Origin of the sequence: Nonomuraea sp. PA05 (assembly GCF_008086045.1) — a bacterium.
Taxonomy (GTDB): Bacteria; Actinomycetota; Actinomycetes; order Streptosporangiales; family Streptosporangiaceae; genus Nonomuraea; species Nonomuraea monospora.
Genome location: NZ_VSEY01000018.1, coordinates 171513 through 228909 on the forward strand (window position 1 = coordinate 171513; position 57397 = coordinate 228909).

Annotated in this window: 50 protein-coding genes (2 of these 50 only partly in view); 27 read left to right on the top strand and 23 right to left on the bottom strand. The window is 71.6% G+C overall.

Features of this window, described 5'->3' with window-relative positions; translation table 11 throughout:
- The 5 genes in view from FXF51_RS27775 to FXF51_RS27795 are tightly spaced (at most 43 nt apart) and all read left to right on the top strand, a layout consistent with a single transcriptional unit that may run on beyond the window.
- On the top strand, positions 1 to 765 hold the 3' portion of the coding sequence (locus FXF51_RS27775) for an ABC transporter permease (RefSeq protein WP_148437607.1). The gene continues 90 nt to the left of window position 1, outside the view; the window shows 765 of its 855 coding nt (coding positions 91–855); its start codon lies beyond the left edge, outside the window; the stop codon is at positions 763 to 765.
- Positions 762 to 1697 (top strand): ABC transporter permease, encoded by a 936-nt coding sequence (locus tag FXF51_RS27780; RefSeq protein ID WP_148437608.1) that lies wholly within the window; start codon positions 762 to 764, stop codon positions 1695 to 1697. The genes FXF51_RS27775 and FXF51_RS27780 overlap by 4 nt, the downstream gene beginning before the upstream one ends.
- Positions 1694 to 2713, top strand: coding sequence for an ABC transporter substrate-binding protein (locus tag FXF51_RS27785; RefSeq protein WP_148437609.1), 1020 nt, complete (start codon positions 1694 to 1696; stop codon positions 2711 to 2713). The genes FXF51_RS27780 and FXF51_RS27785 overlap by 4 nt, the downstream gene beginning before the upstream one ends.
- Positions 2714 to 2721: 8 nt before the next feature.
- Positions 2722 to 3483, top strand: coding sequence for a fumarylacetoacetate hydrolase family protein (locus FXF51_RS27790; protein ID WP_148437610.1), 762 nt, complete (start codon positions 2722 to 2724; stop codon positions 3481 to 3483).
- Between the two features lie 43 nt (positions 3484 to 3526).
- Complete coding sequence (locus FXF51_RS27795) at positions 3527 to 4186, top strand: GntR family transcriptional regulator (protein ID WP_148437611.1); 660 nt, start codon at positions 3527 to 3529, stop codon at positions 4184 to 4186.
- Here FXF51_RS27795 and FXF51_RS27800 read toward each other — a convergent pair.
- The gene (locus FXF51_RS27800; RefSeq protein WP_148437612.1) at positions 4183 to 5511 is read right to left on the bottom strand and encodes an MFS transporter; all 1329 of its coding nucleotides are present in this window, start codon (positions 5509 to 5511) and stop codon (positions 4183 to 4185) included. The two genes, FXF51_RS27795 and FXF51_RS27800, sit on opposite strands and share 4 nt — an antisense overlap.
- Positions 5512 to 5652: 141 nt before the next feature.
- Here FXF51_RS27800 and FXF51_RS27805 point away from each other — a divergent pair, with 141 nt between their 5' ends.
- Complete coding sequence (locus tag FXF51_RS27805) at positions 5653 to 6186, top strand: hypothetical protein (RefSeq protein WP_148437613.1); 534 nt, start codon at positions 5653 to 5655, stop codon at positions 6184 to 6186.
- On the opposite strand, the gene FXF51_RS27810 is transcribed toward FXF51_RS27805, so the two are convergent.
- The 6 genes from FXF51_RS27810 to FXF51_RS27835 form a co-directional block, all read right to left on the bottom strand.
- Entirely contained in the window at positions 6176 to 7171 is a 996-nt protein-coding gene (locus FXF51_RS27810) for a hypothetical protein (protein ID WP_148437614.1), read from the bottom strand. The genes FXF51_RS27805 and FXF51_RS27810 overlap by 11 nt on opposite strands.
- On the bottom strand, positions 7168 to 8931 hold the full coding sequence (locus FXF51_RS27815) for a GMC oxidoreductase (RefSeq protein WP_148437615.1): 1764 nt from the start codon (positions 8929 to 8931) through the stop codon (positions 7168 to 7170). The genes FXF51_RS27810 and FXF51_RS27815 overlap by 4 nt, the downstream gene beginning before the upstream one ends.
- Positions 8928 to 9665 carry a hypothetical protein gene (locus FXF51_RS27820; protein ID WP_148437616.1) on the bottom strand — a complete coding sequence of 246 codons (738 nt, stop codon included), beginning with the start codon at positions 9663 to 9665 and terminating at the stop codon, positions 8928 to 8930. Before FXF51_RS27820 ends, FXF51_RS27815 begins: the two co-directional genes overlap by 4 nt.
- 5 nt (positions 9666 to 9670) lie before the next feature.
- On the bottom strand, positions 9671 to 11059 hold the full coding sequence (locus FXF51_RS27825) for an FAD-binding protein (protein WP_187414602.1): 1389 nt from the start codon (positions 11057 to 11059) through the stop codon (positions 9671 to 9673).
- A 17-nt stretch (positions 11060 to 11076) separates the two neighbouring features.
- A complete protein-coding gene (locus tag FXF51_RS27830) occupies positions 11077 to 12171 on the bottom strand; it encodes an alpha/beta fold hydrolase (RefSeq protein WP_148437618.1) in 1095 nt (364 codons plus the stop codon).
- 113 nt (positions 12172 to 12284) lie between these two features.
- A complete protein-coding gene (locus tag FXF51_RS27835; protein WP_148437619.1) occupies positions 12285 to 12995 on the bottom strand; it encodes an IclR family transcriptional regulator in 711 nt (236 codons plus the stop codon).
- An 88-nt stretch (positions 12996 to 13083) separates the two neighbouring features.
- On the opposite strand from FXF51_RS27835, the gene FXF51_RS27840 reads away from it, so the two are divergent.
- From FXF51_RS27840 to FXF51_RS27850, 3 genes are read left to right on the top strand one after another with little or no spacing between them, the layout of a single operon-like run.
- A complete protein-coding gene (locus tag FXF51_RS27840) occupies positions 13084 to 14235 on the top strand; it encodes a pyridoxal-phosphate-dependent aminotransferase family protein (RefSeq protein WP_148437620.1) in 1152 nt (383 codons plus the stop codon).
- On the top strand, positions 14232 to 16997 hold the full coding sequence (locus FXF51_RS27845; protein ID WP_262379884.1) for an FAD-binding and (Fe-S)-binding domain-containing protein: 2766 nt from the start codon (positions 14232 to 14234) through the stop codon (positions 16995 to 16997). Before FXF51_RS27840 ends, FXF51_RS27845 begins: the two co-directional genes overlap by 4 nt.
- A gap of 27 nt (positions 16998 to 17024) precedes the next feature.
- Positions 17025 to 18422, top strand: a complete 1398-nt coding sequence (locus tag FXF51_RS27850) for an SLC13 family permease (protein WP_148437621.1) — start codon at positions 17025 to 17027, stop codon at positions 18420 to 18422.
- A 16-nt stretch (positions 18423 to 18438) separates the two neighbouring features.
- On the opposite strand, the gene FXF51_RS27855 is transcribed toward FXF51_RS27850, so the two are convergent.
- Complete coding sequence (locus FXF51_RS27855) at positions 18439 to 19221, bottom strand: SAM-dependent methyltransferase (RefSeq protein WP_148437622.1); 783 nt, start codon at positions 19219 to 19221, stop codon at positions 18439 to 18441.
- Positions 19222 to 19264: 43 nt separating this feature from the next.
- Here FXF51_RS27855 and FXF51_RS61015 point away from each other — a divergent pair, with 43 nt between their 5' ends.
- Positions 19265 to 20605 carry an NAD(P)/FAD-dependent oxidoreductase gene (locus tag FXF51_RS61015; protein ID WP_187414603.1) on the top strand — a complete coding sequence of 447 codons (1341 nt, stop codon included), beginning with the start codon at positions 19265 to 19267 and terminating at the stop codon, positions 20603 to 20605.
- Positions 20606 to 20669: 64 nt separating this feature from the next.
- A complete protein-coding gene (locus tag FXF51_RS27860) occupies positions 20670 to 21485 on the top strand; it encodes a hypothetical protein (protein ID WP_148437623.1) in 816 nt (271 codons plus the stop codon).
- On the opposite strand, the gene FXF51_RS27865 is transcribed toward FXF51_RS27860, so the two are convergent.
- Complete coding sequence (locus FXF51_RS27865) at positions 21472 to 21888, bottom strand: hypothetical protein (protein WP_148437624.1); 417 nt, start codon at positions 21886 to 21888, stop codon at positions 21472 to 21474. The genes FXF51_RS27860 and FXF51_RS27865 overlap by 14 nt on opposite strands.
- A 130-nt stretch (positions 21889 to 22018) precedes the next feature.
- On the opposite strand from FXF51_RS27865, the gene FXF51_RS27870 reads away from it, so the two are divergent.
- From FXF51_RS27870 to FXF51_RS27880, 3 genes are all read left to right on the top strand, one after another.
- Positions 22019 to 22330 carry an EthD family reductase gene (locus FXF51_RS27870; protein WP_148437625.1) on the top strand — a complete coding sequence of 104 codons (312 nt, stop codon included), beginning with the start codon at positions 22019 to 22021 and terminating at the stop codon, positions 22328 to 22330.
- 198 nt (positions 22331 to 22528) lie between these two features.
- Positions 22529 to 24997, top strand: coding sequence for an NPCBM/NEW2 domain-containing protein (locus FXF51_RS27875; RefSeq protein WP_148437626.1), 2469 nt, complete (start codon positions 22529 to 22531; stop codon positions 24995 to 24997).
- 129 nt (positions 24998 to 25126) lie between these two features.
- Positions 25127 to 26038 (top strand): NBR1-Ig-like domain-containing protein, encoded by a 912-nt coding sequence (locus tag FXF51_RS27880; protein WP_148437627.1) that lies wholly within the window; start codon positions 25127 to 25129, stop codon positions 26036 to 26038.
- Positions 26039 to 26139: 101 nt separating this feature from the next.
- Here the strand turns inward: FXF51_RS27880 and FXF51_RS27885 are convergent, their stop codons facing one another.
- The 3 genes from FXF51_RS27885 to FXF51_RS27895 form a co-directional block, all read right to left on the bottom strand.
- A complete protein-coding gene (locus tag FXF51_RS27885) occupies positions 26140 to 27402 on the bottom strand; it encodes a hypothetical protein (protein ID WP_148437628.1) in 1263 nt (420 codons plus the stop codon).
- 371 nt (positions 27403 to 27773) lie between these two features.
- Positions 27774 to 28631, bottom strand: a complete 858-nt coding sequence (locus FXF51_RS27890) for a hypothetical protein (RefSeq protein ID WP_148437629.1) — start codon at positions 28629 to 28631, stop codon at positions 27774 to 27776.
- A 61-nt stretch (positions 28632 to 28692) separates the two neighbouring features.
- Positions 28693 to 28920 carry a hypothetical protein gene (locus tag FXF51_RS27895; protein WP_222871506.1) on the bottom strand — a complete coding sequence of 76 codons (228 nt, stop codon included), beginning with the start codon at positions 28918 to 28920 and terminating at the stop codon, positions 28693 to 28695.
- Between the two features lie 147 nt (positions 28921 to 29067).
- Here FXF51_RS27895 and FXF51_RS27900 point away from each other — a divergent pair, with 147 nt between their 5' ends.
- Positions 29068 to 29589 carry a snapalysin family zinc-dependent metalloprotease gene (locus FXF51_RS27900; RefSeq protein ID WP_222871501.1) on the top strand — a complete coding sequence of 174 codons (522 nt, stop codon included), beginning with the start codon at positions 29068 to 29070 and terminating at the stop codon, positions 29587 to 29589.
- 49 nt (positions 29590 to 29638) lie between these two features.
- Here FXF51_RS27900 and FXF51_RS27905 read toward each other — a convergent pair whose 3' ends face one another.
- Entirely contained in the window at positions 29639 to 32089 is a 2451-nt protein-coding gene (locus FXF51_RS27905) for a glycoside hydrolase family 3 N-terminal domain-containing protein (RefSeq protein WP_148437631.1), read from the bottom strand.
- A 231-nt stretch (positions 32090 to 32320) separates the two neighbouring features.
- Here FXF51_RS27905 and FXF51_RS27910 point away from each other — a divergent pair, with 231 nt between their 5' ends.
- Positions 32321 to 33298: a polysaccharide lyase family 1 protein gene (locus FXF51_RS27910; protein WP_148437632.1), complete on the top strand. Its 978-nt coding sequence runs from the start codon at positions 32321 to 32323 to the stop codon at positions 33296 to 33298.
- Positions 33299 to 33368: 70 nt separating this feature from the next.
- The gene (locus tag FXF51_RS27915; protein WP_148437633.1) at positions 33369 to 36050 is read left to right on the top strand and encodes a polysaccharide lyase 8 family protein; all 2682 of its coding nucleotides are present in this window, start codon (positions 33369 to 33371) and stop codon (positions 36048 to 36050) included.
- Positions 36051 to 36069: 19 nt separating this feature from the next.
- Here FXF51_RS27915 and FXF51_RS27920 read toward each other — a convergent pair whose 3' ends face one another.
- Complete coding sequence (locus FXF51_RS27920; protein ID WP_148437634.1) at positions 36070 to 36672, bottom strand: TetR/AcrR family transcriptional regulator; 603 nt, start codon at positions 36670 to 36672, stop codon at positions 36070 to 36072.
- Between the two features lie 82 nt (positions 36673 to 36754).
- Here FXF51_RS27920 and FXF51_RS27925 point away from each other — a divergent pair, with 82 nt between their 5' ends.
- The 3 genes from FXF51_RS27925 to FXF51_RS27935 all read left to right on the top strand — a co-directional run bounded on the left by FXF51_RS27925 (position 36755) and on the right by FXF51_RS27935 (position 39181).
- Complete coding sequence (locus FXF51_RS27925; protein WP_148437635.1) at positions 36755 to 37849, top strand: saccharopine dehydrogenase NADP-binding domain-containing protein; 1095 nt, start codon at positions 36755 to 36757, stop codon at positions 37847 to 37849.
- Complete coding sequence (locus tag FXF51_RS27930; protein ID WP_148437636.1) at positions 37846 to 38688, top strand: NAD(P)H-binding protein; 843 nt, start codon at positions 37846 to 37848, stop codon at positions 38686 to 38688. The genes FXF51_RS27925 and FXF51_RS27930 overlap by 4 nt, the downstream gene beginning before the upstream one ends.
- A gap of 79 nt (positions 38689 to 38767) precedes the next feature.
- A complete protein-coding gene (locus tag FXF51_RS27935; RefSeq protein ID WP_148437637.1) occupies positions 38768 to 39181 on the top strand; it encodes a peptidase inhibitor family I36 protein in 414 nt (137 codons plus the stop codon).
- A gap of 56 nt (positions 39182 to 39237) precedes the next feature.
- Here FXF51_RS27935 and FXF51_RS27940 read toward each other — a convergent pair whose 3' ends face one another.
- The 8 genes from FXF51_RS27940 to FXF51_RS27975 all read right to left on the bottom strand — a co-directional run bounded on the left by FXF51_RS27940 (position 39238) and on the right by FXF51_RS27975 (position 49527).
- Complete coding sequence (locus FXF51_RS27940) at positions 39238 to 40953, bottom strand: ABC transporter family substrate-binding protein (RefSeq protein ID WP_148437638.1); 1716 nt, start codon at positions 40951 to 40953, stop codon at positions 39238 to 39240.
- Positions 40950 to 43019, bottom strand: coding sequence for an ABC transporter ATP-binding protein (locus FXF51_RS27945; RefSeq protein ID WP_148437639.1), 2070 nt, complete (start codon positions 43017 to 43019; stop codon positions 40950 to 40952). Before FXF51_RS27945 ends, FXF51_RS27940 begins: the two co-directional genes overlap by 4 nt.
- Positions 43016 to 43855, bottom strand: a complete 840-nt coding sequence (locus FXF51_RS27950) for an ABC transporter permease (RefSeq protein ID WP_148437640.1) — start codon at positions 43853 to 43855, stop codon at positions 43016 to 43018. The genes FXF51_RS27945 and FXF51_RS27950 overlap by 4 nt, the downstream gene beginning before the upstream one ends.
- Position 43856: 1 nt before the next feature.
- On the bottom strand, positions 43857 to 44834 hold the full coding sequence (locus FXF51_RS27955) for an ABC transporter permease (protein ID WP_148437641.1): 978 nt from the start codon (positions 44832 to 44834) through the stop codon (positions 43857 to 43859).
- Between the two features lie 408 nt (positions 44835 to 45242).
- Positions 45243 to 46766, bottom strand: coding sequence for a four-carbon acid sugar kinase family protein (locus FXF51_RS27960; RefSeq protein ID WP_187414605.1), 1524 nt, complete (start codon positions 46764 to 46766; stop codon positions 45243 to 45245).
- A gap of 133 nt (positions 46767 to 46899) precedes the next feature.
- Positions 46900 to 48183, bottom strand: coding sequence for a RuBisCO large subunit C-terminal-like domain-containing protein (locus tag FXF51_RS27965; RefSeq protein WP_148437643.1), 1284 nt, complete (start codon positions 48181 to 48183; stop codon positions 46900 to 46902).
- Entirely contained in the window at positions 48176 to 48829 is a 654-nt protein-coding gene (locus FXF51_RS27970) for an aspartate/glutamate racemase family protein (protein WP_148437644.1), read from the bottom strand. The genes FXF51_RS27965 and FXF51_RS27970 overlap by 8 nt, the downstream gene beginning before the upstream one ends.
- Positions 48826 to 49527 carry a FadR/GntR family transcriptional regulator gene (locus tag FXF51_RS27975; protein ID WP_187414606.1) on the bottom strand — a complete coding sequence of 234 codons (702 nt, stop codon included), beginning with the start codon at positions 49525 to 49527 and terminating at the stop codon, positions 48826 to 48828. Before FXF51_RS27975 ends, FXF51_RS27970 begins: the two co-directional genes overlap by 4 nt.
- A 112-nt stretch (positions 49528 to 49639) precedes the next feature.
- Here FXF51_RS27975 and FXF51_RS27980 point away from each other — a divergent pair, with 112 nt between their 5' ends.
- Genes FXF51_RS27980 through FXF51_RS28005 form a run of 6 tightly spaced genes read left to right on the top strand, consistent with a single transcriptional unit; the run spans position 49640 to position 55169 of the window.
- Positions 49640 to 50356, top strand: a complete 717-nt coding sequence (locus tag FXF51_RS27980) for a FadR/GntR family transcriptional regulator (RefSeq protein ID WP_187414607.1) — start codon at positions 49640 to 49642, stop codon at positions 50354 to 50356.
- A 34-nt stretch (positions 50357 to 50390) separates the two neighbouring features.
- Positions 50391 to 51155, top strand: coding sequence for an enoyl-CoA hydratase/isomerase family protein (locus tag FXF51_RS27985; protein WP_148437647.1), 765 nt, complete (start codon positions 50391 to 50393; stop codon positions 51153 to 51155).
- Position 51156: 1 nt separating this feature from the next.
- Positions 51157 to 52347 carry a CaiB/BaiF CoA transferase family protein gene (locus tag FXF51_RS27990; RefSeq protein ID WP_148437648.1) on the top strand — a complete coding sequence of 397 codons (1191 nt, stop codon included), beginning with the start codon at positions 51157 to 51159 and terminating at the stop codon, positions 52345 to 52347.
- A 1-nt stretch (position 52348) separates the two neighbouring features.
- A complete protein-coding gene (locus FXF51_RS27995) occupies positions 52349 to 53422 on the top strand; it encodes a carbohydrate ABC transporter substrate-binding protein (protein WP_148437649.1) in 1074 nt (357 codons plus the stop codon).
- Positions 53419 to 54123 carry an SDR family NAD(P)-dependent oxidoreductase gene (locus FXF51_RS28000; protein WP_148437650.1) on the top strand — a complete coding sequence of 235 codons (705 nt, stop codon included), beginning with the start codon at positions 53419 to 53421 and terminating at the stop codon, positions 54121 to 54123. The genes FXF51_RS27995 and FXF51_RS28000 overlap by 4 nt, the downstream gene beginning before the upstream one ends.
- Entirely contained in the window at positions 54120 to 55169 is a 1050-nt protein-coding gene (locus FXF51_RS28005) for an aldose 1-epimerase family protein (RefSeq protein ID WP_148437651.1), read from the top strand. The genes FXF51_RS28000 and FXF51_RS28005 overlap by 4 nt, the downstream gene beginning before the upstream one ends.
- Here FXF51_RS28005 and FXF51_RS28010 read toward each other — a convergent pair.
- Entirely contained in the window at positions 55158 to 55991 is an 834-nt protein-coding gene (locus FXF51_RS28010; protein WP_222871502.1) for an amidohydrolase family protein, read from the bottom strand. The genes FXF51_RS28005 and FXF51_RS28010 overlap by 12 nt on opposite strands.
- A gap of 37 nt (positions 55992 to 56028) precedes the next feature.
- On the opposite strand from FXF51_RS28010, the gene FXF51_RS28015 reads away from it, so the two are divergent.
- Positions 56029 to 57397: the 5' portion of a glycosyl hydrolase family 95 catalytic domain-containing protein gene (locus tag FXF51_RS28015; RefSeq protein WP_148437653.1), read on the top strand. Its footprint extends 1049 nt past the window's final position; only the first 1369 of its 2418 coding nucleotides appear in the window; its start codon is at positions 56029 to 56031; the stop codon falls past the right edge of the window.

Below are 57397 nucleotides of genomic sequence, written 5' to 3' on the forward strand. Positions count from 1 at the left end.
AGGGAGCGGCTGCTGGTGCGGTCCGGGATCGCCGGGCTGGGGGTGGCGTTGCTGGTGCTGTGGGAGTTCGTGGCGCCGCTGGTCGTGGAGCGCCGCTACGTCAGCGCCCCGTCGGAGGTGGCGGTGCGGCTGACCGAGCTGGTCGTGGACGGCGAGCTGTGGGGGCACATCAGGGTGACGCTGGTGGAGGCCGGTCTGGGCTACCTCATCGGCGTGGCGGTCGGGCTGGCGGCGGCGCTGGTGCTGGTGGCGGTGCCGGTGCTGGACGAGATCGCGGGGCCGTTCCTGGCGGCGTTCTACTCGATCCCGAAGATCGCGCTGGCGCCCATGTTCATCATGTGGTTCGGGCTCGGGCTGCTGCCGAAGGTGCTGCTGGCGGCGTTGATGGTGTTCCTGATCGTGCTGTCCAACACCGTGGCGGGGGTGCGCGGCATCGAGCCAGGGCTGGTCGAGGTGTCTCGGGTGATGGGGGCGCGGGGGGCGAGGCTGGTGCGGACGGTGATCCTGCCCGGTGCGGCGCCCGCCGTGGTGGCGAGCATCCGGCTGACGTTCTCACGGGCCATGGTGGGGGCCGTGCTGGGGGAGTTCATCGCGGCGACGCAGGGGCTGGGGTTCCTCATCGTACGGTCGTCGCGCCAGTTCGAGACGGCGACCGTGTTCGCCGGGATCGTGGTGGTGGCCGTGCTGGTGATGCTGGTCAACGCGGTGGTGCGGGCCGTCGAGGCACGGGCCCTGCCGTGGTGCGCGCAAGGGCCGCACGGATGAGCGAGCAGGCGCGCGGTGAGCGGGTGCCGGATGAGCAGGCGTCCAGCGAACATGCCCGTAGCGAGCAGGTGCCGGATGAGCGGGCGTCCAGCGAACATGCCCGTAGCGAGCAGGTGCTCAGCCGGCAGGTGGCCGAGCACGCGCGCCACCGCCGCGCCCGCCGCGCGGTCGTGTGGGCGGGCCGCCTCGGCCTGGCGGCCGGCGCGATCCTCACCTGGGAGCTCATCTCCGGCACTCTCGTCCGCCCGTTCTTCGTCAGCACCCCATCGGCCGTCGCGGAACGCCTCGCCACCTGGGCCGTCTCCCCCGACTTCTGGTTCCACGCCCGCTTCACCCTCACCTCGACCGCGCTGGGCTTCCTGTCCGGAGCGCTGCTGGGCCTGCTGCTGGCCTGGCCGCTGGCGTTGCGGCGGGTGGCGTACCGGGTGGTGGAGCCGTACTTCCTGATCGCGTACTCGGTGCCGGCGGTGGCGCTCGGGCCGGTGTTCATCCTCTGGTTCGGCATCGGGCTGACGCCCAAGATCGTGCTGGCCGCGTACTTCGTGTTCTTCGTGGTCTTCATCAACACGGTCGAGGGCATCAGGCAGGTGCCGCAGGGGCTGATCGACGTGACGCGCGTGATGGGCGGCGACCGGTGGGTGACGTTGCGGTCGGTGCTGCTGCCGGGCGCGTTGCCGTACGTGCTGGCAGCCTTCCGCGTCACCCTGCCCGCCGCGATGATCGGCGCGGTGGTGGGCGAGTTCATCGCCTCCAACCGCGGCATCGGCTATCTGACCAGGGCGGCGGCCGGACGGTACCAGACCGCCGGGGTGATCGCGGGCACGGTCGTGCTGGCCGCGATCGTCCTGCTGCTGTCGCTGGCCCTGCGTCCCCTGTCCCGTGTGCTGCGCTGGCGGCCCGAGGTCCGGCTGCGCGGTGAGGAGGTCTCATGAGAGCCCATATTGGAACGGTCGCGGTGGTCCTCGCGGCGGTGGCCGGCTGCGGCGGCGGGGCGGAGCCGGCGCAGGAGGCGAAGAAGATCACGATCGCGTCCGCGCCGAACGTGTTCCTGTCCGCCCTGTACGTCGCCCAGGACGACGGCCTGTTCGCCAAGGAGGGCCTCACGGTGGAGATCGTGGAGGTGGAGAGCGGCAACGACAGCGTCGCCGCGCTCGCCTCCGGCCAGGCCCAGTACGCCGACGTCGGCTTCGAGGACCTGGCCGAGCTGAGCAAGGCGGGCGACGACTCGGTGGTGATGGCGCACGACATCCTCAACCGGGTCACGCTCACGCTGGTCATGCGCAAGGAGGTGAGCGAACGCAAGAACGTCACGGCGGCCTCCCCGCTGCCGGAGAGGCTCGGGGCGCTCAAGGGCCTCAAGATCGGCATCACCTCGCCGGGCTCCCCCACCGACACCTACATGCGCTACTACCTGGCCTCGGTCGGGCTCGACCCGGAGCGGGACGTGGAGCTGGTGCCGCTCGGCGGCGGGTCCGCGCTGCTGGCGGCGCTGGAGAAGGGCCAGATCGACGCCTACCACCTGTCGCCGCCGACGCCGTACGTGGCCGCGGAGAAGGGGTTCGGCGTGGTGCTCATCGACGGGCCGAAGGGCGAGGTGCCGGAGCTGGACAAGTTCGACTACACCGCCTGGGCCACCTCCCGCCAGTGGGCCGCGGAGAACGCGGGGACGGCGGCCGCGTTCAGCCGCGTGCTGGCGCAGGCGACCGTCAAGGTGAAGCAGCAGCCCGACGCGGTGGCGGGCCAGATCATGGACGACCTGGGCAGCAGCGACAAGGCGACGGTGCTGCGCACCGTCAAGGCGATGAGCTCCGCGCTGTCCGACAGGGGTTGTTTCGACCCGGCGGTGGTGCGGCGCACGCTGGATGTCATGCTCAGGCTGAAAATCCTGGAGGAGAAGGCGGACGCGGCCGAGGGCCGCCTCTGGACGAACGAGTACAACGGCTGCTGAGGAGCGAGATGCGCATCATCAGGTACGACGACGCGGGCACGGTGCGGTGGGGGGTGATGGATCCCGACGGCACGGTGCGGGCCGCGACCGGAGACCCGTACACGGAGCTGGTCCCCGGCGACCCGGTGGGCGGCGAGGTGCGCCTGCGCGCGCCCGTCACCCCCAGCAAGATCCTGTGCGTCGGCCGGAACTACGCCGACCACGCGGCCGAGTTCGGCAACCCGGTGCCGAAGGAGCCGCTGATCTTCCTCAAGCCGCCGTCGTCGATCGTCGGCCCCGGTGACGCGGTCGTCTACCCGTCGCTGTCGGGGCGGCTCGACCCGGAGGCGGAGCTGGTCGTGGTGATCGGCCGCCCGGGGCGGCGGGTCAAGGCGGAGGACGCGATGTCGGTGGTCTTCGGCTACACGATCGGCAACGACGTCACGGCCCGCGACATCCAGAAGAGCGACCCGCAGTGGACGCGCGGCAAGGGCTTCGACACCTTCTGCCCGCTCGGCCCGTGGGTGGACACCGACTTCGACCCGTCGGACGTGCGCGTCACCTGCGCGGTCAACGGCGAGCTGCGCCAGGACGGCCGGACCAGGGACTTCATCTTCGACATCCCCGAGCTGATCGCGTACGTGTCGGCCTTCTCCACCCTGGAGCCGGGCGACGTCATCATGACCGGCACGCCGCCGGGCGTGCGCCCGGTGCAGCCGGGCGACACGATGACCGTGACGGTGGAGGGGCTGGGCGAGCTGAGCAACCCGGTGGTGGCGGAGGACGCCTGACCTCGCAGGAAACGGCGGTTAGGCGCCGCTTATAGTGGCAAGCGTGACGTCCGTCGTGCTCAAGCCCGGCCCGCCCGCGCGCACCGCGCACGCCTTCGTCTACGAAACGCTCCGGCGCGCGATCCTCGGCGGCGACCTGCCGCTCGGCTACCGGCTCGTGCAGGCCGACATCGCCGCCCAGCTCAAGGTGAGCATCACGCCGGTCCGCGAGGCGCTGCGCGACCTGGCGGGCGAGGGCCTGATCAGGATCGACGCGCACAAGGGCGCGATGTTGCGCGAGCCGGATCTGGCCGAGGTCAGGGAGATCTACGAGTTGCGCCGCATGCTGGAGCCCGTGTCGATCCGTAAGGCTGTCGAACGTATCACCGACGAGGAGATCGACCGGGCCGACCGGCTGCGGGAGCTGATGGAGGCCGAGCTCGACCGGGGCGAGTGGGTCGAGCTGAACCGGCAGTTCCACGCCGTCTTCAGCGACGCGGCCGGCTCGCCCCGGCTGCGCGCGATACTCAAGGGCCTGCGCGACGGCGCCGCCGTCTACGTGGGGCTGTCCCTGCGCGGGCAGGAGCGTACGCGCAGGGACGAGGCCGACCGCGACCATCGCGACCTGGTGACGGCGTTCAGGCGGCGGCACGCCGAGGAGGCGGTGAAGATCGTGCTGCGCCACCTCGACGCGACCATGCTCGCGCTCGAACGGCTCGCCTAACCGGTCTTGGCCCGTGGGTCGTCGTACTCGACCGCATAATCCTGCTGCGAGCGGTCCTTCAGCAGGTACGCCGCCACGACGCTGATCGCGGCGCAGATCGCCATGTAGATCGCGATGGCCATCGAGCTGCCGTACGTCGCGTACAGCCAGACAGCGATCAGCGGCGCGGGCCCGCCCGCCGTGACGGAGGCGAGCTGGTAGCCGAGCGAGGCGCCGCTGTAGCGCAGCCGTCCGGTGAAGCTCTCGGCGATGAACGTGGCCTGCGGCCCGTACTGGATGTCGTGGATGGGCGCGGCCAGCACGATGGCCAGGAAGACCAGCGCGGGGACGCGGGTGTCCAGCAGCGGCCAGTAGACGAACGACCAGACCACCATGATCGCGGCGCCGATGATGTAGAGCCGCCTGCGCCCCACCAGGTCGGAGATGAAGCCCCAGAACGGCACGGTGAACAGCGACACGACACCGGCCGCGATCACGTACGTGTAGACGTCGCTCGGCGCGAAGCCCAGCGTCTTGGTGGCGTAGGTGAGGATGAACACGGTGAAGATGTAGAACGGCGCCTGCTGGCCGGTGCGCAACAGCGCGCTGAGCACGATCTCCCGCCAGTTCATGGCCAGGACCTGCCGCACGGGCACCCGCTCGACCCTGTTCTCCGCGACGACCTTGGCGAAGACCGGCGTCTCCAGGATGCCGAGCCTGATGTACAGGCCGATGGCCGCCATCACGACGCTGAGCAGGAACGGGATGCGCCATCCCCAGTACGGGTCCATCGGCTCGAACACCTGCAGCGCCAGGTAGCCGAGCACGAGCCCGACGGGCACGCCGAACTGCGGCCAGCTCCCGAGGAAGCCGCGCCGCCCGCCCTTGGACTTGCCCCATTCGGTGGCCAGCAGCACGGAGCCGCCCCACTCGCCGCCGACGCTGATGCCCTGGAGCAGGCGCAGGAGCGTGAGCAGGATGCCGCCCCAGATGCCGATCTGCTCGTAGGTGGGCACCAGGCCGACGAGTGCGGTGGCGATGCCCATGGTCATGAGGGTGATGATGAGGGTGGCCTTGCGGCCGATGCGGTCACCGTAGTGGCCGAAGATCGCCGCGCCGATGGGGCGGGCGGCGAAGCCGCCGAAGTAGGTGCCGAGGGCCAGGAGGAGGCCCGTCGTCGGGTCGCTGGTGGGGAAGAACAGCTCCGCGAAGATGGTGCTGGCGGCGAAGCCGTAGAGGAAGAAGTCGTACCACTCGATCGAGGTGCCCACGGCGGAGGCGACCACCGCGCGGACCAGTTGCCGTCGTTTCTGCTGACCTGTCGTGTCGAGTCCTTGATCGACCATCTACCGCTCCTGGGGTAGGTCACGCGTTAACGGTGACGGTACATGATGCATCATCGATGGTCACCAGGGCTGAAAGCGCTGGTTCGGGCCGGTGCCGGGGCGGGTAGTGCAACCACTACGGGTTCGGGAGGAGGGCATGTGATGCGAGCTGCCGCCGCTGCTGTGATGGTCGTGGCCCTGGCGGCCACGGGCTGCGCCAACGCCGGGTTCGACGAGGCCAACCGGGTCCCGCAGAACGACGGGGCCAACGCCAACGTGGGCGACAGCCTGAGCCTGCGCAACATCTTCCTCCTGGGCGGCACCGACTCGGCGTCGCACCCGCCCCAGCAGGCGCTGTTCGGGGTGATCGTCAACGACGCCCAGCAGCCCGACCAGCTCGAACGCGTCACCATGGAGGGCGGCGGCACCGTGCAGCTCACGGGGCAGCCGCTCACGCTGCCGCCCGACCAGGCGGTGGGCACCGGCAACCAGCCCATCGGCACGGCCAACGGGGTGCGCGGCAACGTGGTGCCGATGACGTTCACCTTCCGCGAGGCGGAGCCGGTGCGTCTGATGGTGCCGGTCAAGACGCGTACCGGGCACTTCGCCGACCTGCCGGCCGCGCCGTCGGGCGCGCCCTCGACGGCGCCGCCCGCCACCGCGCCGCCGAGCCCGTCGGCCTCGCCTACGGGTTGAGGTGCCGCCAGCCCTTGGCGAGTGACCGGCCGACGGCCTCCATCACCTTCCTGTCGGTCCAGTAGAACGGGTGCACCAGCGGCGTGCCGTACACCGGCCGCCAGCCGCGCACCGTCATCGGCCGGTCCATCGTCACCTGCCGCTCGTAGGCGGGGCCGAGCGGCCGCAGCGGGTAGGCGATCACGTCGTCGGGGTCGTAGAAGTTGACCCACTCGCTCTGCAGCCCGGTCACGCGCCCGGCGACGTCCGCGCCGGGGAAGTCGATGGGCCTGTCGAGGCGGGCGTCCGGGTAGCGCAGGCTCCACAGCGCGAGCGGGCTGCCCATCGTGTAGAGCCAGGCCAGCGTCTCTCCCCTGGCCAGCGCCGAGGTGCCCATGGCGGCGCGGACCCGGTCCGGCACCAGTTTGTGTCCGCGCAGCGTCTCCTGCTGGTCGTAGAGGTAGTCGCTGACGAGCACGCCGCCGAACGAGTGCGCCAGCACGCACAGCGGCGCGCCGTCGCCTGCCTTGTCCGCCAGCCGGGCCAGGGCGGCGGCCAGCGCCTCGTGCGCGGCGACGTAGTTGGTCTCGTTCAGCTTCCTGTCGTAGGCGATGATGTCGCCGGTGAAGTGCAGCATCAGCCAGCGGGCGGCCGGGTAGCGCAGGCCGGGCAGCTCGGGCAGGGTGCGCCTGACCAGCGACAGCGCCATCGGGATCAGCGCGGTCGCCCGCCCGGCGTTGAGCCTCCTGACGATGCCCTGCAGCCGCTCGTCGAAGAACGAGCGGGCGCCCGCGGCCGAGTACATCCTGGCGAACAGCTCGCGCTGCCGCTCCTCGATGTGCGGCGCCCACGCGACGGGCTCGACGACCAGCGCGTTGTCGGCGTCGACGCGGCTCATCCCGGCCGCGTCCGCGAACGTGTCGCGCAGCAGCTCGGACGGGCGGGCGGCGAAGTCCGGGTCGTCGATCTCGACGCCGTGGACGAACGCCACGGCGATGCGGTTCACGGCGTGCTCCCTTCCACCGGCGTCAGGCGGGCGGCACTGCGGGTGGCACTGCGGCGGGTGCGGCGCGGGCGCCGCTCCAGCAGGTGCGTGCACATGCGGTCGGCCAGCGCCGCGATGGTCAGCGACGGGTTGGGGCCGACGGGGCCCGGCATGGCGGCGCCGTCGGCGACGTACAGGCCGGGCAGACCGAGCACGGCGTTGTACGGGTCGCAGACGCCTTCCTCGCGGCTGTGCCCGATCGCGGCGCCGCCCAGCGGATGCACCGTGATGATCTTGCGGAAGAACCAGATCGGGTTGTCGACGTAGCCGGCCTCCAGGTGGTCGGCGAGATCGCGCATCGTGCGCCGCATCCGCGCGAAGTACTCCCGGCTCGTCCTGGTCGTCCAGTCGACGTTGAGCCGGTCGCCGCGCAGCCGCATCACCCCGTCGGGCACGTCGCGGCCGATGCCGAGCAGCGGCAGCGAGCCCGACGACAGCGTGCCCTGCCCGATCAGCCGGGACAGCTCGGCGCTCAGGCTGCTGTCGGGCGTGCCGAGCAGCCGCGACACCACCGCCCGCACCGCGAACTCGCCCGCCCTGAACAGCGAGCGCGTCACGTCCGCGCTCTCCGCCAGCCAGTCCACGAACCCCGGGTAGCCGCCGTCCTGCACGTAGAAGCCGCGCCCCTGGACGTCGGGGCGGTCCAGCCGGTCGGGGACGAACATGGAGCTGGTGATGACGGGCCCGCGGCTGGCCTCCATCCGCTCGCCGCCGGCCGGCCTGGGCAGCAGGAACGTCAGCAGGTCGCCGTTGCCGGAGTAGCGCCGGCCGAGCCGCTCCAGGTTGAGCCCCGGCAGCCTGCCCTGGTTGCGCAGCAGCAGGTAGACGGTGCCGTACGTGCCCGCGCCGAGGATCAGTAGGTCGCAGGTGATCCTGCGGAGCGGCAGCTTGCCCGTGCCGAGGCGGCGGCCCTCACTCGCCGGGTCGTGCTCGACGTAGCCGACCTCGTAGCCACCGCCGTCGCGCAGCCGCAGCTCGCGCACCTCGCGGTGGGTGCGCAGGTCCGCTCCTGCGTGCCGCGCGGCCGACAGGTACGTGTGGTCGAGCGTGTTCTTCGCGCCGTCGTTGCAGCCGATGTCGCACTCCCCGCACAACCGGCAGGTACGCCGCGGCCTGCCGTGCAGGTTGCCGTACTCGGGGTCCTTGATCGGCAGCCCGAGCCCCGGCGGCTCCTGCGGCCCCGGCGAGAAGCTGACGGCCAGCGGTGGCAGCTCCCAGGCCAGCCCCAGGTCCTTGGCGGCCACCTGCATGGCCAGCGTCTTACGGGTGCCGGCGTAGGCGGGGGCGTGCAGCGGGTAGCGGGTGGCGCCGAGCATCCGCTCCACGGCGTCGTAGTGCGGGTCCAGCTCGGCCCTGGTGACCGGCCACGTCTCGTACCCGCCGCCGGGCAGCCGCTCCCGCTTGACGAACCACTTCTCCTCCTTCCTCAGCAGCACGTTCGCGTAGATCAGCGAGCCGCCGCCGAGGCCGCTGCTCACCACCGAGTCGAACCCGTTGAACGTCCACACGTCGAACAATCCGTACAGGCCCTCGCTCGGATCCCACAGGGCCCTGCCCATCTCGTGCGGCGTGCGCGCGAAGCTGCCCGGCGGGTACGCGCGCCCGCGCTCCAGGACGACCACCCGCAGCCCGGCCTCGGCCAGCCGGAAGGCGGACACCGCGCCGCCGAACCCCGAGCCGACCACCACGGCGTCCACGTGCTCCGCGGCGGGCGGGGTCATGACCGCTCCCTGCGCCGCAGGTAGGCGCGGGGCCGCAGGAGGTAGCTGTCACGCAGGTTGCGCGCGAACAGCAGGCCGAACGCGCCGAACACGCGGGCCGCCTCCACCGGTGAGGCCACGTTCCTGGCGCGCATCGACAGCAGCAGCGCCGCCAGGTCGCCCGCGCCCAGCCGCAGCACCCCCGCGCCCGTCACCTCGCCCCGGGTGTCGGGGCCGCGGTGCAGCCGCACGTCGAGGGTGGTCGTGTCGGGCCAGAGGTCCAGGCCCAGGTCGTCGCGTACGCTCTTGCGGCCGGCCAGGTAGTGGGCCTGGCCCTGGTGGGAGAAGGAGGCCTCGTAGAGGAGGAGGGTCAGGTCGGGGGTGCCGGACGGGGCGAAGAGGTGGAAGATCCCGTCGTGGAAGGGGATGCGCCGTTCCACGCCCGGCAGCTCGATCTCGCCGCGCAGGGTGCCGGGGTGGGCGGGGTCGGCGGTGAAGGCCTTGAGGTCGGGGATGGTGACGGTGGCGCGCAGGGTGAGGCGCCAGCCGGTGCGGTGGCCGATGCGGGCGCCCTCGCGGGGATCTTTCACACCCATCGCGAAATATCCGGACATCTTCTCGTGGAAGGTCAGCCCCGGGGCGGCCTTCGCCTCCTTGACCGCGCCCGCCCTGATCCCGCCCGCCTTGATCCCGCCCGCCTTGATCTCGCCCGTCGCTGGGGCCGTCGCGCGAGGTTGCCGTGTCTTGGGAGCCATGGTCATCAGACCTTCCCGGTCGTGCCGGTGACACCCTTGCCCCGGGGCTTGCCGGCGTCCTCGGCGTACCTGGCGTTCGGGTCGAGCAGCCGCCGCCGCTCCGGCGAGGCGCTGGTGCGCGTGTGCATGCACCGGAAGCCGCCGTTGTCGATGACGAGGTCGTCCACCCGCTCCACCAGCCGTTCGAGCACCTTCTCCGTGAGCTGCGCCGGGTTGACGCCGAAGTGCAGCATCAGCTCGCAGTGCCGCCTGCCGTCCTCCCCCTGCGACAGGTAGCCCGACCGGATCGCCTTGACGTGCATCGAGACGAACGTGATGCCCCCGCTGTCGCGCCGCTCCTCGACGGCGACGTCGTACAGGCGGCGGAAGAGAATCTCGTAGCGCTCGGCCGGAGCCAGGACGGCGAGCGTGCGGGCCGGCTCACCCGCGGTCGGATCGGTGAGCCGCTCGACGTTCTTGCCGCTGGCGTAGAGCGGGCTGAACATGATCTCGGCCATGCCGAGGTACTTGACCAGCTCGTCCGCCGCCGGCAGCCGCCTCGCCCAGCGGCCGAGCAACTGCTGGGAGCCGTGGGCGGCGCCGTTCAGCAGCGACTTGAGCGGGTTCTGCGGCGTCTGGCGGTAGGAGGAGAACTGGCCGAGCCGCAGCGCGCCGAGCGGCGTCGGGAAGTCGGCCCACACGCCCCGCTCCATCAGCGCGTCGCCGGGGTCGCGGACCAGCTCGGCCGAGCGGCGGAGGTAGTCGTCGAGGTCGTTGGTGAACAGCAGGTGGTTGCGCAGCACCGTGCGGTGCTTGTCGACGCGGACCAGGTCGATCTTCAGCCAGGTGATCACGCCGTGCCTGCCGGTGCCCGCCAGGACGCGGTGGAAGCGGCCGGGGTCGCGGTCCCTGCCGCAGACGTGCACCTCGCCGTCCCAGTCCACGTACTCCAGCTCCTTGACGGTGTCCACGAACAGGCCGTAGCGGTGCGAGGCGGGGCTGATGCCGCCGACCGAGGCGAAGCCGCCGGCCGTGATCCGGTCGTGGTCGCCGATGACCGGCAGCCCCCAGCCGCGTTCTGCTAGGTGCGCGTCCACCTCCGACAGGATCGCGCCGCCCTGCACGGTGACGGTCCGGCCGCGCTCGTCCACGTCCACGATCTGGCTCATCCGGCCGGTGACCAGGACGGTGGCGCCGTCGCCTGTGACGAGGTCGTTGCTGGAGTGGCCGTGGCCGCGCACGATCAGCCGCTCGTCCCGCCCGCGCACCTCCCTGACGGCCCTGACGACGTCGTCGGTGGTGCGCGGCAGGTAGACCTTGAACGGCCAGCGCGGCGGGATCGCGGGATCGGCCGTCCGCTCCCCGTCGTGGGCCAGGCTGAGCAGCGTGTCGCGCGGATGGTCCTCATGGCTCACGGGCTGGTAGGACACGGTCACGCCCCCTGCCGCTTGAGGAAGTCGGTCATCAGCGGGAAGACGTCCTGGTGGCAGTTCCTGCCCATGAAGACGTCCTGGTGGCCGTAGCCGGGGAAGACGACCAGCTCGTGCCGGCCGGGGGCGGCCGCCTTGAGGCGGTCGTAGCAGACCACGTTCGAGTCGGCGAAGACGTGGTTGCGGTCGCCGGTGGTCAGCAGCACGGGCGTGTCGATCTCGGCCGCGTTGGCCAGGTAGTCGTCCGGCAGCGCGGCCAGGCGCGCGTCGGCGGGGTCGTACTTCACGGCGCGGCCCGCCCGCACCATCCTCAGCACGTGCCGGTAGTAGTGGAAGCCGGTGGCGCCGTACAGGTCGCCGCTACGGGCGTGGGTGACGGACTCCAGCTTGTCGTGGCCGTAGAGCGCCGGCCAGCCGGTGCCCCACATGAGGCTGAGCATGTGGCAGGCGGGCTCGTCGCACTCGGGGTGGAACAGGTCCACCGCCTTGGAGAACAGCCAGCCCCTGGTGAAGCGGGGGTTCTCGCTCCACGCGGGGTCGAGGTAGGGGAAGCCGAGCACGTACTCCATGACGGCGGGCGCGACGGTCAGCTTGAGCTGCGACCAGGCGGGCACCCTCGGCGTCAGCGCGGCGCTGTTGGCGATGACGCTCGCGATGCCGTCCACGGCCCCGCCGAACAGGCTCATCAGGAACGACACCGAGCCCAGGCAGTGGGCGATGACGTGCACGCGCCGCTCCCCCACCTGCGCGCGCAGCGTGCGCAGCGCGGCCGGGTGGTCGAACAGGGCGACGTCGTCCATGGTCCAGCGGTGCATCGACCGGTTGTAGGGGTGCCGGTTGCTCATCCGGCAGTCCAGCGTCCATACGTCCGAGAAGCCGTTGTCCAGCAGGTAGCGGACCAGGTTCTGGTGCTCGGGCATGATGAACATGTCGCTGGACGTGGTGAGCCCGTGGATCACCAACACCACGTCTCCGGCGGGCTCCCTGACGAACCTCAGCAGGCTCAGCCCGAGGCCGTCCTGGGTGGTGAACGGGTGCGTCGTGATCGTGGCGTCCGGGACGCCTTCGAGCGTGAACAGCGGGATGGTGCGCGTCATGGCGACTCTCCGCGCGGTTTGGACACCCTCGGCAGGGCGAAGCGGTGGCGAACGTACATCCGCCCCCGAACCCCGTCAAGAACGGACATTTATAACGCCCGAGCCGAAATCCCTCAGTGCAGGATGCCCGCCAGCGTCCTGGCCGCCTGGGTGACGAGCTTGCCGTACTCCGCGCGCAGCTCCTCCGTCATGCGGCTGGCCGGGGTGGAGACGCTGAGGCTGGCGACCGGGCCTGCCGGGCCGAGGACGGCGGCGGCCACGGCGGCGATGTCGGAGCGCCATTCGCCCCGGTTGTCGGCGTAGCCGCGGGCGAGCACGGCGTCCAGCTCGGCCCGCAGCACGTGCGGGTCGGTGATCGTGGTGTCGGTGTAGCCCGGCAGCTCGCCGGGCGAACGGGCCAGGTGCGCCAGCACGGCCTTGCCGTTGGCGGAGGCGTGCAGCGGCAGCCGGATGCCCAGCGGCAGCACGATGCGCAGCGGCTTGTCGGTCTCCAGCCGCTCGATCAGCACGACCGCGTCCCCCTCGGGCACCATCAGGTGGATGGTCTCGCCGGTGCGCTGGCGCAGCTCCTCCATCACCGGCACGGCCGCGTCACGCAGCCCCAGCTCGGTGCGGCGGGCGACCTGTAAGGCCTTGCTGGTCACCTGCCAGCGCGTGACCTCGCCCCCGGCCGGCCTGATCCACCCCGCCTCGTGCAGCGTCTTCAGCGAGCGCTGCACGGTGCTCTTGGGCAGGCCGAGCCCGCGCGCCAGCTCGCCGACGCCGATCGGCTGGCGGTCGGCGACCTCTTCCAGCACACGGAGAGCGTTGATCACGTTCTGCATGCATTGACTCCTCTGCGGACCGATTTTAATGTTAATGAACCGCGCAGCGGCACGCCGTGCCGTGTGATGGCACGGAGGTGGTCAGACAGTGGGCCGGCACTTCTTGCAGATTCCCGGGCCGACCAACGTTCCCGATCGGGTGCTGCGAGCCATCGCCCAGCCCACGATCGACCACCGGGGGCCCGCGTTCGCCCGGCTCGTGGGCGAGCTGCTCGAACGGCTGAAGACCGTCTTCAAGACCGCGGGGCCCGTCGTCGTCTACCCGTCGTCGGGCACCGGCGCGTGGGAGGCGGCGCTGGTCAACACGCTGTCGCCGGGCGACAAGGTGGTGGCCTTCGAGACCGGGCACTTCTCCTCGCTGTGGTGCGAGATGGCCGCCAGGCTGGGGCTCGTCGTGGACGTGGTGCCGGGCGACTGGCGGCACGGCGCCGACCCCGGCGCGCTGGCCGACCGGCTCACCCCGGACGTCGCCGCCGTCATGGTGGTGCACAACGAGACCTCGACCGGCGTGCGCAGCCGCGTCCCCGAGATCCGCGCGGCACTCGACCGCGCCGGGCACTCCGCGCTGCTGCTGGTGGACACGATCTCGTCGCTGGGCTCGATGGACTTCCGCCACGACGAGTGGGGCGTGGACGTGACCGTCGGCTGCTCCCAGAAGGGGCTGATGCTGCCGCCCGGCATGGGGTTCAACGCGGTCAGCGGCAAGGCCCTGGCGCACCGGGGGCGGCTGCCCCGGTCGTACTGGGACTGGGAGCCCATCATCGCGGCCAACCGGCAGGGCTTCTTCCCCTACACGCCGCCCACCAACCTCATGTACGGGCTGCGCGAGGCGCTCCTCATGCTGGAGGAGGAGGGCCTGGACGCGGTCTTCGCCCGGCACGACCGGCACGCCGAGGCGACCAGGCGGGCCGTGCGCGGCTGGGGGCTGGAGGTGCTCTGCGCCGACGAGCGCGAGCACTCCAGCTCGCTGACCGCCGTGCTGATGCCCGACGGCCACGACGCCGACGCCGTCAGGCGGCTCATCCTGGAGCGGTACGACATGTCGCTCGGCACCGGCCTCGGGCGGCTGGCGGGCAAGGTGTTCCGCATCGGCCATCTCGGCCACTTGAGCGACCTCACGCTCGCGGGCACGCTGAGCGGGGTCGAGATGGGGCTGTCGGCGGCCGGGGTGCCGATCAAGGAGGGTGGGGCGCGGGCGGCGCTGGCGTACCTGGAGGTCGCCCAGGAGTGGGCACAGTGAGCTTGGCCCGCACGCTGGCCCCGCTGATCGCCGGTGACGTCCGGGACGACCCGTACACCAGGCACCTGTACTCCACCGACGCCAGCATGTACGCCATCGAGCCACTCGCCGTCGCCTTCCCCCGGCACGCCGAGGACGTCCGGGCTCTCGTGGTGGCGTGCGGCGAGCTGGGCGTGCCGCTGCTGCCGCGCGGCGCGGGCACCAGCCTGGCGGGCCAGACGGTGGGCGCCGCCGTGATCGTGGACTTCTCCCGGCACATGAACCGCATCCTGGAGATCGACGGCAGGACCGCCCGCGTGCAGCCCGGCGTCGTGCAGGACCAGCTCAACCGGGCGGCCCGCAAGCACGGGCTGATGTTCGGGCCCGACACCTCCACCAGCAACCGGGCCACCATCGGCGGCATGATCGGCAACAACTCGGCCGGCAGCCACTCCGTCCTGTACGGCTCCACCATCGACCACGTCCAGGCGCTGCGCGTGGTGCTCGCCGACGCCACCACCCCCGACCTCGCCACCGATACCCGGCTGCGGACGGCGGTCGCCGACATCCTCGACGGCCTCGACCTGTCCGGCTTCCCGCGCTTCTGGCGCCACTCCGGCGGCTACCGCCTCGACCAGGCCGCGCACGGCGACCTCACGAAGCTCATCGTCGGGTCGGAGGGCACGCTGGCCGTGGTGACCGAGGCCACGGTCGGGCTGGTGGACCTGCCGAAGGCCAAGGCCATCGCCGTCGGCCACTTCACCTCCACGGCGGCCGCCATCGCCGCCACCGCCGACGCCCTCGCCTTCGACGCCGCCTCCGTCGAGCTGCTCGACAAGGCCATCCTCGAGTTGTCCAAGCAGCGCGTGGACTACGCCGGGCTGGGCGACATCCTGGAGGGCGACCCGGAGGCGCTGCTGTTCGTGGAGTTCTTCGGCGACACCCCGGAAGAGGTGGCCGACCGGGTCGACAAGCTGGCCGCCATCTGGAAGTCCAACGGCCACGGCTACCACACGCTGCGCGCCGTCACCGCGCGGCAGCAGACGGCCGTGCTGAAGGTGCGCAAGGCCGGGCTCGGCCTGCTGATGGCCTCCAGCGTGGGCAGCCGCAGGCCGCTCGCGTTCGTCGAGGACACCGCCGTGCCGCCCGACCGGCTGCTGCCGTACGTCGAGGAGTTCGCCCGCATCCTCGACCGGCACGGGCTGCGGGCCGGCTTCTACGGCCACTGCTCGGTCGGCTGCCTGCACGTACGCCCGTTCGTCGACCTGCGCTCCCCCGGCGAGATCGGCACGATGCGGGCTGTCGCCGAGGAGATCGCCGACCTCGCCGCCCGGCACGGCGGCGTGAACTCCAGCGAGCACGGCGACGGCCTGGCCCGCTCCGAGTTCAACCGGCGCCTGTTCGGCGAGGCGGTCTACGAAGCGATGCGGCAGGTCAAGCAGGTCTTCGACCCGCACAACCGGCTGAACCCCGGCAAGATCGTGGACGCGCCGCCGATGACCGACCACCTGCGCGACCCCGCCATGCCCGCGCCGCGGCCGCTCCCGACGACCTTGAGCTTCGCCGACGGCATGCACGCCGCCGCGGACCGGTGCATGAACGTCGGCGTGTGCCGCAAGGACGACACCGGCGTCATGTGCCCGTCGTACATGGCCACCCGCGAGGAGGAACACTCCACCCGCGGCCGGGCCAACGCCCTGGTCAAGGCGCTGTCGTCGCCCGACCCCCGGCAGGCGCTCGGCGACGAGCGGCTGCACGGCATCCTCGACCTCTGCCTGGAGTGCAAGGCCTGCCAGTCGGAGTGCCCGCTCGGGGTCGACATGGCCGCCATGAAGAGCGAGTTCCTCCACCAGTACCAGCAGCTCAACGGCGTGCCGCTGCGGGCGCGGGCGTTCGGCGCGATCAGGACGCTCAACCGGCTCGGCTCCGCCACCGCGCCCCTGTCGAACTGGCTGGCCGGCGTCGCCCGCGGCCCGCTCGGCCTGAGCAGGCAACGCCCGCTGCCCCGCTTCCGCCGCGACAACCTGGTCCGCTGGTTCGCCCGCAGGCCCGTCAGGCAGGGCCGCCGGGACGTCATCCTGCTCGCCGACTCGTTCACCACCTACAGCGAACCCGCGATCGGGCGCGCCGCCGTCGAGCTGCTGGAGCGCGCCGGCTACCGCGTCCACCTCGCCGCCGACGGCTGCTGCGGCCGCTCCAGCATCTCCAAGGGCCTGCTCGACCGGGCGCGCGCGATGGCCGGCGACCTGGTCACCCGCCTGTCCGCCTCCGACGCGCCCATCGTCGGGCTGGAACCGTCCTGCCTGCTGACGCTCAAGGACGAGTACGCCGCGCTGCTGCCCGGCGACCCGCGCGTGGCGGCCGTGGCGGCGCGCGCCCGGCTCGTCCCCGAACTGCTCGCCGAAGCCATCGACGAGGGGTCGCTCGCACTCGGCGACGCGCTGCGCGGACGCCGGATCCTGCTGCACGGCCACTGCCACGAGAAGGCCGTCACCGGCACCGCCGCCACACTCTCGCTGCTGACCAGGATCCCCGGAGCGGAGGTGACGGAGCTCGACGCCGGCTGCTGCGGCATGGCCGGATCGTTCGGCTTCGAGGCCGAACACTACGACCTGTCCATGAAGATCGGCGCGCTCCGGCTCTTCCCGGCGATCGCCGCATCCTCGCCCGACACCCTGCTCGCGGCCACGGGGGTCTCCTGCCGCCAGCAGATCGCACACGGCGCCGGACGCGCCGCCCGCCATCCGGTCGAACTCGTCGCCTGGGCGGCCGGCCTGCCATAAACGCATCGGGGGAGATCGGAGAACGCAGTGTCCGCAGAGCTCCTGTCCATTCTCGCCCTCGTCGCCATGTTCGTCGTGGCCACGATCTTCCCCATCAACCTCGGCGCGCTGGCCCTGGTCGGCGCCTTCCTCGTCGGCACGCTCGCCGCCGGCATGGAGACCGACACCATCCTGGACGCCTTCCCCGGCAGCCTGTTCGTGATCCTCGTCGGGGTGACGCTGCTGTTCGCCATCGCCACCAACAACGGGACCGTGGACTGGCTCGTCCGGGCCGCCGTGCATCTCGTGCGGGGGCGGCTGGCCGCCATCCCGGTGGTCGTGTTCGTCATCTCGGCGCTGCTCACGGCGGTGGGCGCGCCCGCGCCCGCGGTGGCGGCGATTCTGGCGCCGATCGCGTTCGGGTTCGCGGCCGATTATCGGATCCATCCGATGTTGATCGGGCTGATGGTGGCGCACGGGACTCAGGCGGGGGCGTTCTCGCCGATCAGCGTGCTGGGGGGCATCGTCAACGGGGTCACCGCCGAGGCCGGGCTGCCCAGCAGCAGTCTGGTGTTGTTCCTGTCCAGTTTCGCGTTCAACGCCGCTGCGGCGTTGATCGTGTTCTTCGTGTTCGGCGGGCGGCGGCTCATGGGGCGCGACGCGCACACGGCGTCCGGGGACACCGCGCCCGGCACAGCGCCCGCCACCGCGCCCGGCACAGCGCCCGGCACCGTGCCCGCCGCGTCCGGCACCTCCAGCACGCCCGCCGCGTCCGGCACCTCCGGTTCTGGGAGCGGTGGCGTGGTCACCACGGAGAGCGCCCCGGCCACCGCGACCGGTCTCCGGCTCACCCCGCACCAGGCCCTGACCCTGGCCGGCATCCTCGGCCTCTGCCTGGCCGTCCTGGTGTTCAAGCTGGACGTCGGCCTGACCGCCGTCACCGTCGCCGTCATCCTCATGCTCACCTCCCCCAAGTCCAACAAGGGCGCCGTGGAGAAGGTGGCCTGGCCGACCGTGCTGCTGATCTGCGGCGTCGTCACGTACGTGGGCGTCCTGCAGGAGATCGGCACCGTCGACTACGTCGGCTCAGCCGTGGCCGCGATCGGCATCCCGCTGCTGGTGGCGCTGCTCATCTGCTACGTCGGCGGCGTCGTGTCGGCGTTCGCCTCGACCGTCGGCATCCTGGGCGCGCTGGTGCCGCTGGCCGTGCCGCTGCTGGCGCAGGGCAGCCTGGGGCCGATCGCGATGATCGCGGCGCTGTCGGTGTCGTCGGCGATCGTGGACGTCAGCCCGTTCTCGACGACGGGGGCGCTGCTGGTGGCCAACGTGCGGGGGATGGAGCGGGACGTCTTCTACCGCAAGCTGCTGACCTACGGCGGCGTGATCGTCCTGGTGGGGCCGCTGGCGGCGTGGGCCATCCTGGTCGTTCCCGGCTGGCTCGGCTGAGAGCACGGCCCACCGCTCACGGCTTGCGGGCCACCCCGCCCAGCCACCACGACGTCTCATCCCCTGCCGTACGCCGCCACTGCCCCACCCCGACCAGCCCGGGCTCCACCATGTCGAGCCCCTCGAAGAGCCCCTCGACCTCCTTACGCGACCGGAAGTACAACCCCCCGTTGTACAACGCCCGCGTCTGCGCGATGCGCGGATCATCCGGCACCCCGCCGTCCGACAGGTGGGTGATCACCACGTGGCTACCCGACGGCAACCGATCGAGCAACCTCCGCACCAACCCAGCCGGATCATCGGAATCAGGCACGAAGTGCAGGATCGCGATGAGAATCACCGCGACCGGCTGGTCCAGATCGATCATCAAGGCCAGCTCAGGAGAGTCCAGGATCGCCTCCGGCTCGCGTGCGTCCCCCGGAACGACGAGCGTGCCCCGGCGCCCGCCCAGCAGCGCCCGCGAGTGCACGAGCACCACGGAGTCGTTGTCCACGTACGCGACCTTGGCGTTCGGGTCGATCCGCTGCGCCACCTCGTGAACGGGCCGCTCGGCGGGGATCCCCGCGCCGACGTCGATGAACTGCCGGACGCCCGCCTCCCCCACCAGGTACTCGACCGCGCGGACCAGGAACTCGCGGTTCTCCATGGCCGCGGCGCGCACCTCGGGCGCCATCGCCAGCACCGTCTCGGCGGCGTCCCGGTCGGCGGCGAAGTTGTCCTTCCCGCCGAGGAAGTAGTTGTAGATCCTCGCGGCGTTCGGGGTCTTCGAGTCGACTCCCGGAAGCTCAGTCTCGGACATATCGCCGAGAATAGATCATCGGGTCTTGGCAGACACGGGTTGTATGAGAGATCTTGTCCGGATGGAGCACGCGGTGGTGTTCGGTGCCGGACTCGCGGGGCTGCTGACCGCACGGGTGCTGGCCGACCGGTACGAGCGGGTCACGATCGTCGAGCGCGACCGGCTCACCGAGGGGCCCCGGCGAGGCGTTCCCCAGGGCAGGCACGCGCACGCGCTGCTGCCTCGCGGACAGCAGATCATCGAGGAGCTGTTCCCCGGGCTGACCGGGGAGCTGGTGGCGGCCGGGGCGGTGCCGTACCGGCCGCTTGAGGAAGCGCGGATGGTGCTCGGCGGGCAGCGCATGTGCCGGGCCGAGATGCCGGACCGCGGCCTCGCGCTGACCCGCCCGTTCCTGGAGGACCACGTACGGCGGCGGCTGCTCACGCTGCCGGCGGTGGAGCTGCTCGACGGCTGGGACGCCGTCGGCCCGCTCTTCGGCGCCGGCGACGTCGTCACCGGCGCGATGGCCGGCCGCCAGGGCGAGGAGCGCACGCTGCCCGCCGACCTCCTGGTGGACGCCATGGGCCGCGCGGGCAGAGCCGCGACCTGGCTGGCCGAGGCGGGCCTCGAACGCCCCCCGGTGGAGGAGGTCGAGGTGAACGTCGGCTACGGCACCTGCTACCTGACCCTCCCGCAGGACGCCCTGGGCGGCGACTTCCTGGTGCTCGTCGGCTGCACCCCGGCCAACCCGCGCGGCATGGCCCTGTTCCGGGTCGAGGGCGAGCGCTGGATCCTCAGCGCGGGCGGCATGTGCGGCGACCACCCGCCCACCGGCCCGGCCGCGTTCCTCGACTTCGTCGCCACGATCGTGCCGCCGTCCATGCCGGACGTGCTGCCGGCCCTGCGCGCGGCCCGATTACCGGACGAGATCCTCCCCGCCCGCTTCCCGAAGGCGGTCCGCCGCCGCTTCGACCGGCTGCGCAGGCCACCGCGCGGCCTGATCGCGGCCGGCGACGCGACGTGCAGCGTCGATCCCCTGTACGGCCAGGGCATGAGCGCCGCCGCCCTCCAGGCCATCGCGTTGCGCGACACGCTCGCCCAGGGCCGCGACGACCTCGAACGCCGCTACTTCCGCGCCGCGATGCGCGCCACCGACCCCGTCTGGCAGCTCGCGCTCCAGGCCGACCTGGCCTTCCCAGGGGTGCCGGGCGAGCCGCCGCTGCTGTCGCGGATGATCGGCCGGTACGTGGCCCGCGTCCAGCGCGCCGCCACCCGGGATCCGTCGTGCGCGATCGCGTTCGCCCGCGTGGTGGGCCTCGTGGATCCGCCGTCCGCCCTGATGCGCCCCGCCGTCGTCCGGCTCGCCGCCAAGCACGGCTCCGCCTCCGGGTCCTCGTCCGGCTGAGATCCGTCTGTGATCACGTACGGCCAGAATGCTCCGGCGTCCCATCGACAGCGGAGGAACCCTCATGAACAAGCGCCTCACGGTCGCGCTCCTGTCCACGGCCTTAGCGGCAGGCGTGCTCACCGGCGGCGGCCCGGCCCACGCCTCGCCCGACCCGGTCAAGAGCCTGCGCGAGCAGTTCGCAGAGGGGCGCGGCGTCCGGGTCTCGGAGACCACCCGCGGCAAGACCTCCAAAGTCAAAGAGGTCCCGCCGACGAGGACCACAGGCACGATCGAGTTCGGCACTTCGGGAGCCGTGGATTACGACCTCACCTCGCGCTGGAAGGCCGGCCCGTCCTCGGAGGAGCTGCAGGCGATCAAGGTCGGCCGCCACACGTACGTGCGCGGCTTCGAGTGGGGCCCCATGCCCGAGGGCAAGAAGTGGATCAGGTTCACCCCCGGCGAGGCGTCGTGGGGCAACGACGGGCAGCGGGGCGACCAGGTCGTGGACGTCTTCAACCCCAGGATCCTGCGCGCGATGCTGGCCAAGGCCACGGTCCGCAAAGGCGGCGAGTACCGCGGCGTGCTCACTGGGAACGACCTGTACGGAAAGTACAGCTACGCGGAGTTCACCAAGGTCTCCTACCGGCTCTTCCTCGACCGCCGGGGGCTCCCCATCCGCCTGATCACGGAGTACACCTCCAAGTGGACGGACACGAACGGCAAGAACACCTACCGTCCCGTGGTCGACACCCGCTACACCGGCTACGGCGCCAAGGTGAAGATCACGCCCCCTCCGGCGGACGAGGTCGTCGGGTTCAAGGACCTGGAGGGGCCGTTCGCGGCGCAGGACGGCGACGAGCCGCTCACGCTGGACCGGGGCGACGTCAGCGCTCGTTGATGTGCTGATCCCGCCCCGCCTGGTAGATCCGGGCCTGGCCGCTCGCCTTGGCCTCCATCACGACGGACCCGGCCCGCCCCTGCTCGTCAGGGGCCAGCGCGGGCCGCAGCACCTCGTCCAGCACCCGCTGGATCTCCACGGCCATCGCCGGGTCAGCGCGCAGCAGCGCCGCCAGCCTGATCTGCCAGGACCCGGCCAGCGCCCGCTCGGTGTCCTCGTCCCCGTCGGCTCGCGCGTCCAGCACCTGCCCGCGTACGCTCGCCAGCTCCGCCCCGACGGCCTCGGCCTCACCGGGCCTGGCCCGCTGCCACAGGTTCACCGCGCCGTCGCGGGCCGCCTGCCAGGCGTCGGTGGCCATGGCGGCCACCAGAGCCGTCCCGGCCGCCAGAACGATCGGATCCATGCGCGCCCCCTGTTCGACCGTCTCCTTTGTTCACCGTAGAACGGGAAAGGCCGGGCCGCCGCCCCTATCGCCGAGGCCGTGGCGGGGGTTTCATCAAAGGGCACATCCCCGTCTGCCTCTGGAGGCGACAGTGGCTTTCCAGCTCATCGTGCTCTACAACCAGCCGGACAACGCCGCGGCGTTCGACAAGCACTACGACGAGACGCACGCCCCGCTCGCGGCCCGTATGCCGGGCGTGCGCTCGTACTCGACCATGCGGCCCGCCGCCACCGGCGGCGAGCAGGCTCCCTACCACCTCGTCGCGGTGCTGACCTTCGACGACCAGCAGGCGTTCGAGGCGGCCGCGGCCAGTGAGGAGGGCAAGGCGGCGGTCGCCGACCTGGCGAACTTCGCGGGCAAGGGCGTCACGCTGCTGACCGGCCCCGCGGGCATGGTCGTCTGAGAGGGCTGGGCGGGTCGCCGCTTAACCGATTCATAGCGTACGGTGCCGTAACCCACGGCGATCCGCCCAGCTCGCACGAATCGAAACAGTTCGACAACGCCGCAAGGCGTCGATGAACCAGTTAATCCGCATATTGACGGCCGTCACACGCGTCTATAGCGTCCACAGTCGCTGACCGCATGTCACCCCTGGAGGCGCATGATGCGGAATCGGGGACGGCCCGTCGCGGCCCTCGTCTCATCCCTGGCGCTCGTCTGGTCGTTCCTCGCACTCCCCGCCGCCGCCCAGGCGGCGCCGCCGCCCCCCACGCTCGCGGCCACCCCGCCCATGGGCTTCAACAACTGGAACGCGTTCGGCTGCGACGTCAACGAGCGGCTGATCAAGGAGACGGCCGACGTCCTGGTCTCCAGCGGCCTCAAGGACGCCGGCTACCGGTACGTCAACATCGACGACTGCTGGTCGCTGCGGGAGCGCGGCCCCGACGGGCGGCTGGTGCCGGACCCGGCGAAGTTCCCCGGCGGCATCGAGGGCGTGGCGGACTACGTCCACGACAAGGGACTCAAGCTCGGCATCTACGGCGACGCGGGCACCAAGACCTGCGCCGGCTACCCGGGCAGCCTCGGACACGAGGAGCTCGACGCCCGGACCTGGGCGGACTGGGGCGTCGACTACCTGAAGTACGACAACTGCAACAACCAGTCGGACGGGTCGCAGGAGGACTACATCCGGCGCTACACCGCCATGCGCCAGGCCCTCGACAAGACCGGCCGGGTGATCGTGTACTCCATCTGCGAGTGGGGCACCTCGCAGCCGTGGACGTGGGCCAAGGGCATCGGCCACCTGTGGCGTACGACGGGCGACATCAGCGACAACTGGGCCAGCCTCCGCTCGATCATCCGGCAGAACGCGCCGCTGGCCCCGTACGCCGGGCCTGGCCACTGGAACGACCCCGACATGATGGAGATCGGGAACGGCGGCATGACGGCCACCGAGTACCGCACCCACATGAGCATGTGGGCCATGATGGCCGCCCCGCTGATCATCGGCACCGACCTGCGCACGGCCTCCGCCGAGACGCTGTCCATCCTCGGCAACCGGGCGCTCATCGCCATCGACCAGGACCGGCTCGGCGTGCAGGGCGCGGTCGTCTCGGACGAGAACGGGCTCATGGTGCTCGACAAGCCCCTCGCGAACGGCGACCGGGCCATCGCCCTGTACAACTCCACCGACACGCTGGCCACCGTGAGCGTCGCGACGGCCGGGACCGGGTTGCGGCCGGCGGGCGCGTACCGGCTGACGGACGTGTGGAGCGGGGCCGAGACGCAGGTGAAGTCCACGATCTCGGCGGGCGTGCCCGCTCACGGAACCGTCGTGTACCGCGTACGTCCACTGCGCGACCCCGCCCACGTGGCGCCCGCGGTCGCGGTCGGCGCCGAGCTGGGCACCGTCGTTCCGGGCCCCACCGGCGGGGGGACGCTGACGACCACCGTGACCAACCGCGGCGTCGGCACCATCCGCGACCTGTCGGTCGCGGCGCACGTACCGGAAGGCTGGACCGCCGCCCCCCTCAGCTCTGCCGAACGCGCCCGGCTCGCCACGGACACGACGCTGCGGACGACCTGGCGGCTCAACGTCCCGGCAGGCACCCCCGCCGGCCACTACCCGGTCGACATCACCGCCTCCTACCGATGGGGCCCCCGCCACCGCCCCGCCACCACCTCCAGCCAGATCATCGCCACGGTCGTGACCGCCCCCGAGGACGGACGCCGCCACCTGAGCACGATCTCCCCCGTCACCTCCGCCAACGCCACCGGCCCCGTGGAGGCCGACCAGAGCAACGGCGGCGCGCTGGAGAACGACGGCAACCTCATCACCATCGCCGGCCACGTGTACCAGCGCGGCCTGGGCACCACGACCGGCAGCGAGCTGCGCTACTACCTCGGCGGCCGATGCTCGCGCCTGGTCACCGACGTGGGCCTGGACGACGAGGCGCAGGGCGGCCCGGCCACGTTCACCGTGTACGCCGACGACACCGCCGCCGCCACCAGCGGCCCCGTCGCCGCAGGTGAGGCCCCGAAGCCCCTCACCGCCGACCTGACCGGCGCCGCGTGGCTGCGCCTGGTGGCGGAGTCCCCGACATCCGGAACCCACACCGACTGGGCGAAACCCGTGCTGACCTGCGGCGACGTCCCGGACGACAGCCCGATCCTGCCGCAGTCGCAGACCCTCTTCTCCTTCGAATCCGGCACCGAGGGCTTCACCATCGCCAACCCGGGCGACGGCGGCACCGTTACACAATCCCCCTCCTTCCACACCGAGGGTGCGAACGGCCTCGCGGTGTCCACCCCGGTCGCCGGGAACTGGTTCGGCAGGACGCTGGCCGCGCCGGTGGACCTGTCCGGCAGGACGATGCTCAAGTTCGACCTCAAGGCGGGGGACGTCGGCACCGTCGGGGAGATCGCCGTCCAGGTCGGAGAGTCGTTCACCTGGTGCCAGGGCGGGCTGTGGACCTGGACCAACCCGCACTCCAGCAGGACCGTCACCGAGCGGTTCGACCAGATCAGCTGTCCGGTGGGGGTGACGCTCGATCGGAGTGACATCCGGGCGGTGTGGGTGTTCCTGAACACCGGAGGCGAGGTGCTGATCGACGACATCAGGGCCGAATGAACGCGCCGGGGCCCGCCATGCTCGTCCTGGTGACTCATGGTCCACGTCCCAGTCGCCTTTGGTAACCTCCATTGGTCTTGGTGCCGTGCGGCAGGGGGCCGCGCGGCGGCCGACCGAAGCAGAGGTGGGATGGCGCAGTCGCCCGGATCGCAGGACGAGAACACGGGGGCGCGGCGTGGCCGCCGCCCCGTCCGGCCCGACCCGGGCTCCGGCCCCGTCGCGCTCTTCGCCCACCGCCTCTGGGAGCTCAAGGAGCAGGCGGGCGATCCGTCCTTCGCCGACATGGCCTCCCGCCTCGGAGCCGCCGCTTCCAAGTCCTCCCTCGCCGCCGCGGCCCGGGGCACCACGATGCCGAGCTGGGAGACGACCTGGGAGTTCGTCCGCGTGCTGGCCGTCCATCGGCTGGGCAGGAACGAGGACGAGGTCAGACGCGAATGGCGGACGTACTGGGAGGAAGCATCCCGCCCTGCGAACGGCCCCCGCCACACCATCACCGACGAGGCACCCACCTCGGACGAACCCCCTGCCTCCGACGACCCACCACCGGGCCCCCGGCCCACCGGCAAGAGGCCCCGATCGGGCCGGCGGCACGCGGTCCTGGCCGCGATCTGCGGCGTGGTCGGCGCGGGCGCCATCCTGATCGGCTGGGTCCTCCCCCACATCGTGGACGACGCGGAAGGCACCCCGACCCCGCCGGCCACCCCGTTCGACGACTCGGTCTTCGAGAAGGACGTCACCTACCCGGACGGCACCGTCGTGCAGTCGGGCACGTCCTTCGACAAGACCTGGCGCATCCGCAACTCGGGGAACATCCCCTGGCAGGACCGCTACCTCACCCGCATGAACGACACCCCGTGCAAGGCGCCCAAGCGCGTCGCGATCGGCCCTGTCCTGCCGGGCGAGTCGGTCGACATCACCGTACGCGTCCGCGCCGCCGACTCCCCGGGCCGCTGCAAGATCTTCTGGAAGATGACCGACGAACACGGCGCCCCGCTCCTGGCCGCCAAGAAACCCATATTCCTGGACGTCAGCGTCACCTGACCCCCCGGCGCCACGGCGGTGCACCGTCACGACTGGGCGCCGACTCCCCTACGGCCCCACCTTGCCCACCTCCCTGGTCGTGCACTTCCCGGGTGACGCGTTCAACCGCCCATTTCCAGCCGTATCGTGGGCGACTCCTGAAGGATGATCACGACCCCTTGCTGGGGTCGCCAATCCTGGGCGACCAGGAAGTAGCCCTTGCTGGTGTGCAGGAGCAGGCGCAGGCCCGTGTAGCGGTAGCGGTAGTCGTCCTTGCCGGTGGAGCCGGGGAGGGTCGTCTCCTTGCCTGCCGCCAGGTTCAGGCGTTGGGTGCTGTAGACGCGTACCATCGCCAGGTTGTTCACCTGGAGGTTCTCGGCCAGGGAGACGCCCAGGACGGTGGCGTAGTTGCCTGCTCCGTAGAAGAGGGACACGCACACGATGAGCGCGGTGAACGCGTAACGCAGGGGCATGTTGGTGTGGGGGGATTGGCCGGGGATGGTGGAGCGGAGGTGGGTGCCGTACAGGGTGAGCAGGGCGCCTACGCCGATGCTGAAGGGGAAGATCAGGAACGCGGTCTCCAACAGGGGGCCGACGAAGCCCAGGGCCCAGAAGGTGACCGGTAGCACCAGCCATGCCCAGGACATGAAGCGCAAGGAGTACCGCACAAGCCGGTCCACGCTCCTGACCTGGCCACCCGCTCCTACGGCCACACCTTCCTCACCACCGACTTGCCTACCTGTTGTTCTGGCCGCGCCTTCCTCGCCACCGGCATGGGCGCCTGCGCCCCCGGCCTGTCCTGCCGCCTCGCCGAGCACCCGTCGACGGCGGAGGCCGGCCACCGCGCCCCGCTGATGGCCGGCGCGCTCTCGGTGCCGGGAATCTGCCGGATGCCCGCCGCTGGGGCAGTCTGCATCTCCCGCGTTCTTGGCGGGACCGCCCTCCTGTCCCGCGACTTCGCCTTCCTGGCCGGCGGTGCTGTCTTCCCGCCCCGTGGTGCCCAAGTCGCGCACGCGAGGAGCGAGGAAGTGGTCGAGTTGCAGCCACGCCAGCCCGCCGATGGCGATGAGCAGCAGCAGGGTCAACGCCTGGCGGACGCTCCGCAGCACGTAGTCCGTGGGCGACATGCCCAGGACGCTGTCGTCGATGCCCAGTTCCAGGGCCTGGATCTCGCTGCGCTGCCAGCCGAAGTAGACGAGCAGGCCGGTCAGTACGGTCACGTTGGCCAGCACGCCGATGGCCCAGCGCAGCAACGGGTGCCCGGCAGGACCGTCGCCCTCGCCCTCCTCCCCCGCCGGCGGCTCCTCCTCGCCCGCCATGGCGACCAACGGATCACGCTCGGGCAGCGGCCTGGCCCTCGGATACTCGGCGGCCGTCACGGGCATGGCGGCCGTTGCGGGGTGAGCGGCCGTTGCGGGGTGAGCGGCCGTTGCGGGGTGAGCGGCCGTCGCAGGCTGGGCGGCCATCGCGTCGTGGGCCGCCGTCGCAGGGTGGGCCGCCGTCGCAGGCTGGGCCGCCGTCGCATGCTGGGTGGGCGTCGCAGGCTGGGTGGGCGTCGCAGGCTGGGTGGGCGTCGCGGCGTGGGCGTCTGTTGAGAGGTGAGCGTCCGCTGAGGGCGCGGTGGCCGTTGGGGGGTCGGTGGCTGACCCTGGCACCCCGCGCCGGCCGTCGGCGGTGAGCGGCGGCGCATGCTCATCGCCCGTAGGCGGCCTCGGCGGGGCAGCCCTTCCCGCGATCTCCACGGTCGGCTCGTCGCTCATCCGGAGTCGGAGCCCGAAGAGGGGTCGGAGCCCTGCCCAGACCCCGTGCCAGTGGTGGACTCCGAGCTCTCACCGCTCCCCGACTCAGACGACGACCCGGAATCAGGCGAAGACTCCGATTCGGACGAAGACTCCGTGTCAGACGACGACTCAGGATCCGGCGACGACTCAGAAGAGGACTCAGACGACGACTCGGGCGAAGCCTCGGCTGACGACTCAGGTGACGAGTCCGGCGACGTCTCCGGCGACGTCTCCGGCGACGAGTCGGGCTCCGGCGTGGAGGTGCGTGGAATGACCGGCGGACACGTGCCGAGCACCGACTTGGGCCGCCCGCGCACCACACTCCCCACCGCCCGATCCAACGCGCAGATGAACCAGACGTTCTCCTCGTTCGCGTAGACCGCCCGCGCGTACGCGGCCTTGGCCGCCGCCCTGTCTCCCCGGCACAGGTGAACCCCGGCCTGGAACAGCGGCACGGTCTGCTGGGTCCGGAAGTTTCCCTGGGTCGAGTCGAGCAGGGCTTGGGCGTCGTCGCACCGGCCCTCCGACAACGCCGCGTAGACATCCCCTTCGTTCACGTCCACCGAGGTCTCCCCCACCGGCAGCGTGAACTCGTACTGGGTCTTGCGCGTCGGTCCGGTGGAGGGGCGGGCCGGGTCTCCGCCGCCGCCCGCCACCTCGCCGTCGCCACCGCCCGCCACCTCGCCGTCGCCGCCAGAGGAGGAGGGCGAGGAGCCGCTGTCGGCGGCTGCTTCGCCGTCAGAAGAGGAGGCGGGGCCGTTGAGGGCGCCGCTGCCGCAGCCGGTCACCGCGAGGCACGACATGAGGGCGAGGGCGGCCGTCCAGGTCTTCATGCCTGGTGACGTTAGGAGGGCGGCCACGGCAGGGCATGAGTATCCCCCTACTCAACCGGTCTCAGCGGTAGGCGGTGGCCTGGAGGGTGTAGAGGTCGGCGTAGACGAGCGCCGTGCCGAGGCCGCCGAGGGCCAGGGTGAGCATGACGTCCTGCTCGGCGCGCGCCACCGCGTCGTACATGCGCAGCAGGAAGCCGCGCATGGTGGACGCGCGGACCTCGGCCGCGGGGGTGCGCTCGGCCGGCAACCGGCCGATGATCCATTTGCGGCGCGGGCTGGCCATTCGCATCGCCTGGCCGGCGAGCATGCGAGCACTGACAGTTTCTGGAGGCCGGAAGCAGGGGCCATATCACGACGATAGGGGCAACTTGATACGTCTCCCGGGCGAGCGGGTGCGCATACCGTCACAACACCCCCAACTCCTGGAGGAGGCTCCGTGTCAAGACCTCTTCGCTTCATGCTCTCCGTCGTCCTGGGCCTGGCGTTCCTGCTCGTCACCGCGCCCGCTCAGGCCACCGCACTGGTCACGGTGCTCAGGTACGACGCCAGCCGCGCCGCCGAGTTCAGCGCCACGATCGACCAGGCCGCCCAGGTCTGGAACTCCAACGTGGTGAACGTCCGGCTCATGCGCGGCACGCCCGCCCACTTCGTCGTGCTCGCCGACAACGGCTGGCCCCGCGCGCAACCGACCAGCCTCGGGCGGGGCACGATCTGGATGGGCCGGCAGGCCGTCAACCAGGGCTACTACCCGCTGCGGATCGCCACCCACGAGATCGGGCACATCCTGGGGCTGCCTGATCGGCGCACCGGGCGGTGCTCCGACCTGATGTCGGGCTCCAGCGCGCCGGTGAGCTGCAGGAACGCGGTACCCAGCGCCGCCGAGCGGGCTGAGGTCGATCGGAACTTCTCCGGTGGCACGCCGCAGGTGGAGTTCGGGCGAGTGTACGAGGAACGGTAACGGGTCCCGGGAAGCGGAGCGGGCCGGCGCCACCGGCCCACTTCGCCTCTCACGCGCAGGTGTAGCCCGACGGCAGGGAGGTGTCGCCGTTCGGGCGGGTGCCCTGGAAGCCGAAGGCCGTGCTCGCTCCCGGCCCGAGCAGCGCGTTGTGCCCGGCGTGGCGGACCGTGACGGTCTGGCCGGACGTCGTGAACGTCCCGTTCCAGCCACCGCTGATCGTGTGCCCCGCAGGCAGGGTGAAGGTGACGGTCCAGCCGTTCCTGGCCGTCGTGCCGGTGTTGGTGACCGTCACCTGGATGACGTACCCGGTGGCCCACTGGCTCTGTGTGGACGGCGTCGCCGTGCACCCGCCGCCCGTGCCGCCGCCGGTGGTGGTCAGGGTGACGGTGCCCGAACGGGGTGAGCGGTTGCCGGCCGCGTCCCTGGCGTAGACGGCGAAGGTGTAGGAAGTGTTCGCGGTCAGGCCGGTGAGGGAGGCCGAGGCGGTGGTGGAGGTGGTCGCCGCCGTCTCGGCCGAGCCCTGTAAGCGGACCACGTCGTAGCCGGTGACGCCCACGTCGTCAGTGGCGGCCGTCCAGGTCAGGGTGGCCGAGCCGGAGGTGACGGCGGAGGCGACGGGCGTGCCTGGCGCGGTGGGCGGGGTGGTGTCGTCCTCGCCGGAGGGCTCGTACGTCAGGCCGAACCCCTGCGCGAACAGCGGCGTCTTGCCGTCACCCGCGTTGATCGGCTGCTGGGACGCGCTGCTCATCCAGGTCATGGGCAGCTTGCCGGTCGGCTGGGTGGCGCCGAAGAGCACGTCGGCGACGCCCTGCCCCTCGGTGCCCGGCAGCCAGGAAGCCACGAGCGCGTTCCAGCCGGAGAGCTGGGAGGCGACGTCCACGGGACGGCCGGAGACGAGCACCACGACGACCGGGACGCCGGAGGCGCGCAGGGTGGCGATGGTGTTCAGGTCGGCGGTGTCCAGGCCGAGGCTGCCGGGGCGGTCTCCCGTGGTCTCGGCGTACGGGGTCTCGCCGACGACGGCGACGGCGGCCCGGTAGGTGCCGTCGATGCCGCTGCCGTCGCGGCTGTAGGTGACGGTGGTGCCGGAGCCGACCGTGTTCCTGATGCCTTGCAGGATCGTGGTGCCGGTGGTGATGTTGCCGGACGAGCCCTGCCAGGAGATCGTCCAGCCGCCGCTCTGGTTGCCGATGTCGTCCGCGCTCTTGCCCGCCACGAAGAGCTTGCCGCCGGTCCTGGCGAGGGGCAGCACGTTGCCCGCGTTCTTCAGCACGACCTGCGACTTGGCGACCGCCTCGCGGGCCAGCGCCCGGTGCGCCGCGCTGCCCACGCTGGAGGTGTACGACCGGTCCGTGAGCGGCTTCTCGAACAGCCCGAGCTCGAACTTCTTGGTCAGTACGCGCCGGACCGCGTCGTCCACGCGCGCCGTGGTGACCCGCCCGGCCTGCACCTCGGCGCGCAGCAGGTCGATGAAGCGGCGCCATTCGACGGGCACCATGACCATGTCGATCCCGGCGTTGACGGCGGTGCGCACGTCCTGGGCCGAGGTGCCGGGTGAGCCGTCGATCTGGTCGATGCCGTTCCAGTCGGAGACGACGAACCCGTCGAAGCCCAGCTCGCCCTTGAGCACCGTGGTGATCAGGTACTGGTGCCCGTGCAGCTTGGTGCCGTTCCAGCTGCTGAAGGAGATCATCACCGAGCCGACGCCGCGCTCCACGGCCGCCTCGAACGGCGGGAGGTGGACGGCTCGCAGCTCGGTCTCGGAGAGCTGGGTGTTGCCCTGGTCGGTGCCGCCCGTGGTGCCGCCGTCGCCGACGTAGTGTTTGGCGGTGGCCAGCACGGAGGCGGGGCCGTTGAGCGCGCTGCCCTGAAGGCCGGTGATGATCGAGGCCATCGAGGCGGGCAGCTCGGGGGTCTCGCCGAACGACTCGTACGTGCGCCCCCACCGGTCGTTGCGGGCCACGCACAGGCAGGGCGCGAAGTTCCAGTCGATGCCGGTGCCGGACACCTCCTCGGCCACGGCCCGGCCGATCCGCTGGACGAGGGCGGGGTCGCGGGTGGCGCCGAGACCGATGTTGTGCGGGAAGATCGTGGCGCCGTGCACGTTGTTGTGGCCGTGCACGGCGTCCACGCCGTAGATCATGGGGATGCCGAGGGGTGTGGCGAGGGCGGCGTTCTGGTACCTGTCGTACATGTCGGCCCAGGCCGTCGCCGTGTTGGGGGACGGCGCGGAGCCGCCGCCGGACAGCACCGAGCCCAGCCGGTACGTGCCGACGTCGGCCTCGCTGACCGATCCGCGTTCGGCCTGGGTCATCTGGCCGAGCTTCTCGTCCAGCGACATCCGGGACATCAGGTCGGTGACCCGGGTGGCGACGGGGAGGGTCGGATCCTGGTAGGGAAAGGCGGCGGCGGCCACGGCGGGGGGCGCCGTCACCAGGCTCGCGGCGACGAGCGTCAGCGCGGCGGCCCTGCTCGTCCATCTTCTGCTCGGGTTGCTCATGGCACGCTGCTCCGCGCTCGGCTCGAAGGGTGTTTTGGGAGCGCTCCCAAACGCACTCTAGGTCACAACTGCCGAGTTTCCCGGGACGCCAGGCCCCGGCACCCCCGCGATCCCCGGGCACCAGCGAAAACGGGGCGCGATCCGGTGAAAGTTTCATCGCCGCTTTACCGCCCCTGAGGGGCTGCCGATAATAAAAGCAGGAAAGCGCTTTCCCCACCATCGGAGAGCCTCATGCCTCTGACCGCGTCCCGCTGGGCGGCCGTCCTCGCGGCAGCCCTCCTCCTCCAACCGGCCGGCACCCAGGCCCGCGCGGCCGCCGACGCGCCCACCGGCTTCGCCGCCGTCAACGCGCTCGGCCAGAACGGCACCACAGGCGGCGCCGGCGGCAGAACCGTCACCGCCACCGACGCCGACCAGTTCCTCGAGTACATCGACAGCCTCGAACCCCTGGTCATCCGGGTCTCGGGCACCATCCAGATCATCAGCAAGCAGGGCGTGCGCCCGAACAAGACCATCGTGGGCGTCGGCACCACCGGCCACATCACCGGCGGCGGCCTCGACTTCTACCGCTCGTACAACGTGATCGTGCGCAACCTCCGCTTCACGAACGCGGAGGACGACGCCGTCAACATCGGCCAGAACTCCCATCACATCTGGGTCGACCACAACACCTTCTCCGGCGCGGTGGACGGCTCGGTGGACGTCGTACGGGGCGCCGACTACGTCACCATCTCGTGGAACCACTTCGACCACTCCGACAAGTCGATGCTGATCAGCCACTCCGACGGCGCGGGCGGCACCGACATCGGCCACCTCAAGGTGACGATCCACCACAATTTCTTCGACAACAGCAGGCAGCGGCACCCGCGCATCCGCTTCGGCGAGCCGGTGCACATCTACAACAACTACTTCCTCGGCAACGAGCTGTACGGGGTGGCCTCCACCGAGAACGCCGGAGCCGTGGTCGAGGGCAACTACTTCGAGAACGTGCCGCACCCGCTCTACTCCGCCGGCGGGTACGCCGACAGCGGCCCGGGCCGGGCCGTGCAGCGCGACAACGTCTTCGTCGGCTCGGGGACCCCCGAGGTGGCGGGCACCGTGGTCGAGCCGCGCACGTACTACGCCTACACCGTCGATCCACCGCAGAACGTCCCGGCGGCGGTCCGCGCGGGCGCGGGCTTCGGGAAGATCACCCCTATGGGGGCATGAAACTGTCAGCACTTGATCAACGCCACTGATGTCGGCCCGGTCACCGACATGAGCGCCTATATCGTCCCCGATGTCCGCAGCAGCAGCACGACCGGCCTCGGGGGATCTCATGTCGGGTGGATGGACGCGGCGTGCTCTCCTGCGCGCCGCCGGTGGAGCGGCGCTCAGCACCGGGCTCGTCACCGGGATGGGGCCCGGGACGCCTACTGGCTGGGCCGAGGTGGCGCCACGGCACGCGGACCTGCGGGCCCGGTGGCGGGCGCTGCTGCTCGGGGAGGGCTTCGACCGCTCGGCGGAGCCGTACCGGAGCAGGCTGGCCGAGCTGGGACGGGCGGCGGCCAGGCACCGCGAGTCGATGAGGCCGCAGCCGGGAGCGCTGTGGCGCGGGCTCCGCTACGCGGACGCGCGCGCGGCGGCCATGCGCGGCCTCGCCTCAGCGGGCCCGTCGGCGATCAGTCTCATGTACGCGAGCCCGTCCGAGATCAGCATCACCCAGCACAGCCGCACCTGGTCAGGCAGAGGGCAGCGCGGCACCGCACCCGCCGGCCCCGCCGCGCTGTCGGCGAACCTGCACGAGAGCTTCACCCGCCTCAGGACGATGGCCGAGGCGTACGCCCAGCCCGGCACCGGCGTGACCGGCGACACCGCGCTGGGCCGCGCCGTGCTGGCGGGCCTGGACCACCTGCTGACCGACGTCTACCACCCCGGCACCACCCCGTACGGGAACTGGTGGCACTGGCAGATCGGCGGTCCGCAGGCGCTGCTGGACACGGCGCTGCTGATGTCGGACAGGCTGACCGGCGGCAGGGCGGCGGCGTGCTGCGCGGCGGTGGACGCGTTCGTCCCGGAGACGGCGGTGACGCGCTACACGGGCAGCAGCACCGCCGCCAACCGCGTGGACCTGTGCCAGGTGCTGGCGCTGCGCGGCCTGCTCGGCGGCGACGCGCCGCGCATCCAGCTCGCCAGGAACGCGCTGACCCCGGTCTTCGCCCCGGTCACCGAGGGCGACGGCTTCTACGCCGACGGCTCCTTCATCCAGCACAACTGCGTCCCCTACGTCGGGGGTTACGGCGCGGCGCTGTTCGGCGGGGTCGCGATGCTGGGCGCGCTGCTGCGCGGCTCGCCGTGGGACCTGGACGGGCCCGAGCTGCGGGCGTTCCTCGGCACGGTGGACGAGGCGGTGGCGCCGTTCGTCTACAACGGGCTGCTCATGGACAACGTGGCCGGGCGCTCCATCAGCAGGGGCGCGCAGGACGACCACCAGCGCGGGCAGGGCATGCTCGCCTCGATCGCGCTGCTGGCGGAGGTGGCCGGCGGCGAGCGCGGGGAGCGCTGGCAGGCCATGGTCAAGGGCTGGCTGGAGCGCGGCAGGCCGGTGACGGGCAGCCGCTCGCTGGGCGTCGCCCGTACGGCCCGGCTGCTGGCCGTGTCCGGCTCGACGGCGCGGGCGGCGGCCGAGCCTGTGGGACACCGGCTGTTCCCCAGCATGGATCGGGCGGTACACCGGCGGCCGGGCTGGGCGGCCTCGGTGAGCATGGCGTCGCGGCGGGTGGCGCACTACGAGTACGGCAACGGCGAGAACGCGCGGGGCTGGCACACGGGCGCCGGATGGCTGTCGTGGTGGGGCGACGGGTTCGGCGAGGAGCAGTACACGGACGCGTACTGGGCGACGGCGGACCCGTACCGGCTGCCGGGGACCACCGTGTCCGCCAAGCGGCTGGCGGACGGCGAGGGCGGCGCGTGGGCGCTGCCCCGTCCGGACGTGAGCTGGGTGGGCGGCGCGACCGACGGCGAGTTCGCCGCGGTGGGGCAGGACCTGCGCGGGCTCGGCGGCACGATGGCCGCCAGGAAGGCGTGGTTCTTCCTGGACGACTGCGTGGTGTGCCTCGGGGCGGGCATCACGAGCGCGGACGGGGTGCCGGTGGAGACGGTGGTGGACAACCGCAACCTGGGGGCGCGCGGTGAGGCCGCCGTGCGGGTGAACGGCGACCGGTGGAACGGCCGGTTCGGCGGACGGCAGGCGGACGGCGGCGGCAAGGCGACCCGCGACAGTGCACGCCGCGACGGCGCGCGGGACGACGGGCGGGACGACGCGCGGGACAGCGGGCGAGAGGGCCGGTCGGGCGGCACGCGGGAGCGGCGAGACGGCGTCTCCTGGGTGCACGTGGCGGGCCACGCCGGTTACGTCTTCCCCTCCCCCGCCGTCCTGAATCTCCTGCTGGACGAGCGGACCGGCGCGTGGCGGGACGTCAACGCGGGCGGCTCCCCCGACCCGATCACCCGCCGCTACCTGACCATGTGGCTGGACCACGGCGCCGACCCGATCAGCGCGTCCTACGCGTACGTGCTCATGCCGGGCGCCACCGAGGCGGCGACCCGCGCCAGGGCGGCGGCCGCGGGGCGGGTGCAGATCGTGTCCAACACCCCGTACGCGCAGGTGATCAGGGTTCCTGAGCTGGGGCTGACGGCGGCGAACCTGTGGGCGCCCGCCCGCGTGGGCACGCTGTCGGCGAGCGCTCCGGCGAGCGTGCTCATCCGCGAGCGCGCCGACGGCACCGCGCACGTCTGCGTCTCCGACCCGCCGCGCGAGGCCGCCGCGCTGGCGCTCACCTGGGACCGCCCGGTACGCGAGGTGCTCTCGGCGTCCCCGTCCGTCACCGCCGCCGGTACGGGCGGCTCGCTGCGCCTGTCCTTCGGCGACCTGCGCGGCGCGGCCGGAGCCACCCAGCGCGTCACCGTCGCCCTCGCCTAATGCGTCGCACGACCAGAACTCAGCCGGGGGGCGGTGTGACGAGCGCCGACAGCAGCCGGTCGGCCTCCGCGGCGATGTCCCGCAGCGCGGTCTCCGGCCGCTCGGCCCTGGCCAGCAACATGCCCCCCTCGCACAACGCACCGAAGACGAGCCGCGCGCGGGCGTCCAGATCACCTTCCGGCGCCCGCCCGGCGGCCACCGCCATGAGCAGCCCGTCGCGCAGGATCCGCAGCATGTGATCGTGCTCGATCTCGCGCACGGTCTCCCACCCGAGCACCGCCGGCGCGTCGAGCAGCACGATCTGCCGGAACCCCGGATCGAGACAGTGCTCAAGGAAGGTGCGGCAGCCGCGCCGCAGCGCCGCCCACACGTCGCTCTCCTCGGCGGCGATGCCGAGCAGCTTGGCGTCCACCGCCTCCAGCTCGGCCACGAACGCCGCCCGGAACAGATCGGCCTTGCCGCCGAAGTGGTGGTAGGCGGCGCCCTTGGTCACCCCGGCCGTGGCGGCGACGGCGTCGATCGAGGTCAGCGCGTATCCGGTGGCTCCGAAGCGTTCCCGCGCGGCGCGCACGAGCCGCCCCGTGGTCTCGTCGGAGCGCTCTGCCTGGGTACGGCGAATCATCGTGCTCCCATTGACTTACATACTCGCGGTACGTAACTTCGAACATAGTTACGTACTCGCAGTATCCCCGTGAGGAACCGTGATGTCACCACCGCACATCGCCGTCTACGGCGCGACCGGGCACACCGGCCGCCTGGTGGCGGCCGACCTGCACGCCCGCGGCCTGGAGATCACCCTGGCCGGTCGCGACGGCAACGCGCTCAAGACCCTGTCCGAGGAACTGGGCGGAGCTCTCGTGTTCGAGGCCGCCCTCGACGAACCCGCCGCGCTGCGCGATCTCGCGGGCTCGGCCGACGTGCTGATCCACTGCGCGGGCCCGTTCACCGACACCGGCAGGGCGCTGGCCACGGCCGCCGCCGAGGCCGGCTGCCACTACGTGGACCACGCCCTGGAGCAGCACCACACGAAGTGGATGTTCGACGCGATGCAAGGGCCCGCACGCGAGGCGGGCATCACCATGGTCACGGCCATGAGCTTCTACGGCGGGCTGGGCGATCTGCTGGCGGGCGCCGTGGCCGCGGGCGTGACCGGCGTCGACCGGGTGATCACCGCGTACTCGGTGACCGGCTGGCGGCTGACCACGGGGGCCAGGAAGACGGCCGAGCTGCTCTTCGCCGACACCCGGCGGATCACCTACACCGACGGCGCCGAGCACGTCGGCTACGTCGAGCCGCGTAACGCGGTCTTCCCGTTCCCGCCGCCGCTGGGACCGCGCACGATGATCGCGCCGGTGCCGTTCCCCGAGGTCGTCACGGTGCCCAGGCACGTGGCGGCGCGGCAGGTGGAGGCGCAGCTCACGGCGCACACGTTCGAGGAGGAGCAGGCGTTCACCAGCGAGCACGTGGACGCGGCCACCAGGGCGGGCTCGCACTTCACGGTCGCCGTCCAGGTGATCACGCAGGACGGCAACCGGGCCGGTCAGGCGCGCGGCCACGACCTGTGGCGCATGAGCGCGCTGGCCTCGGTCGAAGCCGCCGTCCGACTGGCAGGCGGCCAGGGCGACGGCGGCCAGGGCCCGGAGCCGGGTCCCGGCGGTCAGGGCCCGGGACCGGGTGCCGGCGGTCAGGGGCCGGGGCCGGGCGTGTTCAGCCCGGCCGAGGCGTTCCCCGCCGGGCCGTTCCTGCGCGACCTGGAGCGGCTCGGCCTGTTCACACTCACCCTTCAGGAGGAGAGATGATCCTGGTCACCGGCGCGGCCGGCGGGCAGCAGGGCGCGACCGGCAGAAAGGTCGCGGAGCTGCTGCTGGAGCGCGGCGAGGAGGTGCGGGCGTTCGTCCGCGCCGACGACGAGCGCGCCGCCGAGCTGCGCAAGCTGGGCGCGGAGGTGGTGGTGGGCGACCTGCGCGAGATCACCACGGTCCGGCCCGCGATGCGCGGGGTCACGCGGGCGTACTTCACGTATCCGGTCACGGCGGGCCTGCTGGACGCGACCGCCGCGTTCGCCGCCGCGGCCCGGGAGGAGGGGGTGTCTCGCGTCGTCGAGGTGTCGCAGCTCGACGCCCAGCCGGAGGCGGGCACGCCGCGGATGCGCAGGCACTGGCTGTCGGAGCAGGTCTTCGACTGGGCCGGGGTGGGCGCGGTGCACCTGCGGGCGGGGGTGTTCTTCGAGAACCTCGCCGTGGTGGTGGCCGCGGCGGGCCGGCTGGCGCTGCCGCTGGGCCCGCCCTCCACGAAGATCCCGCTGGTCGCGGGCGCCGACGTGGCCAGGGTGGGTGCGGGGCTGCTGCTGGACCCGGATCCGGTCGATCCGGTGTGCCTGCTGACGGGAGAGATGTCCACCGCCGGCGCGGCGGCCGAGGCGCTCGGGGTCGAGTACGCGGACCTGCCGCCCGAGGAGTGGGAGGCGGGGGCGATGGAGGTGTACCGGGACGCGTACGCGGTCGAGCATCTCACGCACCTGTGGGCGCTGTTCCGCGCCATCGGGGACGGTGACCACCCGCTCTACCGCGTCACCGGGACCATCGAGCGGCACGGCGGGCAGCCTCCCCTGACGCTGCGGGAGTTCGCCACGGGTTGAGTCGCCTGTCAACCCCTTTCCTGACAAGATCGCGCCATGTATGTTCGGGCGGAAGGAAAGTTTCACCCATGGAGGAAGAGTGGGCAAGAAGCTTCACATGCTGGCGTTGCCGCTGGCCGCCGCCGCCCTGACCGCCCTGGCGGCGCCGGCCCAGGCCGCGGACGGCTACGACCGGTGCCAGGACGGCTACTACTGCCTGTTCTCGGGCCTCGACGGCACCGGGGACATCGTCCAGATCAAGACCGACACCCCAGACCTGGCCGCGCTGGGCATGGCCGACCGCGCCAAGTCCGACTGGAACCGTACCGACTCCTGGATCCATCTCTACTCCGAGGCCGGCTACGGCGGCTGCTCCGCGGTGACCCAGCCGCGCGACCAGGGCAACTTCTTCGTCAGCTTCCGCGACTTCTTCGACTCCGTCCGCTTCGACGGCGCCAACGGCCCCTCCTGCTTCACCACGTTCAGGGGCTCGGTGTCCGACTCGCACGGCTGAGCCGAAAAAGAAACCCCCGGCCGGAGCGGCCGGGGGTTTCCTCATCTGACGCGGGATCAGCCGGTGAAGCCGACCGCCGTGTAGTCGTAGTACTTGTAGCCACGCGCGCCCCAGTTGGCGAGCGTCTTCTTCACGGCCCAGATGTCAGGACGCTGGTACAGCGGGATGGTGTGCACCATGTCCCAGATGAGCTTGTCGGCGGCGTTCGCCAGCTCGACGGCCTTGGCCGGGTCGGTCTCGTCCACGGCCGCCTGGATGGCGGCGTCCACGGCCGGGTCGCTGGCCTTGGGGAAGTTGCTCTCGGAGCCGGACTTGTAGATCTGCGGCATGCTGCCGAGCGGGAGCGGCGTGCCGATCCAGGAGAACGGCACCAGGTCGAAGTCGCCCTTGATGATGAAGTCGGTGAAGAACTTGTCATCGGGGACCGGGCGGATCGTGACCTTGATCCCGGCCTCCTTGAGCATGGCCTGGGTCAGCTCACCCTCGGTCTTCGCGGTCGCGACGCTGGCCGGGATGACGAAGTTGAGCGCGAACTCCTTGCCGTCCTTCTTGCGGTACTCGCCCTCCTGCTTCCAGCCGGCCGCGTCGAGGAGCTGCTTGGACTTCTCCAGGTTGTACTTGCCGAGGTCGCCGGAGTTGTCGACGTAGCCCTTGTGGTTGTTCATGTAGACGTGGTTGCCGAGCGTCTGGATCGGCCACTCCATGTCCTTCAGGTCGGACTGGGTGATCACGTCACGGTTGATCGCGTACTGCACGGCCTGGCGGACCGACTTGTCCTTGAGGAACTCGCTGGAGTTGTTGACGGTGATGTGCCGCCAGTTCGGGCTGAGCGCCTTGCGGATCTCGGAGTTCGGCACCTCCTTGGCCCGCTGCAGGTTTGCCGGGTTGCCCGCCTCGATGTAGGCGGCGTCGATCTCGCCGTTGGCGAAGGCGTTCACCTCGGCGGACGCGTCGGCGATCGTCCGGAAGATGATCTTGTCGAGCTTCGGCTTCTGACCCCACCACTTGTCGTCACGCACGAGGGTCAGCGTCTTGGTGCCCTCGTCGATCTTCTCGACCTTGAAGGGACCCGCGGTGGCCGGGATCTTCTGGTTGTAGTCGTTGTCGAACTTGTCGGGCGTGGTGATGTGCTCGCCGGGGATGAGGTGCTGAGTGCCGCGGTTGAACAGGCCCTGCCACTCCGAGTACGGCTTGGAGAAGGTGATGATCGCGACCTTGTCGGTGTCGCCCTTCTTCACGGACTCGATCTTGTCCCAGCCGTCGGTGGAGGCCGGCTTGTACTTCTTGTTCTCGCCGTTGTTGGCCTTCCACGCCGCCTCGAGGTCCTTCCAGGTCATCGGCGTGCCGTCCGACCAGGTGGCCTTGTCGTTGAGGGTGTAGGTGACCGTCTGCTTGCCGTCCACCGTCTCGTTCTTCACGTCGGTGACGTAGTCGGCGTTCGGCGTGAACTGCGCGTTCTCGTCCGCCATCATGAGCTGCGGCAGGATCGGGTCGAGCATGGTCGCGGTGTCGGCCTGGTTGCCGTCCACGTGGTTGGGGTTCCACTGGGTCGGCCACTGCCCGATGGCGAGAGTGAGCGTGCCGCCGTCCTTGACCTGCTCGTAGGGCACCGGGTTGATGCTGATGGCCGGGGTCTCGGTCATCTGCTGCTGCGCCTGCTTGGACTGCTCGGCGTTCGGCTGCTTGCTCTCGGAGCCGCCGCCACCGCCACAGGCCGCGACGGCCAGGGCCAGGACCGCCAGCCCAGCGGCCGCACGGTGATGAACCTTCACTCTTCCTCCTGATTTTCCGAGGTCGTGATGACCTCGATCTCCTCCGCGTAATGGCAGGCCGCGCCGTGATCGACGGCACCGGTCAGCCGGGCAACCGAGGGCTCTTCGTCCACACACCGCCGCCGTTCCGCCTCACTGAGCCGGGCGAACTTGGGGCAACGGGTGCGGAACCTGCACCCCGACGGCGGGTCCGCCGGGCTGGGCAGGTCACCTTCGAGCAGGATCCGCTTGCGGGTGCGTTCCATCTCGGGGTCGGGCAACGGGATCGCCGACAGCAGCGCCTGCGTGTACGGGTGCGCGGGGCGGTCGTAGACGTTCTTGACCTCCCCGATCTCGGCGATCCTGCCCAGGTACATGACGGCGACGCGGTCGGCGAGGTGCCGGACCACCGCCAGGTCGTGCGCCACGAACAGGTAGGACAGGCCCAGCCTGTTCTTCAGCTCCTCCAGCAGGTTGATCACGCCTGCCTGGATGGAGACGTCGAGCGCGGAGACGGGCTCGTCCAGCACCAGCACCTTCGGCTCCAGCGCCAGCGCCCGGGCGATGCCGATCCGCTGCCGCTGGCCGCCCGAGAACTGCTGCGGGTAACGCTCCGCGTGCTCCGGCGCCAGCCCGACGAGCTGCAGCAGCTCGGCGACCTTGGCGCTGACGTCCTTCTTGCCGTGCGCGCGCAGCGGCTCGGCGATGATGTCGCCGACCGGCATGCGCGGGTCGAGCGCGGCCATCGGGTCCTGGAAGACGATCTGCAGGTCCCCGCGCAGCGCCTTGCGCCCGGCCTGGTCCAGCTTGGCGCTGTCCTTGCCGAGCACGACCACCCGGCCGTCCTGGGGCGGCTGGAGCTGCATGATCTGCTGCAGCGTGGTGGTCTTGCCGCAGCCCGACTCGCCGACCAGGGCCAGCGTCTCGCCCTCGGCGATGTCGAAGCTGATCCCGTCCACCGCGAACACGGTGCCGACGCGGCGCTTGAAGATCGCGCCCTTCATCAGCGGGTAGTGCTTCTTCATGTCGTCGAGCTCCAGCACGGTGGCGCGCTCGGCGCGCGGCACGCGTACGACGTCGCTCGGCGGGATGACCGGCACGGGGAACACGTCGGCGCCCGTGAGGCCCTTGTGCTCGATCTCGTGCGCGCGGATGCAGGCCACGTGGCGCCCGCCGCCGAATGGCGTCAGCTCGGGCTCCTCGTCGTCGCACATGTCCACCTTCATCGGGCAGCGCGGCGCGAACGGGCAGCCGGGCGGCAGCGAGGCGGGCGAGGGCGGGTTGCCCTCGATGGGCACCAGCGGCCCCTCCTCGCCGTCCACCCTGGGGATCGAGGCGAGCAACCCCATCGTGTACGGCATGCGCGGCCGGTAGTACAGGTCGTCCACGGGGCCCTGCTCGACCGGGCGGCCCGCGTACATGACGAGCACCCGGTCGGCCATGCCGGCGATGACGCCCAGGTCGTGGGTGATCATCACGATGCCGGCGCCCGTCTCCTGCTGCGCGGTCTTGAGCACCTCCAGGACCTGCGCCTGGATGGTGACGTCGAGCGCGGTGGTGGGCTCGTCGCAGATCAGCAGGTCGGGGTCGTTGGCGATGGCCATGGCGATCATCGCGCGCTGCCGCATGCCGCCGGAGAACTCGTGCGGGAACGCCTTGGCCCGCAGCTTCGGGTTCGGGATGCCGACGAGGTCGAGCAGCTCGACGGCGCGGGTGGCCGCCTTGTCCTTGGCCAGCTTCTGGTGGATGCGGACGGCCTCGGCGATCTGGTCGCCGATCGTGTACACGGGGGTGAAGGCCGACAGCGGATCCTGGAAGATCATGCTGATGGCCTTGCCGCGCACCTTGACCAGCTCGTCTTCCTTCATGCCGAGCAGTTCCTGGCCGTGCAGCCTCACCGAGCCGCTGACCACCGCGTTCTGCGGCAGCAGGCCCATGACGGCGAGCGAGGTCACGGACTTGCCCGAGCCGGACTCGCCGACGATGCCGAGCACCTCGCCGCGCTCGACCTCGTAGCTGACGCCGCGCACGGCCTCGATGCCGCCGGGGAAGGTGACGGTGAGGTCCCTGACCTCCAAGATGCTCACGAGTTGCTCCCCGGGTCGAGTGCGTCACGCAGGCCGTCGCCGATGAGGTTGACGCTGAGCACCAGCGCGACCAGCAGGCCGGCGGGGAAGGCGAACAGCCACGGGTAGCCGGTGGCGTTGCGGGAGCCCTCCGCGATCAGCGTGCCGAGCGAGACGTCCGGCGGCTGGATGCCGAAGCCGAAGAAGGACAGCGCGGCCTCGCCGATGATCGCGCCACTGACGTTGAGGGTGGCGTCGATGATCAGCAGGGAGGCCAGGTTCGGCACGATGTGCCGGAAGATGATCTTCCAGCGCGGGATGCCCATGTAGACGGCGGCCAGCACGTACTCGCGCTCACGCAGCGAGAGCGTCATGCTGCGGACCACCCTGGAGGTGATCATCCAGGAGAACGCGGCCAGCAGCACCACGAACCACAGCCAGGTGCCCTCCCTGAGCCGGGGCGAGATGATCGCGATGATCAGGAAGCTGGGCAGCACGAGCAGCAGGTCCACGCCCCACATGAGGGCCCGGTCCACCCAGCCGCCGAAGTAGCCGGCGAACGCGCCGACGACCGCGGCCAGGCCGGTGGAGATCAGCGCCACCAGCATGCCGATGATGATCGACTTCTGCATGCCGCGCAGCGTCACCGCGTACATGTCCTGGCCGATCGCGGTCGTGCCCCACCAGTGGTCGGCGTCGGGCGCCGACAGGAAGGCCATGAAGTCCTTGTCCGTCCAGTCGTACGCGCCGAAGAACGGCCCCACGTACGCCAGCGCCACCAGCAGGATCAGCGCGATGAAGCCATAACGGGCCTGCCTGTTGCGCAGCAGGCGCTTGAAGACGACTCTCGATCGCATCTCAGCTCACCCGCACCCGGGGGTCGAGGGCCGCCACCAGCAGGTCCGACAGGAAGGACGCGGCCAGAATGCAGACGGCGGCGAAGAACGTGACCGCGGCGACGGAGTTGACGTCGTTCTGGTTGATCGAGTCGACCAGCCAGGCGCCCATGCCGTGCCAGGAGAAGATCTTCTCGGTGAAGGTCGCGCCCGTGAACATCGTCCCGAACGCGAACGCGAAGTACGTCGCCGAGGGGATCAGCGCGGTCCGCAGCGCGTGCTTGGTCAGCGCCGTCCTGCGCCGCAGCCCCTTGGCCATCGCGGTGCGGACGAAGTCCTGCCCCAGCACGTCGAGCATCATGTTGCGCTGGATCCGGCTGTAGAAGGCGATCGCGCCGAGGCTGAGCGAGATCGTCGGCAGGATCAGGTGGTTGATCCGGTTGAGGAACTGGTCCCAGCCGGACAACCGAGGGTTGTACTCGCCGGTGTACTCGATCAGCGTGAACCCGAGCGCCCTGTTCAGGTTGTACGTGCCGATCGCCAGCAGCGTGGCCAGCACGAACACGGGGATCGCCATGATCACGAAGGAGCTGACACCGATTAACCGGTCACTGGGCTTGTACTGGCGCACCGCCGAGACCGCGCCCAGCACCACGCCCAGGGCGAAGCCCAGCAGCGTGCCGATGAGCAGGAGTCTCAGGCTGACCATGACGCGACGGCCCATCTCGGCGTTGACCGAGCCGCCGTTCCACGTCTTGCCGAAGTCTCCGGTGACGACACCCGACGCCCAGGTCGCATAGCGCTGGAGCAGGGGGGTCTTGTCGTTCAGGTTGTAGGCATCAAGTGTGGCGTCGATGACCTCTTCGGCCACCGGGGGCTGGCGCCCCTCGTACGCTGCCCGCGGGTTCATGGTGGTGGCCGCGAGCATGTACGCCAAACTGGCCGCTATGGCGACCAAGATCACATTTATTGCCAACCTGCGGAGCAGGTACTTGCCCATCACTCTCCGTTCGCGCTGACCGAGGGCGCAACCTTCCTTGGCGGAGAGGCGCCCCCCGCAACGAAAACCCATCTCGCATCGTGAAATGTCAACGCGATGTCGGGATGGCGATCAGGGCGCAGAATATAAGCAAAAATATAACAGTCAGAAACGGCGATATATAACGGTAAGGTCACTCACATTTGATCGACTTGGGGGGTTGGGGACCCCTGAAACCGGGCTCCATCTGCGGAAACCTGGCTTACCAGAGGGGTTGTGGGACCGCTCTCATAAGCCTCTGTGTCACAGAATCCGGACATAAATTGCCGCCCGGACATAGTGCCTTATATCATATTGACTCGGTGAGTTGTGCGCGGCGCCGTTCCCGCCGGCGGCTCAGGAAGCGGCGCGCCCAGGAAGCCGGCGCGCTCAGGAAGAGGCCCTCGTTCCGGCGGCGGCCCTCAGGAAGAAGTCCTCGCCGCCCACCTGGCCGCCCTTGAGCGCCACCTCCAGCCCGTCGCACGCCGGATCGTCCGACGCGAGCACGCACACCGGGCCGCCCACCGCCAGGGTGGCGGTCACGTCCAGGGCTCGGGCGCCCAGCGCGGTCACCACCTGGCCCGAGGTGTCGCCGCCCGCCACCACCAGCCGCCGCACCAGGCCTCTCCGCACCGCCGCCGCGGCCACCCGGCCGAGCAGGTCGCCGACGCCCTCCCGTGCAGGCCCTCGGGTGGACTGGACGATGGTGTGACGGCCTTCGCGCAGGTTCGCCTCGGTGTGCGCGATCAGGTCGGGGCCGCCGGACGCGTCCAGCACCGCCCAGCCCGCCGCCTCGGCGACGTCGATCTGGCGGGCGGTCACCGGGGAACGGCTCCCGGACACCACCAGCACCGGCGCCGCCGGGCCCAGCGCCGCACCGGCGTCGTCCAGCGGGCGCCGATCCGCCGGCCCGGCGTCGGGCAGCGGGCACCGATCCGCCGACCCGGTGTCGAGCAGCGAGCGCCGATCCGTCGGCGCGGTGGCGAGCAGCGAGCGCCGATCCGCCGCACCCGCACCCGCACCCGCGCCCGGCAGCGAGTGCCCGGTCGCCGGGGCGCCGTCCGGCGGCGGGTGCCGATCCGCCGCGCCAGCGTGGGGCAGCGCGTGCCGGCTCGCCGGGCCCGGCTCCGGCGGCGCGTGCCGGCTCGCCGGGCCCGGCTCCGGCGGCGCGTGCCGGCTCGCCGGGCCTGGCTCTGGCGGCGCGTGCCGGTTCGAGGTGAGGGCGGTGGCCAGGGCGTAGCTGAGGCCGCCCGACCCGACGCAGTACAGCGTCTCCCCGCCCGCCAAGCCGAGCAGGAGGCGGCCGAGGGAGACGAGGTGCGCGTCCGTCATCGCGTCGGCGACGACCGCCGCGTCCGCCCGCTGCGCCAGGTACCGCTCCGCCGGCGCCTCCGCAGGGAGCCACCCGACAGGCCCCGCCCCCTGCTCGGCCAGCCGCACGCGCAGGTCGGCCTCGGTCGCCGGGGTGACGGGGTGGTCGCGGGCCGGTGGGTGGCGGTCGAGCCGGACGACCTCGTCCCCCGCCCGTACGAAGTGGTTGGCGAACCACGTGTAACGCCCGAACTCCGGCTGCGCGGCCAGCACCGGCACCGCGCCCCGAGCCAGCCCCGCGCCGTGCAGGGCCGCGATGACCGCGCCGATGCTGCCCCGCGACGGGGAGGAGTCGAACGTCGAGCAGACCTTGTACTGCACGACACGCGGCCCGAGCGCCGCCACCGCCCTGAGCGCGGGCAGCGCGGACGCCACCGGGTCGGCCGACGCGCGGGCGGTGGTGGCCAGGCCGATGACGTCGTCCCGGTCGTGGAGGTGCTCGACGTCCGTGACCAGCGACCCGCTCAGCCCGAGCCGGCGGAACTGCCACAGCGCGTCCGTCGCGCCGGTGAAGTCGTCGGCCACGAAGGCGACCAGCGTCACGACAGCACCCCCGCAACACTCCAGCACCGCACCACGCCACACCCGGGCCTCACCGCGCCACGCCCGGTTCTCACCGCGCCACGCCCGGCTCTCACCGCGCCACGCCCGCCCCTCACCACGCCACGCCCGCCCCTCACCGCGCCACCACGCCGCCGAAGTGCTTCAGCGCCCGAGCCAGCTCCGGCGAGTCCACCTCGTGCAGCGGCACCCCCGCCACCGTGGCCGCCCAAGCCTGCCGGATGCTCGTGATCCCCGCCGCAGCGCCGTCCGGATGCCCGAGCACTCCCCCACCGGCCAGCACCAGCAGGTCGTCGGTCCCCGTCCGTTCCAGCGTGACCGGCGCCGTCCCCGCCCACTGCGCCGACGACAGCACCGGCAGGCAAGGGAAGCCGCCGAGCAGCGGCGTGCGCACGGCCGCGACCATGGCGGCCACGTCGTCGTCCGTCACGTAGAACTTGCTGTGGAACCCGCCGCAGTGCAGGTGATCGATCCCGGCCAGGCGGGCGAGCTTCTGGTAGGCGACGTGCCCGATCCCCAGCCCCGCGTGCCGGGACAGCGCCCCGATCCCGGTGACGTGCGCGTGGATGGGCACCCGCGCGTGCCGGCGCAGCATGGCGACGGCGGGGAAGCCGACGACGTTGAGGTTGACCATGACGCAGGTCCCGCCGGCGGCCACCACCATGTCGTGGTTGCGCAGCATGCGGTCGGGTTCGTCGCTGATGTTGAAGGCGTACATCGGCCGCCGCCCCGTGCGCCGTTCCACCTCGTCGAGCGCGCCCGTCACGGCCCTGATGCGCTGCGCCAGCGGCGCGGGCGGGCAGTCGGCGTTCACCTCGTCGTCCTTGATGAAGTCGGCGCCGGCCAGCCCCAGCTCCAGCACCAGGTCCACGTAGTCGGACGGGCGCAGGCCGACGTTGGGCTTGACGATGGTGCCGATCATCACCCCGGACGGGCGGCCGACGAGCCGTCTGGTGCCCTCGACGGCGTAGCCCGCCGGCAGGTAGGCCCGCCCGAACGCGTCCGGCAGCTCCAGGTCGACCAGCTTGAGGCCGGCCAGCTCGCGCAGCTCGTACAGGTTGCCCGCGACGACGGGGAACAGGTTGGTCAGGGACGGCCCCGTGTTGTCGAGCGGGAAGCCGATGCGGACGAGGGCGGCGTGCAGCGGCCGGTCGCCGCGCGAGCCGGGCAGGGGCTCGGTGATCGGGGCGGGGATCTCGGTCATGCCGAGGACGACCGCGCTGTGGCGGGCGCGCAGCTCGTCGGTCTCGCCGGCGACACTGACGAACGTGCCGGTGCTCTGCTCGCCCGCGATCGCGTTCACGGCCTGCTCCAGCGGGAGGCGGGTGACCACCCGGTACGTGGCCACGGTCAGCTCCCGCCCGGTGTCTCCCTCGGCGGGCACGGTCAGGTCACGCATGCAGTTCCTTCGCCAGGTGCTCCATGGCCAGCGGCGGGCTCGCCAGGACGGGAACGGGCAGCGAGACCGTCCCGGCCACCCGCGCCATCGACGCCTGCGCGAGCACGATCACGTCCACCTGCCCGCCCAGCTCGGCCAGCGCCTCGGCCACGCGAGCGTCGTGGGTGGCGGCGTCGCCGCTCATCAGCGCCTCGAACGCCCCCTCGCACACCTGTGCGGTCAGCGCGATCTCGGCCCCGGCCGCGTGGGCGCGCCGCCGTACGAGGTCGGCGGTCGGTTCGAGGGTGGTGGACAGGGTGGCGAGCACGCCGACGCGGGGCCCGAGCGTGACCGCGCGGTCGGCCATCGGCCGGTCGACGCGGAGCACGGGCACGCCGGTCAGCGGTTCGGCGGCCTCCACGGCCGGGCCGATCGAGGAGCAGGTGACGAGGATGCGGGAGGCGCCGGCGGCCTCGGCGGAGGCGATGTGGCCGGCGACGCGGCGGGCGGTCCCGGGGGTGAGGCGGCCGGCGGCGATGGTGTTCTTGATCAGGCTGTCGTCGACGATGTTGAACGTCTCGACGCCGGGCAGGTGCTTCGCGCACAGCTCCGCGAAGACCGGCACCAGCGTGGCCGAGGTGTGGATCAGTCCGAGTGTTGTGGTCAAGGCCTCTCCATCGTGGGTTGCGTGAACAGGTCGTGCCAGACCTGGAAGTGGTCGTCGCTGGCCTGCCCGGCGGCGTCCGCGTCGCCGGCGAGCAGCGCCTCGTACAGGGGCCGGTGGGCGGCCACCGACACCTCCTTGTCGCGGGGGTGGGTCTTGAGCCGGTCGCGGCGCTGGCGGACGGCGCGGAAGAGCACGCCGGTCATCGCGTCGGCGAAGAAGGTGAGCGCGGCGTTGCCGGTGGCGTGCAGCAGCGCCTGGTGGAAGGCGAAGTCGGCGTGGTCGATGTCCTCGGCGGTGGCGGCGGCCTCCATGTCGGCCAGGGCCTTGCCGACGTGCGCGATGGCGACCGGGTCGCCCCGGCGGGCGGCCTCCCTGGCGGCCTGGCGTTCGAGCGCGACGCGTACGGAGTGCAGGGACTCGATCGTGAGGTGGCTGGCGGACAGGGCCAGGTCGAGCGCGGCCTCCAGGCCTTGCGGGTCGAGCCGCTGGACGTAGGTGCCGGAGCCCTGCCGCCTGTTCAGCACGCCGAACGCTTCGAGCAGCCGCAGGCGGTCGCGCAACGCGGTACGGCTGACGCCGAGCCGCTCGGCCAGCTCGCGTTCGGCCGGCAGCCTGGCGCCCTCGCCGAGGTCGCGGATGAGCCCGGCCAGGGCGTCGGAGACGGCGTCCACGGCGATCACCTCAATTGGTCGTACCACTTGCCGGAAAGGTACTACCAAAGTCCCGAAATGTCACTTCATCAGATGAAAAACTAACTTCATCAGATGAAGCTCTATGAAAACGGGCGCGCTCGGGATAGCGTGCGGAGCCGTGGCAACTGATCCCCAGCGGGACTCGGCCAGGAACGTCCAGGTCGTACGTGCCCTCGGCGCCCGCATCGTCGGCGGCACGCTGGCTCCCGGCACGTCCATCCCCATCGAGGAGGAGCTCGTCGGCGAGCTCGGCGTAGGCCGCTCCGCCGTGCGGGAGGGCGTCAAGGTGCTGGCAGGCAAGGGCCTGCTGGAGACCAGGAGGAGCGCGGGCACGATCGTGCGCCCCCGCGAGTCCTGGAACCTGCTCGACGCCGACGTGCTGAGCTGGCGTTTCGAGCCGGAGCCCCGTCCTGAGGACATCCGGGTGCTGGCCGACCTGCGGGTCGCGCTGGAGCCCGGGGCCGCCAGGGTGGCGGCCGAGCGGGCCGACGCGGCGGCCGTGCGGCGCATCGACGAGGCCCTGGCCGCGCTGTACGCCACGGCGGACGACCCCGAGCCGTTCATCGAGGCCGACCTGGCCTTCCACAAGGCGGTGTTCGCCGCCGCCGACAACGACCTGCTGCTCTACATCTACGAAATGATCAGCATCGCCCTGCGGTCCGTGCGCCAGGTGCACACCCGCTCGGTGGCGCACAACAAGGAAACGCTGCCCGGTCACGAACGCGTGGCCCAGGCGATCAGGCGCCGGCACCACCGCAAGGCCGAGGAGGCCATGCGCACGGTGGTCGAAGTGGCCAGGGCCGACGCCGAGCAGCACGTACATCTCTGCTGTTAGCTGTGAAGCTGTTAGTTGCGAAAGGGCTCCCCCCTTGGACGTCCTCCTCGACCTCGACGGCCCCGTGGCCGTCGTCACCCTCAACAGACCCGCCAAGCTGAACGCGATCACCCCCGACATGGCCGCCGCGCTGCGTGCCTGCCTGACCCGGGTGGACGCCGACCCCGACCTCCGCGTGGCCGTGCTGACCGGCGCGGGCGAGCGCTCGTTCTGCGTCGGCAGCGACATCCGCGAGCTGGACGAGTACGCCACCCCCTGGGAGTTCCGCAACCGCGGCGACTACGGCGACGCCGTCCGCGCCCTGCGCAAGCCGATCATCGCGGCCGTCAACGGCTACGCCTACGGCGGCGGCCTGGAGCTGGCCATGGCCTGCGACATCCGGCTGGCCGCGGAGACGGCGACGTTCGCGGCGCCGGAGATCAAGCTCGGCTGGATCGGCGGCAGCGGCCAGTCGGCGCTGCTGGCGCACGCGGTCGGCCCGGGCAACGCGGCCACGATGCTGCTCACCGGCGACCCCATCGACGCCGCCCGCGCCCAGGCATGGGGGCTCGTCACCGACGTCCACCCACAGGACCAGCTCGTGAAGGCGGCCAGGACGCTGGCGCACACCATCGCCAAACGCCCGCCGATCGCCGCCCAGACCGCCAAGGCCAACCTCAAGGCCGCCTACTCGATGCCGCTCGACCAGGCCATCCAGTACGAGCGCGACCTGCAGACCGTCTGCTTCGCCACGCAGGATGCCGCCGAGGGCAGGGCCGCCTTCGCCGAGCGCCGCGAGCCCGTCTTCGAGGGGCGCTGACATGGGGGTGCTCGACGGCTACCGCGTCGTGGACCTGTCCATCGCGATGGCGGGCCCGCTGGCCGCCATGCGGCTGGGCGACCTGGGCGCGGACGTGGTCAAGGTGGAACCGGTCACCGGCGAGTGGCAGCGGCACGCCCCGGCGGGCGGCGCCCACGGCAACCGGGTCAACGCCTCGTTCCTGTCGCTCAACCGCAACAAGCGCAGCCTCGCGGTCAACCTCAAGTCGGACGAGGGCCGCGCGATCGTGCACAAGCTGGCCAGGACCGCCGACGTGTTCCTGCAGAACTACCGGCCAGGCGTGGCCGAGCGGCTCGGCATGGACTACGAGACGATCAGCGGGCTGAACCCGTCCATCGTGTACGTCTCGATGTCCGGCTACGGCGAGACCGGCCCGTACATCTCACGTCCCGGCCAGGACCTGCTGCTGCAGGCCATGAGCGGCGCCATGCTGAGCACCGGCCGCGACGGCGACCCGCCCGCGCCCGCCGGCTCGTACGCGATCGACGCCATCACCGCCTACAGCGCGTTCGAGGGCGCGCTGGCCGCGCTGCTGCACCGCGAGCGCACCGGCGAGGGCCAGCGGGTGAGCGTCAACATGCTGGACGCGGCCGTCGCCGTGCAGATGCAGGAGCTGTCGATCTTCACGGTCGGCAAGGTGCCGCAGCGGCGCGGACGCGAGCCGCACGGCCACACCTACATCCGCGCCCCGTACGGCGTCTTCGCCACCAAGGACGGCTTCATCGCGCTCGGCATGCCCCGCCTGGACGGGCTGGCCGTGGCGCTGGACCTGCCGGAGCTGGCCGCCATGGACGGCGACGCCGACGGCCACACCCGGCGCGACGAGATCACCGCCATGGTGGCCGCCCGCCTGCCCGAGCGCACCACGGACGAGTGGCTGGAGATCCTGGCCCGCCACGACCTGTGGGCCGGCCCGGTGTACGGCTACGCGGACCTGATGAAGGATCCGCAGGTCGAGCACAACGGCTCGTTCGTCACCTACGAGCACCGCACCGAGGGCACGGTCACCACGCCCGGCTTTCCCTACCGCTTCAGCGCCACCCCGCCCGAGGTGCGCAGGGGCGCGCCGCTGGTCGGCGAGCACACCGAGGAGCTGCTCGCCGAGCTGGGCTACTCCCCCGGACGCACCGCCGAGCTGGCCGCGGAAGGCGTGCTGGCATGCGAGGACTGACGTGCGAGGACTGACGTGGGACCATCCGCGCGGGTACGCGCCGCTGGACGAGCTGACGCGGCTCGACCTGGCGGGCGCGAACCCGTACGGGGACGTGCCTGAGCCGATCACCTGGGACCGGCAGCCGCTCGAAGGCTTCGAGTCGGAGCCGATCGCTCGCCTGTCCGAGACCTATGACGTGATGGTGATCGATCACCCTGGCCTGGGCGCGGCGACGGACGCGCTGGTGCCGATGGAGGAGCTGTTCTCGCCGGAGGAGCTGGCCGGGCTGCGCTTCGCGGGCCGCTCGTACGAGAGCTACCACCTGGACGGGCGGCAGTGGGCGCTGCCCCTGGACGCCGCCACCCAGGTGGCCGCCGCCCGGCCGGGCGTGCGGGCGCCTTCCTCCTGGCCCGGGGTCCGCTCGGCGGCGGAGTCGGGACGGATGGCGTTGTGCCTGGGCGGGCCGCACGCGTTCCTCATGTTCTGCGCGGTGACGTGCGGGGACTTCCTCGACGAGGAAGCCGGGGAGCGGGCGCTGGAGCTGATGGCGGAGCTACTCGCCGTCGCCGACCCCGCGTTGTCGCTGCGCAACCCGATCGGGGTGCTGGACGCGATGGCGGCGGGCGAAGTGGACTTCTGCCCCCTGCTGTACGGGTACGTCACGTATCCGCTGGCCTTCACCGACGCGCCCGCCTGGCCGGGCCGTGAGCCGGGCAGCGTGCTCGGCGGCACCGGGCTGGTGGTGTCGCGGCGGCGCATCGGCGAGATCCGCGAGCCGGTGCGGGCGCACCTGCTGCGGCTGACGTCCGAGCCGGTGCAGGGCACGCTCTTCCCGGCCACCGGCGGCCAGCCTGCCGCGCGGTCGGTGTGGACGGACGGGCCCGGCGAGGCGACACCCGCCGCGACCGGGAGCACCCGCGCCTTCTACCGCGACACCCGCGCCACCATGGAGGCCGCCTGGATCAGGCCGCGCTTCCCCGGCTACATCGCCCGCCAGGAGCGCTCGTCCGCGCTCATCCGCGACGGCCTGCTCGCCGGAACCCCCACCCGTGACCTGCTCAAGACCCTGCACGAGGAATGGAGGACACCATGACCACGGCGCTCGTCACAGGCGCCGCCGGGGCGCTCGGCCGCGCGATCGTGCGCCGCCTGACCGCCGATGGCCACCAGGTGGCGGCACTCGACGTGGACGCCGCCGGCCTGGAGGGCGCGCTCAACCTGAAGAGCGACCTGCGCGACCCGGCGGCGATCGAGGCCGCGTTCGAGGAGACGGCCGCGCGGCTCGGCCCGGTCGGCGTCCTGGTCAACAACGCCGCCGTCTACCCGGCCCGCCCGTTCCTCGAGGTGCCGCTGGAGGAGTACGACCACGTGGTCGCCGTCAACCAGCGCGCCTACTGGCTGTGCGCCCAGCACGCGGCCCGCCAGATGACGGAGCTGGGCGGCGGCGCCATCGTCAACATCGCCTCGATCACCATGCACGGCGGCTGGGCGGACCTGGCCGCCTACGTCTCCACCAAGGGCGCGGCGGCGGCGTTCACCAGGGCGCTGGCCCGCGAGCTTGGCCCCCGCGAGATCCGGGTCAACTGCGTCTCGCCCGGCGCGTTCCCGACGGCCGCCGAGGAGATCCACGAGGATCTGGAGGCGTACAACCGGATGGTGCTGGAGCGGCAGGCGCTGCAGCGGCGCGGCACGCCGGACGAGCTGGCCGCCGTGGTGTCGTTCCTGACCGGCCCGGACTCCTCGTTCGTCACGGGCCAGAGCATCGAAGTCAACGGAGGGTGGGTGATGGCATGACGCCGGACCGCAGGCGGCTGGCCGAGCTGACGGGCGACCTGAGCGCGATGGGCGGGGTCCGCCTCGTCACGCTGGGCGACGGCGTGGAGCGCGGGGTCAGGGCGCTGGAGTTCAGGACCGGGTCGGGGCTGGCGTTCGACGTGCTGGTCGACCGGTGCATGGACATCGGGCACGCCGAGCACGCGGGGCGCGCGTTCGGCTGGCGCTCGCCCACCGGGTTCCGGCATCCGGGGCTGCACGAGCACAACGACGAGGACGGGCTGTCGTGGCTGCGCTCCTTCTCCGGGCTGATCGTGACGGCCGGGCTGGACCACACGCTGTTCGGCGGTGACGTGCCCGCCGACGCCTACCGGTATCCGCCGCGCGAGTCCGTACGGCACGGCCTGCACGGGCGCGCCGGCAACCTGCCCGCCAGGCTGACCGGCTACGGCGAGCGGTGGGACGGCGAGCGGTGCGTGCTGTGGGCGGAGGGCGAGGTGCGGCAGGCGGCGGTCTTCGCCGAGAACCTGCGGCTGGTGCGGCGGATCGAGGCCGACCTGGGCGGCGACGAGATCAGGCTGGTCGACACGGTGACGAACGCCGGGTTCGAGCCGACGCCGCACATGTACCTCTACCACATCAACCTGGGCTGGCCGCTGCTCGACGAGGGCGCCAGGCTGGAGGCCGACATCCGGGAGACGCTGTGGCAGAGCGACAGCGTGGCCGAGCAGAAGGCCGACCACATCACCTTCCCCGGGCCCGTGCCGGGGTTCGTGGAGCAGGTGTACGAGCACGCGCTCGCCCCCCGGCCCGACGGGCTGCACCGGGTGGCCGTGGTCAACGACCGCCTGGGCATGCGGGTGGCCGTGGAGTGGCGGGCGGCGGAGTTCCCGTACTTCTTCGAGTGGCTGAACCTGCGCTCGGGCAACTACGCGGTCGGCCTGGAGCCGTCCACCCACCACGTGTCCGGCGACGCGGCGGCCAGGCAGGACGGCAGCATGATCTGGCTCGGCCCGCAGGAGTCGCGCACGTACCACACGACGTTCCGGGTGGAGTCAGCCTCCTAGCCGGTACGCCCGCCGCGCCGTCCCGGCGAACACCTCCTCCCGCTCACTGTCCGACAGCCCGGCGCACAGCTCGTCGGCGGCCGAGACGACCTGGTCGTACTCGGCCGCGAGCAGGCACACCGGCCAGTCGGAGCCGAACATGACCCGCTCGGGGCCGAACGCCTCCAGCACCGTCCCGGCGTACGGCCGCAGGTCGGACGTGCGCCACGAACCCCAGTCGGCCTCGGTGACCATCCCCGACAGCTTGCAGAAGACGTTGGGCCGCGCGGCCAGCTCCAGGATCCGGCCGCGCCACGGCTCCAGCTCCCCTGACGCGATCGGCGGCTTGGACAGGTGGTCGAGCACGAACGTCAGCTCCGGCAGCGCGCTCACCGTGTCGATGGCGGCCTGGAGCTGGTGGGGCAGCGTCAGCAGGTCGTAGGCCAGCCCCGCGTCCGCCACGGCGGCCAGCCCCCGGCGCACGTCGGGCCGGTTGAGCCAGGCGGGGTCGGCCTCCGACTGCACGCCGTGCCGCACGCCCACCAGCCCCGCGGGAAGGGCGGCCAGCGTGCCGGCGACATCGGGCTCGGTCAGGTCGATCCATCCGACGACTCCCGACACAAGTCTTGACTCGGCGGCCAGCGTCAGGAAGTCTCTGGTCTCGTCGAGATCGGGCAGCACCTGCACCAGCACGGTCGCGGTCACCCCGTTGGCGGCGGCATGCCCGGCGAGGTCATCAAGGGTGAACGTGCGGCGTACCGGGGCCATCTTGGCGGAGTCGAGCCAAGCGTGGGAGCGGGCGGACAGGTCCCAGACGTGATGGTGGGCATCGATGCGATTCACGACAGACATCCTATGTATGCGACAGGAGTGATCAACAGTGTCCAGCAACGGATATACGCGGCGCGGAGTGCTCGCCACCGGGTTAGGCGCGGCGGCCGGATCCCTGATCGTGAGCGGTGCCGACGCCCTCCCGGCATGGGCTGACGACAGGCAGGCCGGTCCGCTGGCCCTCTGGTACACCCGCCCGGCCGAGGTGTGGCTGGAGGCGCTGCCGGTCGGCTGCGGGCGGCTGGGCGCGATGGTGTTCGGCGGCGTGGCCACCGAACGGCTGCAGCTCAACGAGGACAGCATCTGGGCCGGCGGGCCGCACAACTACGACAACCCGGGCGCCCTGGAGGCGTTGCCGGAGATCAGGCGGCTGGTCTGGGAGGACAAGTGGCAGGCCGCCCAGAACCTCGCGGACGAGAAGCTGCTCGGCACGCCCAGCGAACAGGCGTGGTACCAGGTGCTCGGCGACCTCACGCTGACCTATCCCGGCTCTGCCGAGTTCACCGGCTACCGGCGCGAGCTCGATCTGACCAGCGCCGTCACCAGCGTGCGGTTCACCCGTGACGGCGTGCGGCACGAGCGCGAGGTCTTCGCCAGCAACCCCGACCAGGTCATCGTGCTGCGGCACACCGCCGACCAGCGCGGCTCGATCTCGTTCACGGCGGCCTTCTCCAGCCCGCAACAGTCCAGTTCGGCCGCCGCCGGACGGGCCACGATCGCGTTGAACGGCGTCAGCGGCCAGACCGAGGGCATGGCCGGAGAGGTCCGCTTCCAGGCGCTGGCCAGGGCCGAGGCCAAGGGCGGCACCGTGCGCGTGGACGGCGGCACGCTGGTCGTCGAGGGCGCGGACGAGGTCACGCTGCTGATCTCCATGGGCAGCAGCTACCGCAGCTACCAGGATGTCGGCGGCGACCCGGCGCAGGTCGCGGACCGCCATCTGACCAAGGCGGGCGGGCGGCCGTACGAGGTGCTGCGGCGCAGGCACGTACAGGACTACCAGCGGCTGTTCGGCCGGGTCTCGATCGACCTGGGCACCTCGGAGGCGGCGGCGCTGCCCACGGACGAGCGCGTCCAGCGCAAGCAGCTCGACACGGACCCGCAGCTCGCCGCCCTGTACTTCCAGTACGGCCGGTACCTGCTGATCTCCTGCTCGCGCGCCCCCGGCTACGCCGCGAACCTCCAGGGCATCTGGAACGACTCGCTCGAACCGGCGTGGCAGTCGAAGTACACCATCAACATCAACTGCCAGATGAACTACTGGCCCGCCGCGCCCGGCAACCTCGTCGAGTGCATGGACCCGCTCTTCGACCTGATCAAGGACCTGTCGGAGACCGGCGCCCGCACGGCCAGGGACACCTACGGCGCGCCCGGCTGGGTCGCCCACCACAACACCGACGGCTGGCGCGGCACCGCCCCCG

Bases quoted from the DNA above. Each gene is read 5' to 3' on its own strand.
- FXF51_RS27965 (WP_148437643.1), bottom strand. From the start codon at position 48,183: ATGCGTGACCTGACCGTGCCCGCCGAGGGAGACACCGGGCGGGAGCTG.
- FXF51_RS27835 (WP_148437619.1), bottom strand. From the start codon at position 12,995: ATGCAGAACGTGATCAACGCTCTCCGTGTGCTGGAAGAGGTCGCCGAC.
- FXF51_RS27875 (WP_148437626.1), top strand. From the start codon at position 22,529: ATGATGCGGAATCGGGGACGGCCCGTCGCGGCCCTCGTCTCATCCCTG.
- FXF51_RS27820 (WP_148437616.1), bottom strand. From the start codon at position 9,665: ATGGCTCCCAAGACACGGCAACCTCGCGCGACGGCCCCAGCGACGGGC.
- FXF51_RS28005 (WP_148437651.1), top strand. From the start codon at position 54,120: ATGACGCCGGACCGCAGGCGGCTGGCCGAGCTGACGGGCGACCTGAGC.
- FXF51_RS27910 (WP_148437632.1), top strand. From the start codon at position 32,321: ATGCCTCTGACCGCGTCCCGCTGGGCGGCCGTCCTCGCGGCAGCCCTC.
- FXF51_RS27790 (WP_148437610.1), top strand. From the start codon at position 2,722: ATGCGCATCATCAGGTACGACGACGCGGGCACGGTGCGGTGGGGGGTG.
- FXF51_RS27885 (WP_148437628.1), bottom strand. From the start codon at position 27,402: ATGCCCGTGACGGCCGCCGAGTATCCGAGGGCCAGGCCGCTGCCCGAG.
- FXF51_RS27955 (WP_148437641.1), bottom strand. From the start codon at position 44,834: ATGGGCAAGTACCTGCTCCGCAGGTTGGCAATAAATGTGATCTTGGTC.
- FXF51_RS27865 (WP_148437624.1), bottom strand. From the start codon at position 21,888: ATGGATCCGATCGTTCTGGCGGCCGGGACGGCTCTGGTGGCCGCCATG.
- FXF51_RS27800 (WP_148437612.1), bottom strand. From the start codon at position 5,511: ATGGTCGATCAAGGACTCGACACGACAGGTCAGCAGAAACGACGGCAA.
- FXF51_RS27990 (WP_148437648.1), top strand. From the start codon at position 51,157: ATGGGGGTGCTCGACGGCTACCGCGTCGTGGACCTGTCCATCGCGATG.
- FXF51_RS27785 (WP_148437609.1), top strand. From the start codon at position 1,694: ATGAGAGCCCATATTGGAACGGTCGCGGTGGTCCTCGCGGCGGTGGCC.
- FXF51_RS27895 (WP_222871506.1), bottom strand. From the start codon at position 28,920: ATGCGAATGGCCAGCCCGCGCCGCAAATGGATCATCGGCCGGTTGCCG.
- FXF51_RS27855 (WP_148437622.1), bottom strand. From the start codon at position 19,221: ATGTCCGAGACTGAGCTTCCGGGAGTCGACTCGAAGACCCCGAACGCC.
- FXF51_RS27920 (WP_148437634.1), bottom strand. From the start codon at position 36,672: ATGATTCGCCGTACCCAGGCAGAGCGCTCCGACGAGACCACGGGGCGG.
- FXF51_RS27860 (WP_148437623.1), top strand. From the start codon at position 20,670: ATGAACAAGCGCCTCACGGTCGCGCTCCTGTCCACGGCCTTAGCGGCA.
- FXF51_RS27930 (WP_148437636.1), top strand. From the start codon at position 37,846: ATGATCCTGGTCACCGGCGCGGCCGGCGGGCAGCAGGGCGCGACCGGC.
- FXF51_RS27780 (WP_148437608.1), top strand. From the start codon at position 762: ATGAGCGAGCAGGCGCGCGGTGAGCGGGTGCCGGATGAGCAGGCGTCC.
- FXF51_RS61015 (WP_187414603.1), top strand. From the start codon at position 19,265: ATGAGAGATCTTGTCCGGATGGAGCACGCGGTGGTGTTCGGTGCCGGA.
- FXF51_RS27815 (WP_148437615.1), bottom strand. From the start codon at position 8,931: ATGACCCCGCCCGCCGCGGAGCACGTGGACGCCGTGGTGGTCGGCTCG.
- FXF51_RS27830 (WP_148437618.1), bottom strand. From the start codon at position 12,171: ATGACGCGCACCATCCCGCTGTTCACGCTCGAAGGCGTCCCGGACGCC.
- FXF51_RS27950 (WP_148437640.1), bottom strand. From the start codon at position 43,855: ATGCGATCGAGAGTCGTCTTCAAGCGCCTGCTGCGCAACAGGCAGGCC.
- FXF51_RS28000 (WP_148437650.1), top strand. From the start codon at position 53,419: ATGACCACGGCGCTCGTCACAGGCGCCGCCGGGGCGCTCGGCCGCGCG.
- FXF51_RS27880 (WP_148437627.1), top strand. From the start codon at position 25,127: ATGGCGCAGTCGCCCGGATCGCAGGACGAGAACACGGGGGCGCGGCGT.
- FXF51_RS27915 (WP_148437633.1), top strand. From the start codon at position 33,369: ATGTCCGCAGCAGCAGCACGACCGGCCTCGGGGGATCTCATGTCGGGT.
- FXF51_RS27925 (WP_148437635.1), top strand. From the start codon at position 36,755: ATGTCACCACCGCACATCGCCGTCTACGGCGCGACCGGGCACACCGGC.
- FXF51_RS27805 (WP_148437613.1), top strand. From the start codon at position 5,653: ATGCGAGCTGCCGCCGCTGCTGTGATGGTCGTGGCCCTGGCGGCCACG.
- FXF51_RS27905 (WP_148437631.1), bottom strand. From the start codon at position 32,089: ATGAGCAACCCGAGCAGAAGATGGACGAGCAGGGCCGCCGCGCTGACG.
- FXF51_RS27890 (WP_148437629.1), bottom strand. From the start codon at position 28,631: ATGAAGACCTGGACGGCCGCCCTCGCCCTCATGTCGTGCCTCGCGGTG.